This is a genomic window from Aeromonas bestiarum, from assembly GCF_000819745.1.
Classification (GTDB): domain Bacteria; phylum Pseudomonadota; class Gammaproteobacteria; order Enterobacterales; family Aeromonadaceae; genus Aeromonas; species Aeromonas bestiarum.
Genome location: NZ_CDDA01000020.1, coordinates 1 through 56904, shown reverse-complemented (window position 1 = coordinate 56904; position 56904 = coordinate 1). Strand labels below are relative to the sequence as shown.

At 62.1% G+C, this 56904-nt stretch carries 49 protein-coding genes (1 of these 49 only partly in view); 23 read left to right on the top strand and 26 right to left on the bottom strand.

Annotated features, from left to right (window positions below; all coding sequences use genetic code 11):
• The 3 genes from BN1118_RS11000 to BN1118_RS10990 all read right to left on the bottom strand — a co-directional run.
• Positions 1-1356, bottom strand: the 5' portion of a protein-coding gene (locus BN1118_RS11000) for a transporter substrate-binding domain-containing diguanylate cyclase (protein WP_043556071.1). 60 nt of this gene lie to the left of the window's left edge; only the first 1356 of its 1416 coding nucleotides appear in the window; its start codon is at positions 1354-1356; its stop codon lies beyond the left edge, outside the window.
• A 174-nt stretch (positions 1357-1530) separates the two neighbouring features.
• Positions 1531-2916, bottom strand: a complete 1386-nt coding sequence (locus BN1118_RS10995; protein ID WP_043556095.1) for an ATP-binding protein — start codon at positions 2914-2916, stop codon at positions 1531-1533.
• A 10-nt stretch (positions 2917-2926) separates the two neighbouring features.
• Positions 2927-3649, bottom strand: a complete 723-nt coding sequence (locus tag BN1118_RS10990; protein WP_042873218.1) for a response regulator — start codon at positions 3647-3649, stop codon at positions 2927-2929.
• 192 nt (positions 3650-3841) lie between these two features.
• Here BN1118_RS10990 and BN1118_RS21715 point away from each other — a divergent pair, with 192 nt between their 5' ends.
• From BN1118_RS21715 to BN1118_RS10975, 4 genes are all read left to right on the top strand, one after another.
• Positions 3842-4018 carry a hypothetical protein gene (locus BN1118_RS21715; RefSeq protein WP_156994896.1) on the top strand — a complete coding sequence of 59 codons (177 nt, stop codon included), beginning with the start codon at positions 3842-3844 and terminating at the stop codon, positions 4016-4018.
• 87 nt (positions 4019-4105) lie between these two features.
• Positions 4106-4432 carry a hypothetical protein gene (locus BN1118_RS10985; protein ID WP_080741176.1) on the top strand — a complete coding sequence of 109 codons (327 nt, stop codon included), beginning with the start codon at positions 4106-4108 and terminating at the stop codon, positions 4430-4432.
• 360 nt (positions 4433-4792) lie between these two features.
• Entirely contained in the window at positions 4793-5143 is a 351-nt protein-coding gene (locus tag BN1118_RS10980) for a hypothetical protein (RefSeq protein ID WP_043141431.1), read from the top strand.
• A 222-nt stretch (positions 5144-5365) separates the two neighbouring features.
• The gene (locus tag BN1118_RS10975) at positions 5366-7360 is read left to right on the top strand and encodes a methyl-accepting chemotaxis protein (protein ID WP_043141434.1); all 1995 of its coding nucleotides are present in this window, start codon (positions 5366-5368) and stop codon (positions 7358-7360) included.
• A gap of 62 nt (positions 7361-7422) precedes the next feature.
• Here the strand turns inward: BN1118_RS10975 and BN1118_RS10970 are convergent, their stop codons facing one another.
• The 3 genes from BN1118_RS10970 to BN1118_RS10960 form a co-directional block, all read right to left on the bottom strand.
• Positions 7423-7842, bottom strand: a complete 420-nt coding sequence (locus BN1118_RS10970; RefSeq protein WP_043556069.1) for a hypothetical protein — start codon at positions 7840-7842, stop codon at positions 7423-7425.
• Positions 7843-7999: 157 nt separating this feature from the next.
• On the bottom strand, positions 8000-9001 hold the full coding sequence (locus BN1118_RS10965) for a sensor domain-containing diguanylate cyclase (protein ID WP_043556067.1): 1002 nt from the start codon (positions 8999-9001) through the stop codon (positions 8000-8002).
• A gap of 202 nt (positions 9002-9203) precedes the next feature.
• The gene (locus tag BN1118_RS10960; RefSeq protein WP_244463599.1) at positions 9204-10145 is read right to left on the bottom strand and encodes a helix-turn-helix transcriptional regulator; all 942 of its coding nucleotides are present in this window, start codon (positions 10143-10145) and stop codon (positions 9204-9206) included.
• A gap of 57 nt (positions 10146-10202) precedes the next feature.
• On the opposite strand from BN1118_RS10960, the gene BN1118_RS10955 reads away from it, so the two are divergent.
• A complete protein-coding gene (locus tag BN1118_RS10955; protein ID WP_043556064.1) occupies positions 10203-10601 on the top strand; it encodes a VOC family protein in 399 nt (132 codons plus the stop codon).
• A gap of 299 nt (positions 10602-10900) precedes the next feature.
• Here BN1118_RS10955 and BN1118_RS21710 read toward each other — a convergent pair whose 3' ends face one another.
• From BN1118_RS21710 to BN1118_RS10915, 8 genes are all read right to left on the bottom strand, one after another.
• A complete protein-coding gene (locus BN1118_RS21710) occupies positions 10901-11899 on the bottom strand; it encodes a hypothetical protein (RefSeq protein ID WP_156994895.1) in 999 nt (332 codons plus the stop codon).
• 83 nt (positions 11900-11982) lie between these two features.
• Positions 11983-13152: a hypothetical protein gene (locus BN1118_RS10945; protein WP_043556060.1), complete on the bottom strand. Its 1170-nt coding sequence runs from the start codon at positions 13150-13152 to the stop codon at positions 11983-11985.
• 82 nt (positions 13153-13234) lie between these two features.
• Positions 13235-15304, bottom strand: coding sequence for an exodeoxyribonuclease V subunit alpha (recD, locus tag BN1118_RS10940; RefSeq protein WP_043556057.1), 2070 nt, complete (start codon positions 15302-15304; stop codon positions 13235-13237).
• Positions 15301-18927: an exodeoxyribonuclease V subunit beta gene (recB, locus tag BN1118_RS10935; protein WP_043556055.1), complete on the bottom strand. Its 3627-nt coding sequence runs from the start codon at positions 18925-18927 to the stop codon at positions 15301-15303. Before recB ends, recD begins: the two co-directional genes overlap by 4 nt.
• Positions 18927-22331: an exodeoxyribonuclease V subunit gamma gene (gene recC, locus BN1118_RS10930; protein WP_043556054.1), complete on the bottom strand. Its 3405-nt coding sequence runs from the start codon at positions 22329-22331 to the stop codon at positions 18927-18929. The genes recB and recC overlap by 1 nt, the downstream gene beginning before the upstream one ends.
• Positions 22332-22562: 231 nt before the next feature.
• Positions 22563-22955 carry a DoxX family protein gene (locus BN1118_RS10925; protein WP_043141457.1) on the bottom strand — a complete coding sequence of 131 codons (393 nt, stop codon included), beginning with the start codon at positions 22953-22955 and terminating at the stop codon, positions 22563-22565.
• Positions 22956-22995: 40 nt separating this feature from the next.
• On the bottom strand, positions 22996-23682 hold the full coding sequence (locus tag BN1118_RS10920; RefSeq protein WP_043556052.1) for a pirin family protein: 687 nt from the start codon (positions 23680-23682) through the stop codon (positions 22996-22998).
• Positions 23683-23712: 30 nt separating this feature from the next.
• On the bottom strand, positions 23713-24045 hold the full coding sequence (locus BN1118_RS10915) for a hypothetical protein (RefSeq protein ID WP_011707661.1): 333 nt from the start codon (positions 24043-24045) through the stop codon (positions 23713-23715).
• A 257-nt stretch (positions 24046-24302) separates the two neighbouring features.
• On the opposite strand from BN1118_RS10915, the gene BN1118_RS10910 reads away from it, so the two are divergent.
• Entirely contained in the window at positions 24303-25217 is a 915-nt protein-coding gene (locus tag BN1118_RS10910) for a LysR family transcriptional regulator (protein ID WP_043556051.1), read from the top strand.
• A 438-nt stretch (positions 25218-25655) separates the two neighbouring features.
• Entirely contained in the window at positions 25656-26420 is a 765-nt protein-coding gene (locus BN1118_RS10905) for a helix-turn-helix domain-containing protein (protein WP_043556049.1), read from the top strand.
• Positions 26421-26558: 138 nt separating this feature from the next.
• On the opposite strand, the gene BN1118_RS10900 is transcribed toward BN1118_RS10905, so the two are convergent.
• The gene (locus BN1118_RS10900; RefSeq protein ID WP_043556048.1) at positions 26559-27377 is read right to left on the bottom strand and encodes a UTRA domain-containing protein; all 819 of its coding nucleotides are present in this window, start codon (positions 27375-27377) and stop codon (positions 26559-26561) included.
• A gap of 183 nt (positions 27378-27560) precedes the next feature.
• On the opposite strand from BN1118_RS10900, the gene BN1118_RS10895 reads away from it, so the two are divergent.
• From BN1118_RS10895 to BN1118_RS10870, 6 genes are all read left to right on the top strand, one after another.
• Positions 27561-28607, top strand: coding sequence for an ABC transporter substrate-binding protein (locus BN1118_RS10895; RefSeq protein ID WP_043141471.1), 1047 nt, complete (start codon positions 27561-27563; stop codon positions 28605-28607).
• A 9-nt stretch (positions 28608-28616) separates the two neighbouring features.
• Complete coding sequence (locus BN1118_RS10890; RefSeq protein WP_043556047.1) at positions 28617-29450, top strand: alkaline phosphatase family protein; 834 nt, start codon at positions 28617-28619, stop codon at positions 29448-29450.
• Positions 29450-30349 (top strand): ABC transporter permease, encoded by a 900-nt coding sequence (locus BN1118_RS10885; RefSeq protein ID WP_043556045.1) that lies wholly within the window; start codon positions 29450-29452, stop codon positions 30347-30349. Before BN1118_RS10890 ends, BN1118_RS10885 begins: the two co-directional genes overlap by 1 nt.
• Before the next feature lie 68 nt (positions 30350-30417).
• A complete protein-coding gene (locus BN1118_RS10880; protein ID WP_043141478.1) occupies positions 30418-31194 on the top strand; it encodes an ABC transporter permease in 777 nt (258 codons plus the stop codon).
• A gap of 5 nt (positions 31195-31199) precedes the next feature.
• Positions 31200-32207, top strand: coding sequence for an ABC transporter ATP-binding protein (locus tag BN1118_RS10875; protein ID WP_043556044.1), 1008 nt, complete (start codon positions 31200-31202; stop codon positions 32205-32207).
• Between the two features lie 65 nt (positions 32208-32272).
• Complete coding sequence (locus BN1118_RS10870; RefSeq protein ID WP_043556043.1) at positions 32273-32932, top strand: HAD family hydrolase; 660 nt, start codon at positions 32273-32275, stop codon at positions 32930-32932.
• Positions 32933-32947: 15 nt separating this feature from the next.
• Here BN1118_RS10870 and BN1118_RS10865 read toward each other — a convergent pair whose 3' ends face one another.
• On the bottom strand, positions 32948-34558 hold the full coding sequence (locus BN1118_RS10865; RefSeq protein ID WP_043556041.1) for a sensor domain-containing diguanylate cyclase: 1611 nt from the start codon (positions 34556-34558) through the stop codon (positions 32948-32950).
• A 109-nt stretch (positions 34559-34667) separates the two neighbouring features.
• Here BN1118_RS10865 and BN1118_RS10860 point away from each other — a divergent pair, with 109 nt between their 5' ends.
• Both BN1118_RS10860 and BN1118_RS10855 read left to right on the top strand, forming a co-directional pair.
• Complete coding sequence (locus BN1118_RS10860; RefSeq protein ID WP_043556040.1) at positions 34668-35108, top strand: DUF2214 family protein; 441 nt, start codon at positions 34668-34670, stop codon at positions 35106-35108.
• An 87-nt stretch (positions 35109-35195) separates the two neighbouring features.
• Complete coding sequence (locus tag BN1118_RS10855; protein WP_043556038.1) at positions 35196-36095, top strand: DMT family transporter; 900 nt, start codon at positions 35196-35198, stop codon at positions 36093-36095.
• A gap of 111 nt (positions 36096-36206) precedes the next feature.
• Here BN1118_RS10855 and BN1118_RS10850 read toward each other — a convergent pair whose 3' ends face one another.
• Both BN1118_RS10850 and BN1118_RS10845 read right to left on the bottom strand, forming a co-directional pair.
• The gene (locus BN1118_RS10850) at positions 36207-37064 is read right to left on the bottom strand and encodes an AraC family transcriptional regulator (protein WP_043556037.1); all 858 of its coding nucleotides are present in this window, start codon (positions 37062-37064) and stop codon (positions 36207-36209) included.
• Positions 37061-37546: a GNAT family N-acetyltransferase gene (locus BN1118_RS10845; RefSeq protein WP_043556093.1), complete on the bottom strand. Its 486-nt coding sequence runs from the start codon at positions 37544-37546 to the stop codon at positions 37061-37063. The genes BN1118_RS10850 and BN1118_RS10845 overlap by 4 nt, the downstream gene beginning before the upstream one ends.
• A gap of 163 nt (positions 37547-37709) precedes the next feature.
• Here BN1118_RS10845 and BN1118_RS10840 point away from each other — a divergent pair, with 163 nt between their 5' ends.
• The gene (locus BN1118_RS10840; protein WP_043556036.1) at positions 37710-39158 is read left to right on the top strand and encodes a catalase; all 1449 of its coding nucleotides are present in this window, start codon (positions 37710-37712) and stop codon (positions 39156-39158) included.
• Positions 39159-39716: 558 nt separating this feature from the next.
• Here the strand turns inward: BN1118_RS10840 and BN1118_RS10835 are convergent.
• Complete coding sequence (locus tag BN1118_RS10835) at positions 39717-40043, bottom strand: DUF1496 domain-containing protein (protein WP_043556035.1); 327 nt, start codon at positions 40041-40043, stop codon at positions 39717-39719.
• A 215-nt stretch (positions 40044-40258) separates the two neighbouring features.
• Here BN1118_RS10835 and BN1118_RS10830 point away from each other — a divergent pair, with 215 nt between their 5' ends.
• Both BN1118_RS10830 and BN1118_RS10825 read left to right on the top strand, forming a co-directional pair.
• Positions 40259-41452 carry a hypothetical protein gene (locus BN1118_RS10830; RefSeq protein ID WP_043556033.1) on the top strand — a complete coding sequence of 398 codons (1194 nt, stop codon included), beginning with the start codon at positions 40259-40261 and terminating at the stop codon, positions 41450-41452.
• A 150-nt stretch (positions 41453-41602) separates the two neighbouring features.
• Complete coding sequence (locus BN1118_RS10825) at positions 41603-42376, top strand: substrate-binding periplasmic protein (RefSeq protein ID WP_043556031.1); 774 nt, start codon at positions 41603-41605, stop codon at positions 42374-42376.
• Between the two features lie 54 nt (positions 42377-42430).
• On the opposite strand, the gene BN1118_RS10820 is transcribed toward BN1118_RS10825, so the two are convergent.
• The gene (locus tag BN1118_RS10820) at positions 42431-42811 is read right to left on the bottom strand and encodes a hypothetical protein (RefSeq protein ID WP_043141505.1); all 381 of its coding nucleotides are present in this window, start codon (positions 42809-42811) and stop codon (positions 42431-42433) included.
• Positions 42812-43006: 195 nt separating this feature from the next.
• Between BN1118_RS10820 and BN1118_RS10815 the strand changes: the two genes are divergently transcribed.
• Both BN1118_RS10815 and ydiK read left to right on the top strand, forming a co-directional pair.
• Positions 43007-44386, top strand: coding sequence for a bifunctional NUDIX hydrolase/phosphatase PAP2 family protein (locus tag BN1118_RS10815; protein ID WP_043556092.1), 1380 nt, complete (start codon positions 43007-43009; stop codon positions 44384-44386).
• Positions 44383-45471 carry an AI-2E family transporter YdiK gene (ydiK, locus tag BN1118_RS10810; RefSeq protein ID WP_043556029.1) on the top strand — a complete coding sequence of 363 codons (1089 nt, stop codon included), beginning with the start codon at positions 44383-44385 and terminating at the stop codon, positions 45469-45471. The genes BN1118_RS10815 and ydiK overlap by 4 nt, the downstream gene beginning before the upstream one ends.
• Before the next feature lie 1227 nt (positions 45472-46698).
• Here the strand turns inward: ydiK and BN1118_RS10800 are convergent.
• Positions 46699-47832 (bottom strand): agmatine deiminase family protein, encoded by a 1134-nt coding sequence (locus tag BN1118_RS10800; protein WP_043556026.1) that lies wholly within the window; start codon positions 47830-47832, stop codon positions 46699-46701.
• Between the two features lie 162 nt (positions 47833-47994).
• Between BN1118_RS10800 and BN1118_RS10795 the strand changes: the two genes are divergently transcribed.
• Positions 47995-48906 carry a LysR family transcriptional regulator gene (locus BN1118_RS10795; protein WP_084214080.1) on the top strand — a complete coding sequence of 304 codons (912 nt, stop codon included), beginning with the start codon at positions 47995-47997 and terminating at the stop codon, positions 48904-48906.
• A gap of 54 nt (positions 48907-48960) precedes the next feature.
• Positions 48961-50871, top strand: a complete 1911-nt coding sequence (gene dhaR, locus BN1118_RS10790) for a dihydroxyacetone kinase operon transcriptional regulator DhaR (RefSeq protein ID WP_043141537.1) — start codon at positions 48961-48963, stop codon at positions 50869-50871.
• Between the two features lie 103 nt (positions 50872-50974).
• On the opposite strand, the gene BN1118_RS10785 is transcribed toward dhaR, so the two are convergent.
• From BN1118_RS10785 to BN1118_RS10765, 5 genes are all read right to left on the bottom strand, one after another.
• On the bottom strand, positions 50975-52057 hold the full coding sequence (locus tag BN1118_RS10785) for a glycerol dehydrogenase (RefSeq protein WP_043556024.1): 1083 nt from the start codon (positions 52055-52057) through the stop codon (positions 50975-50977).
• A 143-nt stretch (positions 52058-52200) separates the two neighbouring features.
• Positions 52201-52917, bottom strand: coding sequence for a dihydroxyacetone kinase phosphoryl donor subunit DhaM (gene dhaM / locus BN1118_RS10780; RefSeq protein ID WP_043141522.1), 717 nt, complete (start codon positions 52915-52917; stop codon positions 52201-52203).
• 1 nt (position 52918) lies between these two features.
• Positions 52919-53548: a dihydroxyacetone kinase subunit DhaL gene (dhaL, locus tag BN1118_RS10775; RefSeq protein ID WP_043141524.1), complete on the bottom strand. Its 630-nt coding sequence runs from the start codon at positions 53546-53548 to the stop codon at positions 52919-52921.
• 15 nt (positions 53549-53563) lie between these two features.
• A complete protein-coding gene (gene dhaK, locus BN1118_RS10770; RefSeq protein WP_043556022.1) occupies positions 53564-54634 on the bottom strand; it encodes a dihydroxyacetone kinase subunit DhaK in 1071 nt (356 codons plus the stop codon).
• Positions 54635-54865: 231 nt separating this feature from the next.
• Positions 54866-56224 carry an NCS2 family permease gene (locus BN1118_RS10765; RefSeq protein WP_043142540.1) on the bottom strand — a complete coding sequence of 453 codons (1359 nt, stop codon included), beginning with the start codon at positions 56222-56224 and terminating at the stop codon, positions 54866-54868.
• Positions 56225-56451: 227 nt separating this feature from the next.
• On the opposite strand from BN1118_RS10765, the gene BN1118_RS10760 reads away from it, so the two are divergent.
• The gene (locus BN1118_RS10760) at positions 56452-56784 is read left to right on the top strand and encodes a cupin domain-containing protein (protein WP_043142538.1); all 333 of its coding nucleotides are present in this window, start codon (positions 56452-56454) and stop codon (positions 56782-56784) included.
• The last annotated feature ends 120 nt before the right edge of the window (positions 56785-56904 follow it).

Here is a 56904-nt window from a genome sequence, read left to right as displayed (position 1 = left end):
TCCCAGCGACTTGGCGCCATACATCAACCTGTCCGCCTGCAACAACACCCGTCTGCCATCGGCTCTGACGCCATCCGGCACCCAGACGGCCCCGGTACTGATGGAGAGCCCCAGCTCACCGGCACTGGTCTGCAGCTTGCGCAGACTCACTTCCCGACCTATCCGGCTGGCCCAACCCTGCAGCGCAGCCATATCCACCATCGGCAGGCTGATGCAGAACTCCTCCCCCCCGATACGGGCAAACAGCGCCCCGTCCGGCAACACCAGCCGCACCCGTTCGACCAGCGCCGAGAGCACCTCGTCACCGACCCCGTGACCGAAGTGATCGTTGATCCCCTTGAAGCGATCTATGTCGAACAACAGCAGGGCCGAGGCCTGTCCGCTGGCCAGCCGCTGCTCAAACTCGGGCAGAAAGGCGCGCCGGTTCAGGATCCCCGTCATGGAATCTGTGCCGGCGAGGCGTTCAAGCCGCGCATTGGCCTGGATCAGCTCGGCGGTGCGGCTCGCCACCGCCCGTCGCAATTGCACTATGTAGACCAGCAGCACCATGCCTCCCAGCGCCAGCAACCAGGGCCAGAGGTGGAGTGGATAGACTGTCTCGATATGCATCCACTTGCGGATGATCCGCTCCCGATCCGCCACACCCAGGCGGGAAAACCCCAGCTCCAGCTCCTGCAACAGGGCCTGATTGCCCTTGGCGACCGCAAAGCGTATCTCGTCGCTGTAGAGGTGGCGCACCGGGATGAAGCGGCTGGGATCCGCCGAGGTGTAGATATAGAAGTTCGCCACCTGCAGATCGGCGATGAAGGCGTCCAGTTCGCCGCTGAAGGCGGCGCGCAGCATGGCATCGTTGTCGCTGAAGGTTTGCAGGTGGGTGGTGGGGAAGTGCTTGCGGGCGTAGTACTCCTCATACCCTCCCGCCACCACACCCACACTCTCGTGCTGCAGGTAGTAGTTCACATCCGAGCCGCGCAGGGAGTTGGCAAAGAACAGCTGGGCATCGAGACGGGAGAGCCCCTGGCCATAGTCATAGAGCGGATTGCGCTCCGGCGACCAGAGCAGGCCGCCATGGACATCGGCCTCACCGGTACGCACCAGGTCCAGCGAGGTCTGCCAGTCCACCAGTTTGAACTGGATCGGGCGACCGGTGACGCGGCCATATTCGCGCCAGAGATCGATCAGCAGGCCATCCGGCTGCCCCTCCTCATTGATGTAGGAGAAGGGCTGCCAGGCCTTGGAGTTGGTCACGATCAAGGGTTTGGGGGCTGGCGTTGCCCAGGCGGGCAGCCACAGCAGACAGAGCAGGAGGCAGCATCCGCTGCGCACCCGCCATCCAGAACCAGAAGAGACCGCCATTCCTGCACCAACCTTGCTATTGGCCGTCTATGCGGCCATTGATTATCGCCACCTTCAGCATAGAAGAACAAGCATGACCGAGTATGAAATTGGCGTGATTTCAGTCAGATAACAGCAAGATAAACATGAGGAGGGCGCCTGGTCGGCGCCCTCCCCAGACAGATGTCATTATGCTCACAGCGGCAGGCTGATCCTGGCCTCCAGCCCGCCCTGCGCGCGGTTGTGCAGGGTCAGCTCGCCACCGTGCTGGTGCACCAGGGTGCGGGCGATGGAGAGTCCCAGTCCCACGCTGCCGGATTCGGTGTTGCGGGCCTCATCGAGCCGCACGAACGGCTTGAACACATCCTCCAGCCGCGCCGGATCTATGCCGGGCCCCTCGTCACAGACCCGGATCAGCAGCTCGCTGTCGGTACGCTCCAGCGATACCTCGGCGCTGCCGGCGTACTTGATGGCGTTGCCGATGAGGTTTTGCAGCACCCGGCGCAGGGTGTTGGCGCGGCAGGCGTAGACCTGCTTGCCCTCGACCATGCAGGTGACCGGCTGGCCGGTGTCGGCATAGTCATCGCACAGGCTCTCCAGCAGGCTGACCAGATCCAGCTCCCGGGTCGCCTCCTGCTGCCCCTCCTCCCGGGCGAAGCTCAGGGTGGCCGCCAGCATCTGCTCCATCTGTTGCAGGGTCTGCTGGATCCGCTCCTTGTCCTCCCCCTCGTCCAGAAACTCGGTGCGCAGCCGCAAACTGGTGATGGGGGTGCGCAGGTCGTGGGAGATGGCCGCCAGCATCCGGGTTCTGTCCTGCACGAAGCGATCGAGGCGGGTATGCATGCGGTTGAACGCCTGGATCGACTCTCGGATCTCGGTCGGCCCCACCTCCCGCAGCGGCTCTATGTCTTCGCCGCGCCCCAGCCGATCCGCATTGGCGGCCAGCTGCTTGAGCGGCTGGGTGGCCCGCCGGAACAGCCAGATCATCAGGCCTATCACCAGACTCGCCACCAGCATCAGGTTGAAGGTGGTCTGCCAGGACCAGCTCGCCGACTCCTTGTCCACCAGGGAGCTGAACTGCAACCAGCCACCGCGCGGCAACTGGATGGAGCCATACAGCCGCATATCCTGCGGCGGCGGCATCCCCTTGCGGTCCTTCATCATGCGGGTGTGGTGCTGCCAGGCGCGGCTGCGCTGGGCGTCCTGCTTCAGCTCGGCGCTGATCTCCACCATCAGCGACGGCGGATAACCGAGCCGGGAACGCACCTGCTGCTCGAAGCGGGGGCTGCGGTTGTCCGGTTGCAGCGGCTCGTCGGCGAGGCGCAGCAGCAGGGTTTCGCTGCGACTCGCCTTGAGGATCTCGTCATAGAGCGAAGGCGGGGAGAGGGCCAGCAGCCGCGCCACTGATACGATGCGCTGCATGGCGTTGCGGCTGTTGACATAGCCGAGCGCCTCCTCCCGATCCGAGCGGTAGATCTGGATGCTGAGCAGCTGGATCAGCACCAGCCCGGCCAGCGCCACCAGTATGATCTGGCCGGTCAGCCCCTTGGGCCACAGTCGGGAACAGAGTCGCTTGATCATGACCACGGCGTCACACCTGGGTCACGTCGGCGGCGAACAGATAACCGCCGCCCCAGATGGTCTTGATGAGCTCGGGATTCTTGGGATCCCGCTCCAGCTTGCGCCGCAACCGGCTCACCAGAGTATCTATGGCCCGATCGAAGGCCACCGCCTCGCGGCCCCGGGCCAGATCCAGCAGTTGATCCCGGCTCAGCACCCGCTGGGGGCGCTCCAGAAACACCCGCAGCAGGTCGAATTCGGCGGTGGAGAGGCTCAGCCCCACCCCTTCCTCATCCACCAGTTCGCGGCGATTGATGTCGAGCAGCCAGCGATCGAAACGCAGATCCCGGGTCAGGGTCTCGGGGGCGGGTTGCGGCTCGACCTGGGTGCGGCGCATCACCGCCTTGATGCGGGCCAGCAGCTCGCGCGGATTGAACGGCTTGGCGAGATAGTCATCGGCGCCCATCTCCAGCCCTATGATGCGGTCCGTCTCCTCCCCCATGGCGGTGAGCATTATGATGGGCAGGCTGGATTTGGCCCTCAGCTCACGGCACAGGGTCAGGCCATCCTCCCCCGGCATCATCAGATCCAGCACCAGCAGATCGAACTCCCGCTCCTCCAGCAGCCGCTTCATCTCCTTGCCATCCCGGGCACAGCTGACCCGCAGGCCATGCTGCTCCAGAAAGCGTTTCAGCAGATCGCGGATCTCGCCGTGATCGTCGACGACCAGAATGTGGGTGCTGCTTTGGTTCATGAGGCCTCTCCTGTTAGAGCTGGCACGAGTATACGAAAATCTGTCGGACGGTTTGTGTCAAAGTGTGCCAGATCAGCAAGATGCCACACTCTGCTACAAAAAAGCGGTCACTCGGCAAAGTTGAGACACAAGGCGAGGGTTTACTTGGGGCACACCAACTCGTCCATATTTGCTCATTGCAGGAGACAGGCCATGCTCGCCCTTACCACGCCCTTCATGCTGGCTTATGCCGCCAGCGAGGCCCTTGCCAGAGCGGCGGCCAAGCCGCATCAGCCCGCACAGACCAGCAGCCTGACGCAAGCTTCCCCCCAGGATGACGATGAGGCCGGCCTCTGCCCGCCCGGCGAGACACACTTCCCTTCCCCATGATGCCAGGCAGCGCCCGGTTCGGGCGGCGCCTGGCACCATGACACACAACGCCGGCATCCTTCGGCGAGCCATACCAAGGAGACAATGATGATGAAAAAGACCCTGACCCTGTTCGCACTGGCCGGACTGGCCCAGATCGGCATGGCACAAGCAGCCATTCCGGCCGACGTCAGCGCAGCCCCCGGCCTGCTGTTCGTCAACTGGCACGATGACGCCAGCAGCAGCAACGCCAACCCGACCCTGATGATCCGCAACGCCTCCGGCGACGTGCTCAAGCGGGTACCTGCCGAATTGAAAGGGATGCAGCAGGTACGACTGCCGATGAGAGCCCAAGGCAATCTCACCCTCAGCCTGGACGGTGAGAGCGACAGCTATCGCATGCCTTACAGCGTGGGCAGCGGCCGCCAGCGCTGAGCCGAGTTATTCACGCTGTTATTTTCTCACGATAACCATGTTGCCTGACCGGTGACATGAAATACCCCGCCAGAGACGCTGTCCGGCGGGGTATTTTATTTTCCGCCCCTGCGAACGCTATTCCGCCCCTTGGCCGGCGCGTATTTTGCGAGGCGGATTGGCGCTGGCTTTTCAGGGTGACAGGCCTATCCTCGAACACTATGACAGACCCGGTTTTCGTTAACCCACAGCACAGCCTCACAGTGTCACACTCTGCTACAAAATAGGCTTCAACTGGCAAAGTTCAGACACCAGTCTGGTGTTTACTTAGGGTCAAGGCGAGCAAGCCGAACCCGAACTCAATCCGCGAGGAGATAGACCATGAAAACCCTGACCAAAACCCTGCTGACCGCCACCCTGATCCTTGGCCTGCCGCTCGGCGCCTATGCCGCCAGCGAAGCCGTCGCCACCACCCAGGCCGGCATGATGACCGACTGCCCCATGGATGGCAGCGGCATGATGGGTGGCAAGCACCACGGTAGCCGCCATGACAAGATGGCCCGCATGCAGAACATGACCCCGGAGCAGATCCAGACCAACCTGCAACAGCGCTACGACAAGATCGAAGACCCGGCCAAGAAGGCCGAGTTTGTGAAGAACCTGACGTTGCGTGCCGACGGCATGACCAAGCACGCCGAGGCGATGAAGCAGTTCGCCGAAGCGCACCAGTAAACGCATCTCGACCTGCAACAGGGTGGCCTAGGCCACCCTTTTTCGTTTCCCTCTCCCGCTCGGCCGCTCGCCCTCTGCGATCCCCCGGCCCCCCTCATTTCCCTTCGCCTCTGCTCCGGGTTCTGTGAGCGATAACAAACGTTTTATGTTCGAAATAGCTAATAATGGCGACTCAAATAACAAGGCCATGCAAGACAGTGCCAACAATAGACAGGAGTCGTTATGGGGTGGAGTCTGGGAACAATCAAGGGAAGATATACAGCCGTCTTCGTGGGATTTATGGCGCTGGTGTGTGCCCTGACGGTGATCGGCATCCAGATCTGGATAAAGCCGGCGCTGCAGAAGGCCGGTGAGCAGAATGTGGCGCTGCGGGTCAGCGAGATAGCGACCGACATCCGCGATCAGCTCAACGGGGTGCAGAGCCAGTCTCGCAGCATCACGCAACTGGTGTCCCAACTGCCGAGCGAGCAGATCGATGCCCTGCTGCCGGCGCTGATCGATCAATACGGCAATGCCATGGTGTTTGGCGGCGGCATCTGGCCACTGCCGGACCAGCGGGAAGCGGGCCGCGCCAAGTTCAGCACCTTCTATCACAGGGATGCGGCCAACAAGCTGATCCCCAATACCTACTGGAACTCGGCCGAGGCCCCCAACTACTTCGAGCAGCCGTGGCACAAGGCCGGGCAGCAGGCGCCTCAGGGCATGTGCGTCTGGGCCGCCGCCTACAAGGATGGCGCCAGTCAGCAGCCGAGAACCAACTGCGCCATGGGGATCTACCGCAATGGCGCCCTGTTCGGGGTATCGACCATAGATGTGACCCTGGGCTTCTTCAACGATCTGGTGGCCAGGAAAGAGCAGGAGATCGGCGGTCAGGTGATGATCGTCGAGGCTGACGGCAAGATCCTGAGCAGAAATGCCCGCCTGAGCGGTGACGTTGTGCTCGGCAACCTCTCCGCCCACACCGATTACCCCTTCGCCGGCGCCATCGCCAGCCTGCTCGGCCAGAGCCAGGGCAAGGGGCTGCTGCGTACCAGCTTCCAGGATCAGGGAGAAGAGCAGACCCTGCTGCTGCAAGCCATAGAGGGGACCCCCTGGTTGCTGGCCACGGCCCTGCCGACCAGCACCCTGACCCAGGACAGCCAGGACGTGCTCACCACCTTGGCCGCGATCCAGCTGCCCCTGGTGGGACTGCTGTTCGTGCTGATGCTGCTGGCCATCACCCAGCTCGGCAGCCGGCTGCAGACCCTCAAGCAGAATATCGACGCCCTCTCTGCCGGCGATGCGGACCTGACCGCCCGCATCCAGGTGAAGGGCCACGACGAGCTGGATCATATCGCCCTGTCGGTGAACCGCTTCATCGCCTATCTGCAGCAGATGATGGTGCAGGTGACAGACGCCACCGACCTCATCACCCGCGAACTGGCACAGCTCGATCAACAGACGGGTCAGGCGCGGCGGATCCTGAGCGAGCATGCCGCCGAGACGGATCAGGTGGTCACGGCCCTCACCGAGCTCAGCTCCACCGCCGACAGCGTGGCACAACATGCCAGCGACTCGGCGAGCTTCACCGAGACCGCCAACGGCCAGGCCGCCAACTCCCGCAAGGTGGTGGGATCGGCCTCCGCCAGCGTGGTGGCGCTGATCGACGAGGTGGATCTCGCCGCCACCAAGGTGCTGGAGATGCAGGAAGATGCCAAGCAGATCGGCAGCGTGCTCGGGGTGATAGGTGGCATAGCCGCCCAGACCAACCTGCTGGCGCTCAATGCCGCCATAGAGGCGGCGCGAGCCGGTGAGCAGGGTCGTGGCTTCGCCGTGGTGGCGGACGAGGTGCGCGCCCTGGCGGCCCGCACCCAGAACAGCACGGCCGAGGTGGGCAGCATGCTGTCGCGCCTCACTCAGGGGGTGGCCGAAGCCGTGGTCGCCATGGAGCAGACCAAGCACAGCTGCCAGGCGGCGGCAGATACCACTGGCCAGGTGACGGGAGGGCTCGACAACATGGCCGATTCTGTGGTGCAGATCCACGATCTCAGCAGCCAGATCGCCACCGCCGCCGAGGAGCAGAGCCGGGTAACCGAGGAGATCAACCGCAACATGGTGAGCATTCGCGACATGCTCAACCTGCTGGTGGAGAATGGCCGCAACACGGAGCAGAGCGCGGAGTCACTGCTCAGCTCCAATCGCCAGCTGCTGGCCCTGGTACGCCGCTTCAAGGTGTGATGAGGAATGCCAGCCAGCAAAAAGGGGCCCGAGGGCCCCTTTTTCATGCACGTCGTTCAGACTCAGGCCTTGGCTTTGTCGGCCAGGTTCAGGGTCTTGACGGTTTCGCCTTCGAACTTGATGACGACGCTCTTCTGAGCGGCTTCGGCATCCTTGAACAGGGTCTTGGAGGTCTCTGCCAGCATGGGAGATACCTTGTTCAGGGCGCTCAGGTCATAGGTCCACACTTCCAGACCGGCTTCGGTCTTGGTGCTGGCCGGGGCGCCCAGCTTGTCCTTGATGGCCTGCTTGTTGGAGCCGCCTTCCTTGATGTCCAGTGCCTTCTTGATCGCTTCGTTGGAGGCGCTGTCCATGGCGGTACCGGCCATCTCTTTGGCACTGCTGGTGACGCTGCTGGTCACTGTATCGGTCAGGGAATCCATCAGGCCGGCGTGGGCGAACAGGGGCAGTGCAGTCAGGGCAATCAGGATGCTCTTTTTCATCGATTCATGTCTCGTGGGGGATTAAAGAGCGCGCATCAGACCAGTGCCCTCAGGCGGAGTCAAGGCAATCGATCGGTCAATACGCATTCGGGGGGGAAAAGAGAAAAATCCGACAGCTGGCAGGCCGGGGGCAACCCTATGGTCCCCCTGGATCCGACTATTCGCAGATCTGGTTCTTGCCCGCCAGCTTGGCCTGATAGAGCGCCCTATCCACCCGCACCATCAGCTGGCTCATGGGCTCGTCCGGCAGGTATTCGGCCAGCCCGAAACTCAGGGTGATGTCGAGCTGTTCGCAGACCCGCGACAGCACGATCAGCTCTCGCAGCTTGTCGGCAACCAGCCGGCCATCGGCCAGACAGGTATTGGGCAGCACCACCATGAACTCGTCGCCGCCCCAGCGCGCTATGAGGTCAATTTCGCGAATGTGAGTCCGCACCAGCGCCACTATGTTGACCAGGGTCTGATCCCCGGCGCTGTGGCCGTGATTGTCATTGATCTGCTTGAAGTCATCCACATCCATGGCGATGACGGAGAAGGACTGATGAAAGCGCCTGGAGCGCTCGCACTCCTGCTTGATGACCCGCTCCAGCCGGTAGCGACTGGCGGCCCCGGTCAGGGCATCCGTCTCCGCCAGCTGGCGGTTCTCCTCCGCCTTCTGCAGCAACACCCCGTTGAGCCGCACCAGCTCGGCGGTACGCTCGGCGATCTGCTGCTCCAGCGACTGGTTGCGCGATTCCAGCTGTTCATACAAGAGCTTCTGGGCATGTATGTTGCGATGGGCACCTATCATGCGGGCCACAGAGCCATCCGGATTGCGGGCTATGACGCGGCCACAATCCTCAATCCAGATGAAGAGGCCCTCCCGGCTGCGGCAACGATACTCGACCCGATAGTCGGCGGCCGTGCCGCTCAGATAGGCATCGAAGCAGGCCATCACCCGATCCATGTCATCCGGGTGGATCACGCTCTCCCAGGTGAAGACTGTGTTGCCAAGGGAGTGGGGCTCGTAGCCCAGCATCTGATACCAGCCTGGGTTGCGATAGACGAAACCCGTGTTGGCGTTCCAGTCCCAGATCCCGTCGCTCACCACCTCCAGAATGCCGTGCACCACGGCTTCGCTGACGTCCGAGATCCTGATCGTGTCACTGTCTTGCAGCATAGAGACCATCCTTGCCCTCTAGCCCCGCCGAGGCGGGGGATTCAAAACTGATTGGTGGAAAACGACAACGAAGAGACGACAACCATGAAGCGCAACCCAATATCGGCCTGCCGGCGCACGATCCACCTCTGGTTAACAGGGTTATCGGCCGCTATCGGGTTCGTATGAACAACAACAGTAGCAACCAGTGTGGCTCAGGATCTCACCCCTGTCCGGTTTTAAATCCGGGATGATGCAGGCTGCGATAATGGCTGGGAGCCAGGCCATGCTGGCGTTTGAAGGCGGTGGAGAAGTGGTACTCGTTCTTGAAGCCGCACAGCTGGGCCAGCTGCTTCACCGGCTCGCCGCGACTGGCCAGCAAGAGGGCGGCCCGTTGCAACCGCAGCCGTTGCAGCAAGGCCATGGGGGCCAATGCAAAGTGCTGCTGACAGAGACGATAGAGCTGGCGCTCGGAGAGGTGCAGGGCGTCTGCCATCCGCCCTATGTCCCAGCACTCGGTCAGGGATTCTTTGAGCATCAACTCAAGACGCAGCGCCAGCCGCTCGCCGCGGCTCTGCCCCTCCCCCTTCTGCAGCAGGCGGCGCAGATAAAAACCGAGCTGTTCTACCAGCAGCGCACTGAGCAGCGGATCCTGGTGGCGCTCCTGCTCCGCATAGAGGTTCTCCAGGGTGTGCAGCAAGCTGGCCTGCTGGGAGGTACAACCCAGCCTGGGGTGGCTGGCGAAGGCATCCCAGGGGGAGTCCTTGTGCAGCAGCAGCCACACCAGATCCCAGTCGCCATTCGCCACCGGTTGTGGCTCCGGCGCTGGCGACTGCCCCTCCGGTAATAGCGTCTCTGGTAGCTGATAGCAAAGTGGCTGGCCCGCCGGTATCAGGGCCCACTCTCCAATCTTGAGTCGCTCGAGGCGATCGCCGATCAGCACCTCCCCCTCGCCCCCCAGGGTCAGCAGAAAACAGTGCACGTCCGCCAGGCGGCGCTCGATCCGGTAGTGGCTGCGCAGGCGGGAATGGCCAGCCAGCCACACCCGCTCTTGGGCAAGGGCGGGCAACAGGCTGTCACAGCAGATCTGTTCGCGGCAGTCGGGGGAGACTTCAATGACTTCAGGATTGGCAGTTTCAGACATCATCAGGACGGGCTCAGCCATGTCGAACATTCAAGGCCCAGCATAGCATGGAGGACATCAAGTCACAGGAGACAGGCCATGCACATACATCACGTCGCCATCTGGGCACAGGATCTGGAAGCGCTCAAGGCATTCTACTGCACCCTGTTTGGCGGGCAGGCCAATGAGCGCTACCACAACCCGAGCAAACAGTTTTCCTCCTACTTCGTGCGCTTCGAGGGGGGCGCCAGTCTGGAGCTGATGCACACTCCCACCCTATTTCCGGCAGATCTCGCTCTGCCGCACCCGCTGCAGGGGCTGGCCCACCTCGCCTTCTCCCTCGGCAGCGTGGAGGCGGTGGACAAGATGACAGCCCGCCTCAAGCTGCTCAAGGGCGCCGAGGTGAAACACCTGGACGGCCCCCGCTGGACCGGCGACGGCTATTACGAGAGCACCTTCCTGGATCCCGAAGGCAACCGGCTGGAGCTGACCATCTAATACCTAAACGATCCCCTCACCCTGCCCTCTCCCAACGGGAGAGGGGATAAAGCGGCACCGAAAATATTCTGGTCAGCTACGCGAGTTAAATTAACGAAGCGTAAGCGGAGCTGGTAAAGGCGACCTTTATCCCCTTCTCCCGTTTATTAAAAAAGGAGGAGAAGGGCTGGGGATGAGAGGGCGGAAAAAAGAGATTACGCGGTAAACGTTGGGCTTCGCTACGCTCAGCCACAACCTACACAATTGGTAGGTTGGTGCTGAGCCTGCGAAGCCAAAAATACGAGATTTTAAATTTTAAATCAAATTTCATCATGTAACTCATAATATAGAATTTTTATCAAAGACAATGTGAAAGTGATGAGTTCACGCCACATAGCATCATTTAACTGCATTTCTTTTTCTTTATTAAACTGATGAACAAATTGATTTCGTAGTTTGTACACAACATTTGCAGTTTTTTCTGCAGAAAACTCAGAATCCTTGAATATAGACATCCAATAAGCTTGCTCATAAAAACTTTCATTTTTAAAAGCCATCTTGATTAACCTACCCAATGAGTCTTCTTCTTTTTTTCTCCAAGATAACTTATCCACACACTCATGAGCTAGTGATGAAGCCTTATCTACATAACCGATAGCCTCTTTCAAACTAAGAGTTCGAGGTAACATGTAAAGCCATTCAACGCAACGATACAGCTCAAGAAAGCAGTGTTTCCAATGTGTAGAAGTTAATGAATTAAATATATTTTCCTTTGGCACCTTCGCATTGAAATCACATATGATAGACAGATACATATCTTTTATTTCTAACATCGGCAAAGATACCAAACCAAAATTTTGGCACAATGAAAAGTAATAACCTAGCTCGTAATCATCAATATTGTAAAATATACTATCCTGACTAATTCTGAAAACATTGAATGATTCGAAAATATTTATTATTTCATCGACATCATGCCCTAGATAACCTTCATCATCTTGCTGAAAAAGGTACTTATCTCTAAGCTCTTGAAATGAGAGCCTTGGGTCTACATTTAGCTCTAATATCTTACAAAGATAAATAAATAACGGAGCATCGACCTCAACTTTACATAAAAGTTCTGACTCCCATTCACTAGGTACGTTTATAAGTGATGTTCCTGTTATAGCGAAATACCTATACCCTTGTGAGTTATAAGAATCCACACCATAAAAGGAACTCATTTTAACATTGCTCAGTAGTAACTTCTTTGCTCCAGAGTTGAATGATTTAAAGGTAGCAATCTGAGCGCCAATATTTTCACCTTGAGCAACTCTCATCCTGTCTCTTGTCGGGGGAACCTCCCCCCCGTGAGCACATATCCTGTCAAAAATAAAATTAATGTGATCTATTATATTTGCCATTATCGAGCAGACCAACAAGGTTTAAAAGATGTCATCTTTGTTGTGTATTTGAATAATGTCTCAAATGCTTTAAAGAAAAATTCTCTTTCAAAAGTACCAATCTTACCTGACTTCGCACTTATTTTTTCATTGAGAAGATCAAATTCAAGCATGCTATTTATCATGTCTTCATCAAGACCTTCCAGCATCGAAATAAAGCTGTGAACCTTACTTATAAGATCATTTTTATTGGCAGAAATTTCTTCTGCAGTTGATTCAAAACCCGGAGGGCCATATATATAAACTGCAGCCGCAGATACAAAACCAACGCCAGCAGGTACACTGGTAAATATATCTTTCCCTGACTTAAACCGCCCTAATGAATCAGCTTTCTCTGCCCGTGACAGAGCATGGTCCAAAGATACCATTAACTTAACAATACTAATGAAGTCATCTAATAACTGGTTGTCAGATGTTGCTGCAATGGCATCCATTCTAGCAAAGTCCTCTGCAACCTTCTCTTTTATCTCAACATCAAACTTTCTCGATGTATAGCATAGGAAATACTCTATCAGCTTACTACTCTTATATTGCCCTGAATCTGTCCGTCTACCAGACTGATCGATCAATCTGATATCTAGAGTTGGAATTTCTCTTTTCAACTCAGCAACTATAGGCTCATAAATTGTATCGAGCTGTCGCTTTATATCCCATGGCACCTGACCAGTATTAAGAACTAGCATTCTATAGATCAGGCTATTCATTTGTTTGGCAATCCAGTACTCAACTCTCACGAGATTATTACTGGTACTAGGATTCAAACCGATAGCCTCTATCAACGCCGTAGTTCTCTGCATCCCATCTATTATAGAGAATGTTTCACAGCACTCATTTCTTATTACTGATGAGATTATTTCTGCACTATTTTCATTCTTAATTCGCTCATAGCAGCTTTCTGAAACGATCAATCCAACAACAATAGGAGGTAAAATAGCGCCATGCGATATGTCAGTAACCATTCGTTCTCTAATGGTTTGAGCTGTTTTGGTCTTGAGAGGAGTTCGCTGACCTTGAATACCACCTTTGTTTTCATATGCCTCAGATGCCAATTTCAAGTAATCTGAAACAGCCAATGTATCCAAAAAGGATAAACATTTTAACTTATTATCTTCCAGAATTATTTTATTCATTTTTCCCCCAAGGGTTGGAGTATAAATTTTTCATATGTACATACAACTGTATTCAACTATATCTAAAAAGGTTATGGATAATCTAGGAATATATCCCCAACCTCTCCGCCAATCCGGAATAACGTTCGGTCTTTTTCCGCACCGCTTGTGCCAGCAGGGCGCGATCGCCGTAGAGATCGAGTCGCGCCTTGGCGCGGGTGATGCCGGTATAGACCAGCTCACGGGTCAGCAGCGGGCTGGGGCTGTCGGGCAGCACCAGCACTGTATGGGCAAACTCCGAGCCCTGGGATTTGTGGATGGTCATGGCGTAGACGGTCTCGTGGGGCGGCAGCCGGCTGGGCAAGAGCGCGCGCAAGGTGCCGTCCGGCTGCTCAAACCATACCTTGAGCCGCCCGCTTTCATCGGGCAGGCAGAGCCCCATATCGCCGTTGTAGAGGCCGACCCCGTGGTCGTTGCGCACCACCATCACGGGGCGGCCCACATACCAGTCGCCGTCGCGGGCGATGAGGCCAGCCCGTGCCAGGGCCAGTTCCAGTCGCTCGTTGAGCCCCAGCACCCCGAAGGGACCGTCGCGCAGAGCGCAGAGGATCTGGAAGCTGTTGAATGCCTTGAACACGGCGGCGGGATCTTCCCCCGCGCGGGCCGCCTTCAGATAGCTGCCGTAACCGGCCACTCCCTGGGCAATCAGGGCCTCGTAGGCCTCCCCGGCCCAGGGGTGCAGGCTGATATCCCTAAAGCCCATGCCCCAGACAGCTTCCACCGCAGTGGCATCGCCGCTGTTGCAGGCGCGCGCCAGCTGGCCTATGCCCGAATGCTGATCAAAGCGCCAGCTCTTGGAAAGCAAACAGAGGCTGTCACGCACGGGTGCCCCAGCGGGCGTGCCCTGCAAACGGTAGCCGGTCTGGCGGGAGAGCCAATCCGCCTGCGCCGGGCTGATGCCCTGTTCGATAAAGCTGCAGATATCGCCGAGCACGGCCCCCGCCTCCACCGAGGCGAGCTGATCCTTGTCGCCGAGCAGGATCAGGCGGGCGTGGCTTGGCAGCGCATCGAGCAGGCGCGCCATCATGGGCAAGTCGACCATGGAGGCCTCATCCACCACCAGCAGATCCAGGTGCAGCGGGTTGCCCGCGTGGTGGCGGAACTGGCTGCGCCCCGGGATCACCCCGAGCAGCCGGTGCAGGGTGCCCGCCTCGGTGGGGATCGCCTCCACCCACTCGGGGGGCAGATCGAGGGCCTGCAGGGCAGAGCCGATACTCTCGGTCAGGCGCGCCGCCGCCTTGCCGGTGGGGGCCACCAGCCGGATCGCCGGCGCCTTGCCTGCTTGCAGGCCGGTTTCCACCAGAATGGCCAGGAGCTTGGCAACCGTAGTGGTCTTGCCGGTGCCGGGGCCGCCGGAGATGACCGCAAAGGGGCGCGCCGCCGCCGTGGCCGCCGCCAGCTTCTGGCCGTTGCAGCAGAGCGCCTCGGGCACCAGCGTATCCAGCTTGCTCAAGTCGCTCGCCGCCTGGGCGCTGGTCAGCAGCGCCTCTATGGCGGGCCAATCCACCTCGTGCGGGAACACCAGATCCAGGTACTTCTCGATAAAGTGGCGGGCCGAGAAGTCGGGGGTAAGGCGGGCTTTCAGCAGCACCCCGAACACAAGCCCGTAGTCGCGGGCAAACAGCCGCGACAGGGCCGGGGCGATCTCCGGCCACTCGGCGCACTCACTCAAAGCGCGCAGATGGCGGGCCACCCCCCGCTCGTGGTCGTGATAGCGGGTGAGGTAGAGGCGCCCGTGCCAGAGCCGCAACGGCCAGCGCGGGGTGACCCCGTCATCTTGCTCGGTGCCAACGAGCGGGCTGGCCGCAAACAGGGCGGGCCAGCGGGCCGGACCCGCCAGATCCAGCAGCAGATCCCGGCTCTGCTGAGGATCCAGCCCGAACGGCCGCAAGGATCCTGCTGCCAGCATCTCCAGCGGCAAACAGACATGGCCGCGCCCCAGCTCGAAGCAGGCGAGCGCCGCCCCCAGCACCAGCTCGGGGCTGCCGCCAAGATCGGCCACCAGCTTGGCAAATTGCAGATCCAGCTGGCGAATGCGTCCCGTCAGCGCCAGTGCTTTCAACCGTTCGATCATGATGGCGCTGGTCGCTATGCTGATCATGGTGTCGCTCATGCCTCTACCTCGTTCAATACGTGGGATCCCGCTGCTGGCGGCTCACTGCCTTCGCTAAACAACCGATCCAGCCCCAGCACCAGCTCACGACTGGGGCGGGTGTGGAAAATGCCCCCTTGCGGCATACCGCGCAGGAACAGATAGAAGACACCGCCAAAATGCTGCTCGAAGTCGTAGCCCGGCAGGCGCAGGCTAAGCAGGCGGTGCAGCGCCAGCGAGTAGAGCTGGTATTGCAGGTCGTAGCGGTGCTCGGTCATCGCCCGCTCCAGCGCCGGACGGCTGTAATCGGTCGGGCTCATGCCGAGGTGGTTTGATTTGTAGTCGAGCAGATACCAGCGCCCCTGCCACTCGAACACCAGGTCGATAAAGCCCTTGAGCATCCCCTGCACTGTGGCAAAGCTGAGCGGCTTGTTGCCCCGCGACAGAGGGTCGTGCTGCTGGCAGAGCGCGGTCAGCGCAGGTGCCGTCACCCGCCCCATGGGCAGGAAGAACTCCAGCTCCACCTGCTTGCGCTCGGGGGCCAGATCCCGCAGCCGCACCGGATCACCAAAGCCGGTATCCAGCGGGGTATCCAGCACAGCTTCGACCTGCTGTTGCAACACGGGGGCCCAGCTCTCGTCGAAGCCATCCTGCACCAGCAGGCTGGCGATATGGTGCGCCAGCGACTCGCCGCCCGCGCTCTGGAAGTCGATGGTCTCGAACAGGCTGTGCAGCAGGGTGCCGGGGCGCGCCCCTTTCGGGAAGGTGAAGATGGAGGGCTCAGGCGCCTCCTCCGATTCGGCCAGCAAGGCCGCGCTCACCGCCTCGGTCACTACCTCGTCATCGAAGCCGGGATTGGCCAGCACGCCCTTGCTGTGACCATTTCCTTGCGCCGCCAGCCCGGAGTAGGAGCTGATCCACCAATCCCGTTCGAGGGAACCGGTAAAGCGGCGCACCTGCGGCTCGCCCAGCTGCTCCTCTTCAGGCGGCAGCGGGGCCGGACGGGTGAGCGAGGGCTCACAGACCACCACCCCGGGCAGCGCCTGCGCCAGCTCGGTGAGGGCGGTCGCCAGGGTTTCGGCATCCCCCTCTTCCCCCTTTTGCAGCAGGTAGCCGATGGCGGTGTGGTGCAGCTCCGTCTTCTCCGACTTGCCGTTGCCCGAGCGCACCGGGGCCAGCCCCAGCCAGGTGGCGTAGACGCCCCGGGTCAGCGCCACATAAAGCAGCCGCAAATCTTCGGCGAGGCGCTCCTTGTCCGCTTCCGCCAAGGATCCCTCGGCGCCGGTCAAGTCGAGTATGGTGCGATTGCCCCCCTCGTCCGCCTCGTGATAGAGCGGGGTCTCGGCAGTTCTGTGGCTGCAGATGAAGGGCAGGAATACCAGCGGGTACTCCAGCCCCTTGGATTTGTGGATGGTGACTATCTGCACCAGCTTGCGCTCGGATTCGAGGCGCAGTACTTGCTCAGCATCCTGCCCGTTGGGGCGGCTCACCGCCTCCCCCAGCCAGCGCAGCAGGGCGTATTCCCCATCCAGCTCGCTGCTCACCTGTTGCAGCAGCTCACCGAGATGGAGGAAGTTGGTCAGCCGCCGCTCGCCGTAGGGGCTCGCCAGCAGGGAGGAGGCGAGATTGCGCCTGTGCAGTAGGGCCCGCAACATGGCCAGCACACCGCGGCGGTGCCAGATCTTGCGGTACTCCATAAACTCCTGCACCGCGCTCTCCCACGCCCGCTCGTCCGAGGCCAGCGCGTCCAGCGCCCTGGCGTCGAGGTCGAACAGGCCGGTCGCCAGCGCCGCCCGCAGGCTGCGCTCTTCGCTCGGGTTCTGGCAGGCGTGCAGGATCAGCAGTATCTCCCGCGCCTCCACCTGCTCCAGCACGCTCTCGCGGTTCGACAGATAGACGGAGGCGATGGCGAGCCGCGCCAGCTCCTGCTGCACCAGCTTGCCTTCGCTGCCGGTACGCACCAGCACGGCGATATCCCCCGCCTTCACCGCCTTGTCGCCTATCTGCGCCTTGCCCTCGCGGGCCAGGGCCAGCAGGCGGTGGATCTCGGCGGCCGTGGCGCGGGCCATCTTGCTCTGGTAATCCCCCCGATTGAAGGTGGGCTGGCCGGTCAGCTGCCAGCAGTGGAGCACGGGGGCAGTGGCGCCATCCAGCAGCAGCGCCTTGCTCTTGCCCTGCGCCTCCACCGGCAGGAAGGGGATATCCGCCTCGTAGATAAAGGGATCCTTGGCCCGCTCGAACAGGCCGTTGACCGCCCCCACCAGCGCACTGCTGGAGCGCCAGTTGCGCCCCAGGGTGTAGTGGGCGCTCACATTTCGCCGCGCCTGAATGTAGGTAAAGATGTCGGCGCCGCGAAAGCCGTAGATGGCCTGCTTGGGGTCACCGATCATCAAGAGCGCCGTGTCTTTGTGACCGCCGTAGAGACGGTGGAAGATACGGTACTGCTGGGGGTCTGTATCCTGGAATTCATCTATCATCGCCACCCGATAGGTGGCGCGAATGCGCTCGCAGAGCCGCTCGCCAAGACTGGATCCGAGCGCCCCGTCGAGGTCTTTGAGCAGGTCATCGAACGAGAGCTGGTGGGCCTGCCGCTTGCTCGCCTGCATCCGGCTGCGCACCACTTTGGCGGCCCGTTGCAGGATGAGATCCCGAATACCGGGGCGGCTCGCCAGCAGCGCATCGATCTGACTGAACAGCGGCAGAGTCGGTGGCGCCTTCCCCTTGTTCAACTTGGCTTCCAGTGTCTCCTGGCCGAAGCGCTCGAGATCCTTGGGCAGCGCATAGCCGCTCCCCTCGTCCTGCGCCCAGTCGCTGATCTTGGCGAGCCAGCCTTCGTAATTCTTGCCGGTATAGAGCTTCATCTGCCCCTCTGTCTGGCGGCGAATCTCGTCCATCTGCGCCAGCCAGGCATCTTTCACCGCATCGATGCGGGCCATGGCCGCCTGATGGCGGACTGCCAGCGTCTCGTCCCCCAAGGCCGGGTGGATCTCCAGCTCGCTGTTGTCGAGCCAGCTGCTCATCTCCCGCAGCAGGGCGGCGGGGCTAGGCCAGAGCGCGCGCACCGAGCCGGCCAGGGTCTTGTCCACCGGATAGAACTCGGCGCGCCAGTAGTCGCTCACCGCCTGCAGCCTGAGCTGGCTGTCGTCGGTCAAAAATTCTGTCTCGAACAGGGCGCCCGACTCGAAGGCGTTCTGCTTGAGCATCCGCTGGCAGAAGCCGTGGATGGTGAACACCGCCGCCTCGTCCATCTGCCGCTCGGCGGCCAGCAGGCGGCGGGCCGCCAGCTCATGATCCTCCACCTCCACCAGCAGCTGGGCCAGCAGATCATCGCGGCTTTGCCCGCGCATAAAGGCGAGGCGCGCCTCGTGGATGCGGGCGCGGATCCGCCCCCGCAGCTCGGCGGTGGCCGCTTCGGTAAAGGTCACCACCAGGATCTCGGTCACCGACAGCGGCCGCTCGTGGGCGCTGGGCTGACCGGCATCGGCCCCCTCTTCGCCACTGTCTTGTTCAATAATCGGGCCGTGGCCCAGCAGCAGGCGCAGGTAGAGACCGGCTATGGTGTAGGTCTTGCCGGTGCCGGCGGAGGCTTCGATCAGTCGTTCACCATGGAGGGGAAAACGCAGGGTATTGAGCGGGTTAGCCATTATTGCAACTCCTCCAGGGTCTGGTGCAGCGGGGTCAGGTGTTCGCGGGCCAGCGCCTGCAACTGGGCCAGCACGGCCTCATCCAGTTCGGGGAAACAGCGGGCGACATAAACGTCCTCCCCTTCGCCATTGACCATGTAGCCGCCGTTGAAGCGGGTGAGGGCCGCCTTGTCGGCTGCCTCCGGCTTGTCCGGATCCTTCTCCATCGCCTTGAGCCAATCCCAGGCGGTGTTGGGGAAAAACGGCAGCGGCCGCTTCATCCCCTGGGCCCAGAGCGCCACCAGGGCCGCCAGTCTGGGGCGCGCCTCGTCGGCCGAGAGCTTGGGCAGCCGCAGACTCTGCTTGGCATCGAACAGCAGGGTGTCGCCGGGGGCACTGCTCAGGCAGAGGCAGAGGTGCTGGATCCAGCCAAGCAGCAGATCCTTGCCGTTGAAGCTGCCGGGTTTCACCACCAGCAAGCGTCCCTTCTGAGTGTCGATCCACCCCTGCAGCTGACCCTGAGCCAGCGAGATATCGATCTCCACCGCCTGTTTTTCACTGACCCAGGGGCGCAGGCGCTCCGCCAGCTTGCCCATCTCGGCATCCAGATCGTCCAGCAGCAGGCTGCCGAACCAGCCTTGCGGCAGCAGGCCTGTGAGCTGCAACCGCTCGCGACGCACGGCACTGTCTCCCTCCACCAGATGAGCACCGAGCAGCAGGTCTTTAAGCTGATAATTTTGCAGACCGTCCAGCTCGAACGGCTCGCTGTCCTCTATGTTGGCTTCGTTCAACTCGAACCACACCTTGAGGCGGCGGTTGAGGAAATACTTGGTGGGTTGACGATAGAAGCGCAGCAACTCGGCCAGCTCCAGCCCCTGCTCCTTGCCCCATTCGGGGGGCAGCGGCAGCTCGCCGCTCTGGAAGTTGGCGGCGCCGCGCACCGGATTGAGGGCGGGCAGCCAGTCGGCGGCATAGGTGAACAGCCGCGACCCCGGCTCGGGATGGAAGTAGTGGCGGCTGTAGGGGGTGAGCGGGTGCGGCACCATCAGGTGCTTGAGCAGCCGCTTGCCGGAGGTCTCGTCGTCGAGGCTCTCATCCCCCGCCAGCACGAAACCCTGACGCACATAGTCGATCAGCTCGGCCAACAAGACGGATGGCACCTTGTCGCTGTTGTCCTGGGCGCTGAAGCCCTGATAGCTGATGTAGAGCCCCTGCTGGGCGCTGAGCAGCGCCTCGAGGAAGAGGTAGCGGTCGTCATCGCGGCGGGAGCGATCCCCGCGCCGCGAAGCCACTGCCATCAGATCGAAGCCCATGGGGGCCAAAGTGCGCGGGTAGACGCCGTCGTTCATGCCGAGCAGGCAGACCTGTTTGAAGGGAATGGAGCGCATCGGCATCAGGGTGCAGAAGTTGACCTGACCGGCGAGGAAGCGCTGGCTGGAGCGGGACTCCCCCAGCACGCTGCCGAGGTAATCCTGCAGCAGATCGGCGGTAATGGGCTGATCGAAGCGAGCCTCGCCGAGCTGGGTCTGCCAGTCGGCCAGCTGGCTGCGAATGAGCTGGAGCTGACGCTCTTCCTCCTCGTCGGCCAGATAGAAGCGCTCCAGCAGCGCCAGCAGGCAGGCATTCCACTGTGCCAGCGGCTGCGCCTGTTGCAGCCGGGGCAGGAATTCGGCCAGCGAGTCGACGAACCAGGCGAGCTTGCCGAGCGCCAGCCCCTGCTGACCCTCGATCTCTGCATAGGGCAATATGCTGGCCAAGGGCCCCTGCTGCCCCCCCATACTGTCGGCACAGGGCAAGATGCCCGCCACCGGCTCGCCATCCCCCATGGCAAAACCGAGCAGCATGCGGCGCAGGCCGAACAGCCAGCTGTTGCCGGACATGGGCGGCAGATCGAAACGGGCGGGATAACCATCGTCCAGCCCCCAGCGGATGCCGGTCTCCTGCACCCAGACCCTCAGCTGGTTGAACTCGTCATCATCCAGCTCGAAGCGACGCAGCACGGCGGGCACCTCGAGAATGGCCAGCAGCTCGCCGGCGCCGAAGCGGGCGTTGGGCAGCTTGAGCAGGGCGAGGAAGCTTTGCAGCAGCGGGCTCTCCTGGCTGGCCGCCCGATCCGATACCGCGAAGGGGATCTGGCCGCGCGCACCGAACACCGCCTGAATGTAGGGGCCGTAGCTGTTCACGTCCGGCATCATCACCACTACGTCTTTCGGGTTGAGGGACGGGTCCTGCTCGAACAGCGCCAGCAGCCGGTCGTGCAGCACCTCGAGTTCCCGCATCGGGCCGTGACAGGCGTGGATCTGCAAGGATCCATCCGCCGGATCGATCGGGCTCTTGTGGTGGCTGGCGTCGAGATCGAACTGCCCCGCCCCCCGTTCGGCCAGCTCCAGCACATCCTTCTGGATGGCGCGCAGCAGGCTGACATTGCCTTTGGCATCCAGCTCGTCGATATCGACGAAGGCCTCGATTTGCGGCACCTCCAGCTCCATCAGCTGATGCAGATAGTCGCGCCCCAGCTTGCCCATGGAGGCAAGCAGCGGGTTGGCGGGGCCCTGCAGGGTCTCGATATCCGTGCCGGGCTTGAGCTTGTTCTCGAGGCGCGCCAGGGTTTTCCTGTCCAGCAGATCGCCCCAGTAGTAGCGGCAGGGGTTGGTGACGAACAGGTGCACCTCCACCTCGGGTCGGCTGCCTAGGGCCAGCAGCGCCTCCACATAGCGCGGCGGCAACGCCGAGATGCCGAACACGAACACCCGCTGCGGCAGCTTGCTCGGCAGCGTGGCGGTGCGCGCCAGCTCGTGGATAAACTCCTCGTAGAGGTTGGCTCTGTGGTAGCCGCTGGGGCTCAGCGCCAGGGTGCGGGCCACCAGCTCGCGCCACAGTTCGGGCTGCCAATCCTGACCGCTCACCCCGGCCAGCTCCTGACTCCCTGTTCCGACAAGTCCCTCCCCCTCTTCCCAGCGGGCGATCCAGTCCGACCGGTAGACCAGATACTGGTCGAACAGATCCGCTACCTTCTGGCAGAGCTGCCACAGCCGCACCTGTTCGGGATCCCTGGCAGACTCCTCGTCACTCCCACCGCCCAGATAGGCAGCGAGCGGTGCGAAGGCGGGCCTGCCCAGCAGGGCGGGCAAAATGGTCATCAGCTGCCAGCTCATGGCGCCCTTGTTGTAGGGGCTCTGGCGCGGCACGTCCGCCAGCACCCGGGTGAACATATCCCAGATAAAGCTGGCAGGCAGCGGGAAGTCGATATTGGCGGCGATGCCGAAGGCCTTGGCCAGCTCCAGCTTGAGCCACTGGGCCATGCCCGGACTCTGCACCAGGATCTGCTCCCGATCGAAGGGGTGAGAGAGAGGAGCCTGCCGGATGCGGCTCACCAGCAGCTCCTTGAGCAGATCCAGCTGATTGGAGTGGTAGAGGGTAAACATGGACGACTCCCGCCAATTCAAATGAGGGGTGGGTGCGAGAAAAGGTGAGTCATTCCCGTCACTTCACACGAAATGGGATTGTCGGGGATCGGGGGGTAAGATGCAAAAGGCGCTTGTTGCCGCAGATCACGTCGCCATCATGCAGGGTGGAAAAGGGTCAATGGCGGGCATAAAAAAGCCGGTGCTGCTGCACCGGCCAAAAGGCGTTGGAAAACTCTCACTATCCGGGTATTACCAGTTCTTGCCGAGGCGGGCATCCAGACTGAAGGCCCCTGCACCGGCCGCCGCCAGGGCCAGGAAACCACCGGCCACGGAGACGTTCTTCATGAACATCAGCATCTGCATCTGATCCGCAGGCTGATAGTGGAAAATAAAGGCGGCCATCAGGGTGAAACCGGCCATCAGCACAGAGATGCTGCGGCTGAACAGACCCAGCATGATGGCGAGGCCACCACCCAGCTCCAGCAGGATCACCAGTGGCAGAATAAATCCGGGCACGCCCATGGCTTCCATGTAACCCTGGGTACCGGCATAGCCGCCGATCTTGCCCCAGCCTGCAATCACAAACATCAGTGCCAGCAGTACGCGACCCACCAGCAGTGCCACATCTTTCATCTTGTCCATTTCAAACTCCTCGTTGTATGTCAAATCACCGCTGACTGCTTCAGGGTAGGTCAAATAACAGGGCTTGGCTGGCACTCATTGCCACCAGATCCCATTTGGGTTCATCACGACTGAGTACCCCGTCGCCGGGTCGGGCAGCCAGACCGTTGGCGGTCAGCTCCCCTGAAATCATCTGCAGGTAACCGTGTCGGCCGGCCAGCTCCCAGGCGAGGCTCTCACCGGGTTCAAGCTGCAACCGCCATACGCGGGCCTGCTGGCGGATCCTGAAGGATCCCGCTTCGCCATCCGGTGACGCCACCAGCGTCATGCCCGGATTGGCTTCAATCTTCTTCTGCTGATAGCCGGGGGTCGTGCCGTGTTCGTTCGGCTCGATCCAGATTTGCAACAGGGAGAGCGGCTCGGTCTGCGAGGGGTTGTACTCGCTGTGCCGGATGCCGGACCCTGCGCTCATCAGCTGGAAATCCCCTGCCGGGATCTGCTCGGCGTGGCCGAGGCTGTCCTTGTGCTCTATGGTGCCTTGCAGCACGCAGGTCAGGATCTCCATGTTGGCGTGAGGGTGAGTGGCGAATCCGCCACCCGGTGCAACCAGATCCTGATTGATGACCCGCAGCACCGAATGCCCCATCCAGTCCGGGTCGTAGTAGTGCCCGAAGGAAAAGCTGTGGCGCGCATCCAGCCAGCCGAAGTTGGCCTTGCCGCGCGCTTCTGCGGCTCTCAATTTCATCATGGTGTGCTCCTCACGTACCGATACGGTTGATTAACGCTGCTTGCCGCTACCGATGCCGAACGGAATGCGGTAGTCGCTGCTCTGCTCACCCAGGCTCACGGTCAGGTTGCCCTGGGTGCGGCTCGGGATCTGTACCTGCTGGCTGCCCATCAGGTTGGCATGGACGGAGGCAACCAGGTCGCCAGACTCGTCACGCACTTCCAGCATGGGGTTGCCCTTGCCTTCCACCGCGGCGGTCGCATGCCAGTTGACGAACAGCACACCCGGGGCGGCGTTGAGGTCAGCGGGGACGGAAGCCTGAGCAAAGCCGGCTGTCATCAGGCCTGCAACGGCCAGCATCTTGATTACGTTTTTCATGTTCATTCACTCTCTTGGTTTTTATGTCATTGCCAAGGCCGGTTCGGCCAGAATCAATGCATCCATGCAAGAGGTTATTCAAATAGTGTGTTGTTCTTTTACCGACATCAGACATCACTCTTTGTGATGCCCCAGCCCGGAACTACTGTTTATTTGGCCGCTTGGCCTTCCTGCCTAAGCGTTGATTGAATATTAAAGACACTTGGCCTAAGTTGTTAGCGAGATAAACTGGCAAACATGTTCAAAAAAATTGAAGGTATGAAATGGCCAAGGAATCGAACAAGGAACGGGCGCTGACCCTGGAAGCCATCCGGGTGCTGGACGCCATCGATCGCCGTGGCAGCTTCGCGGCGGCCGCAGACGAGCTGGGCAAGGTCCCCTCGGCGCTGAGCTACACGGTTCAGAAGCTGGAAGACGAGCTGGACGCCATGCTGTTCGACCGCAGCGGCCACAGAACCAAGTTCACCCCGGCCGGCCGCATGCTGCTGGAGCGGGGCCGGGTGCTGCTGGAGGCGGCCGAGCATCTGGTGGGCGAGACCCGGGCGCTGGCCCGTGGCTGGGAGACAGACATCACCATAGCCGTCGATGCCCTGGTGCCGTTGCAGGCGCTCTATCCCCTGGTCGAACGGCTGGCCGAGCTGACGGATACCCGGCTCAGGTTTCGCGCCGAGGTGCTGGCGGGCAGCTGGGAGTGTCTGGAAGATGGCCGGGCCGACCTGCTCATCTCCTCCCTCAACCCCGACATCATGCTGACCGGCATCAAGCATCAGGCACTGCAGGAGGAGGTGATGCTCTACGTCGCCCACCCGGATCACCCGCTGCATCAGGAGCCCGAGCCCCTGGCGGACGAGACGCTGCGCCGCTACCGCGCCATCGCAGTGGCGGACTCTGCGCTGCGCAAGCCGGTGCTCACCTATCGCCTGCTCGACAAGCAGCCGCGTCTCACCGTCAGTACCATGGCGGAGAAACGCGATGCCCTGCTGGCGGGGATAGGCGTCGGCACCATGCCGCTGAGCTGGATAGAGGAGGACATCAAGGCGGGCCGCCTCAAGGTGATCAGCCCCGAGTATCGTCACCAGATCCAGGTCGTACTGGCCTGGCGGCGCGATACCATGGGCAAGGCCAAGAGCTGGCTGGTGCGGGAGATCCCCAAGCTGTTTCCCTGCAAGGGGGAGTGAGGCCGGGAAGCCTTAAGCATGACGGATGGAGGCGGCGATCGCCTTCGCTTGACGGCGGGCGCAAATTCGGGGAAAAGAAAAAAGCGGACCTCTTGCGAGTTCCGCTCAATGCCAGGAAAGAATAAAAACCTTGCGGTTTAAAAAACCCTTAAATTGGAAGCAAACAATCGATTTCTCAACCAGGAAGGTCTTGAATCCGATTCGTTTTGAATTATGCGCGATGTTTTATGCGCCACCAGCAAAATGTTGAATGGTTGAAGGATATGCACCGCAGAGTATCACTATCTGCAACCTTCACCCTTGACTGGTCTGGCCATTTCAACCGATTACGACGGGTTTATTTCCTCTGGTTTTTTTAAGTGTCAGTATCTGAGCCCATAACTAAAAAAGAACCCAGTTTCTGACACAACATAAAGATGCAGATAAAGGAATAGTTGCATGACCTACAGCCAGACCCTGGCCAACAATATTCTCGACACCCTGAAGAAGACCCTGACCGACAAGGGGATCCGCTATCAGACCCTGGCAGAAGCCATGGGGGTCTCCATCGCCACCGTCAAGCGGATGATGAACAAACCCTCGCTGCCGTTCGATACCCTGCTGGAAATCTGCCACCTGGTGGGGCTCTCGTTCGAGGAGCTGCTGGACCGCACCCAGGATGCCCAGAGCCGCCGCGCCGTCTTCACCCAGGAGCAGGACGAGGCATTCCACAAGGAGCCGGGGCTCTACGCCTTTCTCGCCAACATCTTCTGGCGCGACAAGACGCTGATCGACCTGAAGCGGGAGTACGGCCTGACCGATGCCTCCTGCTATCTCTACCTGCGCAAGCTGGAGAAGCTCGGCATCTTGCAACTCGGCATAGACAACAGCTACCACTTCCTCATCAGCGAGCGCATCAGCTTCGAGCAGCACAGCCGCTTCGCCCGCCAGCAGGCGCGCCAGGCCATGTCAGTGCTGGGGGACTATCTGGTGGAGAACATGCACAAGTCCAACAACTACATGGCGCTGTGCCAGCTCCATCTGGGCGAGAGCGAGGCCATGGCGCTGATCGAGCGGATGAAGGAGTACTGGCACCAGGAGCTCAAGCTCAACCGCCCCGCCATCGGCCAGCGGGAGGGCAGCAAGACCTACACTATGTCGCTGCAGCTGGCGGACTGCGGCTACCAGAGCTTCGATGACCTGATCCCCAATATCGACAACTGATCCCGACGGATCCTGCGGGATCCGTCTGCTTTGGTCAGCTCGATAGCGGCAATTCAGACCGTCTTGCAGCCATTGGCCGCAGCGCCCGCATATCCCGGCAGATACCTGTCGCCACTGTGCCCGCCAGTGCGTGCTGATTCATTGTGACTCCGCCATATGGGGATATTTGGGGGGGCTGAATGCAGGCGACAGCGCCCGGGTGTCGAGATGAATTCGTATGGCATCCGGCCGCCAATGCTCGATATCGCAATCCACCAGCCCCCCTCGCTCGTCATAGTTGACCCGCACCAGCCGCAGCACTGCGCTCCCTTCCGCCAGATTGAGGGCGCGGGCTATGGCGCCCCGCGCCGCCGAGGGGGTGATCTCCAGGCTGGCACCGCCCTGGCCTATGCCATAGTGCTGCTGATAGAGCTCGGTGAGTGAGCTGGCCAGCGGCGCGCTGGCGATATCGGGGAAGCGGCTGGCCAGCAGGTGGTGGCTGACGTGGAGCACGGGTCGACCGTCGATCAATCGCTGGCGGCGGATCTCGTAGAGCGGGGTAAAGGGCGCCAGCCCCATCCAGCGGCACAACTCGCTGCTGGCAAGCGCACTGCCGTGGGCCAGCACCCGGGTCTCGGCAATGCGCTGCTGCTCGCCGATCCACTGGTGAAAATGGGTGTGGATGGCGGGGTCGTAGGTGAGCCGGGGCGGCGCCACGAACCAGCCGCGCCGCTCGGCCCGGTAGATGAGGCCGTCCGCCTCCAGACTGGAGAGCGCCTCCTTGATGGTGATGCGGGTGGTGGCGAAACGCTCGCTCAAGGCCCGTTCGGCGGGCAGCTGTTGCCCCGCCCCCAGCTGGCCGCTGCCGATATAGCGGCGCAGGGTCTGGCAAATCTGTTCGCACTTGGAGGGGCTGCGGCCAGCGGCCACACCCTGTTCGCTCAATCGCTCTGTCACTGTCACATCCCTGTCGGTCATTCCGGTTTGCGTCCGTCTGGAGTAGACCAGCGGCTGTCGGCCCTGAGTTGTAACCGCTGTGGATGACAGTGCCGTGACAGGGCGATTGTCATCAAACTGCCATCAAAGCGCCCCGCCACCGTCATATTTCCCCTCTAGCATCCCTCTCGAACCTTAACTGACCTAGTCCAGAGGGATGGGATGATGAAAAGCGTGATCGCAAGTGCACTGGCCCTGGTGGCCATCAGTCAGCCACTGTTTGCCGCCGAGAACATCGCGGATCTTGAGAAAGCCGCCCGCGGTGAAGGCCAGCTCAGCAGCATAGGCATGCCCGACAGCTGGGCCAACTGGAAGGACACCTGGCAGCAGCTGGGCAACATCTACGGCATCAAGCATCAGGATACCGACATGAGCTCGGCCCAGGAGATCGCCAAGTTCGCCGCCGAGAAGGCCAACGCCACCGCCGACATAGGCGACGTGGGCGGTGCCTTCGGCCCGGTCGCGGTCAAGCAGGGGGTCACGCAGCCCTACAAGCCCTCCACCTGGGCAGACATTCCGAACTGGGCCAAGGATGCGGACGGCCACTGGATGCTGGCCTATACCGGCACCATCGCCTTCCTGATCAACAAGGATCTGGTCAAGGCCGCCCCCACCAGCTGGCAATCCCTGCTGGGCGGCGACTACAAGGTGACTCTGGGTGACGTGGGCGTGGCCTCCCAGGCCAACAACGGCGTGCTGGCGGCGGCCTATGCCACCGGCGGCAGCGAGAAGAATCTCAAGCCCGCCTTGGAATTGTTCGGCCAGCTGGCCAAGCAGGGTCGCCTGTCGCTGAACGACCCCTCCATCGCCAATATCGAGAAGGGCGAGGTGGAAGTGGGCGTGCTGTGGGACTTCAACGCGCTGAACTACCGCGACAAGATAGACCCCAAGAAGTTTGATGTGGTGATCCCGAGCGACGGCTCCGTCATCGCCGGTTACACCACCATCATCAACAAGTGGGCCAAGAACCCCAACGCCGCCAAGCTGGCGCGGGAATACATCCTCTCCGATGCCGGTCAGATCAACCTGGCCCGTGGCTATGCCCGCCCCATCCGCAGCAATGTGGTGCTGCCGGACGACGTCAAGGCCAAGCTGTTGCCCGCCGAGCAGTACGCCAATGCCAAGCCGGTCAGCGACCATGCCGCCTGGGAGCAGAGCTCCAAGGCCCTGCCGCGCCAGTGGCAGGAAACCGTCATGATCAACATGCAGTAAGGAGTGCCAGTGCAACACAAGGTGATAGTGGTACTTGTGGATGGCCTGTCTGCCGAGGTAGCCCATTGCATGGGCTACCTCACAGGCATGGTGGAGGCAGAGCGCGGCCTGTATAAGACCCTGAGCTGCGCCCTGCCCTCCCTCTCCCGGCCCCTCTACGAGTGCATCCTGACCGGCGTACCGCCGGTGGCCAGCGGCATCACCCACAACGGGGTGAGTCGCCTGAGCCAGCATGAATCCATCTTCCATCTCGCCCGGGCCGCGGGCAAAAGCACCGCCGCCGCTGCCTATCACTGGGTAAGCGAACTCTACAACCGCAGCCCCTGGCTGGCGCTGCGGGATCGTTACACCCATGACGAGCAGTTGCCGATCCAGCACGCCTGCTTCTACTGGGATGACAACTACCCCGACAGCCATCTGCTGATGGATGGCGAGTGGCTGCGAACCCAGCATGACCCAGATTTTCTGCTGATCCATCCCATGGGGGTGGACGATGCGGGCCACAAGTTTGGCCTGGATTCCCGCCAGTACCGCAACCAGGCGCGCCGCATGGACAGCCTGCTGGCCGATCTGCTGCCCCAGTGTCTGGCAGAAGGGTATCAGGTGGTGATCACCTCGGATCACGGCATGAACAATGACTTGAGCCACGGCGGCACCCTGCCGGAAGAGCGCAGCGTGCCACTCTGGCTGTTTGGCGATGCCTTTGTGGCCCAGTGGCCGGAGGGCGCGACGATCGCCCAGACCCAGCTCTGCGCCCTGATGGCCGACTTGCTGGGCATTCCCCACGACAAGCCAGCCGCACCACAGCTGCTCAAGGCGGCCTTTATGCGCGAGGTGCACTGATGATGCCTGCCACCACGAGGATCACGGCGGATCAACCCGTGAAGATCCTGCACGGAGCCCGCCACCACTGGCTGCCGGCCATGGTGCTGCTCCCCTTTATCCTGCTGATGATGTTGTTCCAGCTCGCCCCCATGGTGTGGGTGCTGGTGGGCAGCTTCCAGACCCCCGATGGCTGGGGCATCGACCATTACCGGGAAATTTTGGGCTCCCCCTTCTACCTGCAATCCTTCACCAACTCGCTGCGCATCGCCGGCATCGCCAGCCTGGCGGGGCTCGTCATCGGCACCCTGGGCGCCGCTGCGCTGCGCCACAGCGGCGAGCGGGTGAAGCGGCTGCTGCTGGCCTTTGTCACCATGACCAGCAACTTCAGCGGCGTGCCCCTGGCGTTCGCCTTCATCATCATTCTCGGCATCAACGGCGCCGTCACACTGCTGCTCAAATCCTGGGGCTGGATAGACGGCTTAAACCTCTACTCGGGGTCGGGCCTCATCCTCATCTACACCTATTTCCAGATCCCGCTCGCCTTGCTGCTGCTCTATCCGGCGTTCGATGCCTTGCAGGATGACTGGCCCCAGGCCGCCGCCCTGCTGGGCGCCAGCAAGAGACAATATGTGTGGCACGTGGCGCTGCCTGTGCTCACTCCCGCCCTGCTCGGCACTCTGATCATCCTGTTTGCCAACGCGGTGGGAGCCTATGCCTCCGCCTACGCCCTCACCACGGGCAACTTCAACCTGGTGACCATACGCGTGGCCAGCCTGGTCTCAGGCGATATCTTCCTCGAACCCAATCTGGCGGCGGCGCTGGCGGTGATCCTGATGGTGCTGCTGGGAGTGGTGACGGCCGCCAACCAGTGGCTGCTGAAGAAGAGCTATGTGAACAAGGGGCAATCCCATGCATGACCTGACACCCTGTTCTGGATCGAACAAGCTGGGTGCAGTTGGCCCACATCATGGCGGGAGACGACAAGATGCATGACCTGACACCGCGCTGGCCAAGGTGGGTGCTGGGGGCGCTGGTCGCCACCCTGCTGCTGCCGCTGCTGGCCACCTTTCTCTATTCGATCTCCACCCGCTGGGGGGCGACCCTGCTGCCGGACGGCTTCACTCTCGACTGGTATCTGCAGCTGTGGGGCGACCCGCGCTTTCTCGCGGCGTTTGGCCGAAGCCTGCTGGTCTGTTTCGCGACCCTGCTGCTGGGAACGCTAGTGCTGGTGCCGACCGTGCTGGTGGTGGCCTACTACTTCCCCAGGCTGGATCCCTGGATGAACCTGCTGATCCTGCTCCCCTTCGCGGTGCCGCCCGTGGTCTCCTCTGTGGGGCTGCTGCAGATCTACGCCGACGGTCCGCTGCCCATAGTCGGCACGCCCTGGATCCTGATCGGCACCTGGTTCACAGTCGTGCTGCCCTTCATGTACCGGGCGCTGGCCAACAGCCTACAGGGTGTACCGCTGAAAGATCTGATGGATGCCGCCCACCTGCTGGGGGCCAGCAGTGCCCGCGCCTTCGCGCTGGTGGTGATCCCCTGCCTGCGCAAGGGGCTGCTGGCGGCGCTGTTCCTGTCGCTTTCCTTCCTGCTCGGGGAGTTCGTGTTTGCCAACATGCTGGTGGGCACCCGTTACGAGACACTGCAGGTCTACCTCTACAACATGCGCGCCACCTCGGGCCACTTCACCAGCGCGCTGGTGATGAGCTACTTCCTGCTGACCCTGCTGCTCACCTGGGCGGCAAACAGATTCCATCGGTGATCCATATGTTCCATCTAGAAGTAACCCAACTGCACAAATCCTACGGCGAGACCAAGGTGTTCGAGGGGATAGAGTTCGGCATCCGCAAGGGGGAACTGGTGACCCTGCTCGGCCCCTCAGGCTGCGGCAAATCCACCCTGTTGCGGGCACTGGCCGGGCTCACCCCGGTCGATGGCGGTCAGGTGCGGGTGGCCGGCGAAGAGATCACCTGGCAAGCGCCCCAGAAACGGGGCATCGGCATGGTGTTCCAGAGCTATGCCCTTTTCCCCAACATGACGGTGTGGGACAACGTGGCCTTCGGCCTCAAGATGAAGCCCCAGCCGGGACGGGAGCTGGCGGCCAGCGTGCAGGAGGCCTTGAGTCTGGTGGAGCTGGATGGCTTAGAGCGCCGCTATCCGAGCGAGCTCTCCGGTGGCCAGCGCCAGCGAGTCGCCCTGGCCCGCGCCCTGGTGGTACGGCCAAGGATCCTGTTGCTGGACGAGCCGCTCTCGGCCCTCGATGCCCGCATCCGCCGCAGCCTGCGCTTGCAGATCCGCGAGATCCAGCAGCGCCTTGAGCTCACCACCATCTTCGTCACCCACGATCAGGAAGAAGCGCTGACCATGTCGGACCGGATCTTCCTGATGAACAAGGGATCCATAGTCCAGAGCGGCACGCCTGAGCAGATCTACACCCGCCCCGCCAGCGAGTTTGTGGCGAGCTTTATCGGCAACTACAACCTGCTGAACGCAGAGCAGGGCAAGTCCCTGTTCGGCCCCCGTTTTCAGGGCAAGCTGGCGCTGCGACCCGAATCCATCACACTGCTGCCCGCAGGAGCGACCAGTAGCGAGCCCAGCCTGCCCGGCATCGTTCGCCAGCAGCAGCTGCTCGGCAACGTCATCCGCTATCAGGTGGCGTGCGAGGCGGGGCTCTTGACGGTGGACTGCCTCAACCGCTCGGCCCGGGATCTGCTGCCGGCAGGCACAAGTGTCACTCTGGCGGTGGCCCGGGATCAGCTGTGTGAGGTAGCATAAGGCCATGTATCCCATTCTGTTTTCTGCCGGCATCAAGATGCCGGCCACCAACCCAAGGAGCCGTCATGGCACTGGCACTGTTTGATCTGGATGAGACCCTGATTGCCGGGGATTCCGCCAGCCTCTGGCTGGAGTACATGGTGGCCCAGGAGCTGGCCCCGGCGGACATGATTGCCGAGGAGCAGGCCATGATGTCCCTCTACCATCAGGGCAAGATGGACATGCATCAGTACATGGCCTTCACCCTGCGGCCGCTGGCGGGCAAGTCGCGCCAGTGGCTCGGCCAGCAGTGCCAGCACTTCGCCGAGCAGGTGCTGCGGGCGCGCATCTATCCGGAAGGGCTGGCACGCATCGAGTGGCACAGGGAGCGCGGTGACGAGCTGGTACTGATCTCCGCCTCCGGCGAGCATCTGGTGGCGCCCATGGCGCAGATGCTGGGGATGGATCACTGCGTCGCCATACTGCTGGATGAGGAAGAGGGCATGCTGACCGGCCAGACTCGCGGCACCCTCAGCTTTCGGGAAGGCAAGGTGGCCCGCATCAACCAGCTCTTCGCCGGGGATGACAACCTCTGGCAGGAGAGCCACGGTTACAGCGACTCCCACAACGACCTGCCACTGCTGCGGGCCGTGACCCATCCCCATGCGGTCAATCCGGCTCCCGGCCTGCGTCAGGTCGCCGTCGAGCAGGCCTGGCCCACCCTGGACTGGCAGTTGGTCGGCTGAATGAAGAAGAGGCCCTCAGGCCTCTTCGTTGCTCAACAGGCTGCCTTTTGGCAAGCTCCCCTCTCCGGCCACCAGTTCCTGCGGCTTGCCCAGGTAGATGCGGTTCTTGCCATCGCGCTTGGCACGATAGACCTCGGCATCGGCCACCTCCAGCAGCGTCTGGCCGTGCGTCACCCCATGGCTGGCCACCAGCCCGCCACTCAAGGTGAGTCTGAGGCCAGGCTCGCGCCAGTCCAGTGACTCCACCCCCTTGCGAAACTGCTCCATCAGCATCAGGCAGAAGTGGGTGTCCGGGTTGACCATCAGCACCACCAGCTCCTCCCCGCCGTAACGGCAGACCCAGCCATGATCCCCCAGCAGCCGCATGGCCAGCTTGGACACCCGCTTGAGCACCACATCCCCGGTCTGGTGGCCATAGTTGTCGTTGACCCGCTTGAAGTCATCGAGATCGACCATGGCCAGGCAGAAGGGCTGGTGTTCGAGCAACAGCCGGGTCAGGCGTTCGTCGAAGAAGCGGCGATTGTAGAGGCCGGTCAGCTTGTCCAGATGGGCCTGCTGGCGCGCCTCGTGATAATCCTTGCCCACCTCGACCAACTCGGCGTAGACGTCCTTGAGCTCACGCATCCCGCCCTGGGGCACGTCATCGGGTTGGGTCCGGCTGGCCCGGATCATGGAGGAGATCTCGTCGAGCATGCGGCGGAAATAGCGGGACCACACCAGTGCCAGCACGAAATAGAGCACGCAGGCCAGCGCCACCATCAGCAGCACATTGAGGGAGACCCTGTCGATCGCAGCCTGGACGCTGGCCGCCGGTTGCACGCTGATGAGCACCCAGTTGCGTTCAGGCAACTTGCTGTAGGCCACGAACAGCTGGGAGGCCTTGTCCAGGAAGATGCCATCCCCCTGCTGGAAGCGGGAGAGCCACTGGGGATGGGTCATGGGCTTGAGCAACTGGGCGGGATCCGGGTGCACCAGCACCTTGCCGGACTGGTTGACTATCATCTGGTACCCGTTGTCAGCCTGGCGGTTCAGCTGGGCCGAGAAGGGCGCCAGGATGGCATCGACCGCAAACACCCCCCGCACCTTGCCGCTGGTATCGGTCAGGGCCCGCGCCAGGGCGATCACCAGGTTGCCATTGGTGTAGTCGTAGTAGGGCTCGGTCCAGACTATCTTGCCCAGATGCTGGCTGGCCAGCTGATACCAGGGGCGCACCCTGGGATCGAAGTTGGCATCCGCCTCCCACTTGGGATAGATCAGCATCTGGCGCTCGGCCGTGCCGACATAGATGTAGATGAGATCGGCCATCATCCCCTTGTAGAGCCGCCACTCCTTCAGATAGGTCTCGGTATTGTACAGGCGGGGGCCGCTGATATCTTCCACCTTCACTTGGTCGTAGATAAGCGTAAACTGCCGTTCCATCTCCTGGAGATAGGGCTCGATGAAGACGTGGCGCAACTGGTGATTGGTGGCGAGCAGACGCTGCTGCAACTCGTTTTGCAGGCTGCGTTCCATGTGCAGATAGTAGATGCCGCCCAGCATCAGCACGGGAATGAACAGCAGCAGCAAGCCCAGCCGCATCCGGGCAACCAGGGACCAGGTTTTCTTGGAGACAACACGCTTATCCAACCCGGACTCCTGCTACCGTCAGACATGATGTAGTGTCAGAATATCAGCACCACGGGATGGCGTCCAAAAGGAAGCTGGTTATGTGCTCAACAAGAGGTAATCGACACGGATGTTGAACCCGGATCTGCTGATGGCGCTGCACTATTGCGCCGTGATCACCCTGACCGGGGCCATCACCTCAGAGTATTTTCTGTTCCGGCGTGGCATGTCCATCGAGCAGGTGCGCAAGCTGCTGCTGGCCGATGGCCTGGCGGCACTGGCCCTGCTGCTCATCTTCATCACGGGCGTGTTGCAGGTGCTCGCCCACCCCGACGAGCCCGCCGTGCTGCTCGCCAACCCCGGCTATCGCACCAAGCTGCTGCTGTTCTTCGTGATGGCCATCAGCTTTGGCTACCCCAGCCGCCTCTTCTATCGCTGGCGCCGCTCCCTTCGCCAGGGTCGGGCCCCCATGGTCTCCATCCAGCAGCAGTTCTGGGTGATCTGGATCCTGCGCGGCAACCTCTTGCTGCTCGCCCTCATTCCCCTGCTGGCCAGACTTGCCAGTAGCTAAAGACAAATCCCCCCGCACACGGTTATCTTGGTGGCTGGAGCTTTGCGGACGGGCGCCTGCCCGCCACCTTTTCAGGGATGAATTCGTATGCGTTCGAACATGATGTTACTGATGGCCGCCGCCATCTGGGGGCTGGGCTTCGTCGCCCAGCGGCTGGGGATGGATCACATGGGGCCTTACACCTTCAACGGCCTGCGCTTTCTGCTCGGTGCCGCCTCCCTGCTGCCGCTGCTGTGGTGGCTCAAGTCACGCCAGCCCACCGGTCAGTCTTGTGATCGCCGCCTGCTGCTGACCGGGGGCCTGCTCGCCGGTGTCGTGCTGTTCAGCGCAGCCTCCCTGCAGCAGGTGGGGCTGCTCTATACCACGGCCGCCAAGGCGGGTTTCATCACAGGCCTCTACATCATACTGGTGCCCGTCATCGGCCTGGCCCTGCGTCACAAGACCGGCGCCAACACCTGGATCGGCGCCCTCATCGCCATGGCCGGGCTCTATTACCTGAGCGTGACCGAGGAGTTCACCATAGGCTACGGCGACCTGTTGCAGGTGATCGGCGCCCTGTTCTGGGCCATCCATCTGCTGGTGCTGGATCACTACTCGAGCCGGGTCGCGCCGATCCGCCTGGCCGGCGTCCAGTTCCTGGTGTGCGGCCTGCTCAGCCTGGGGGTTGCCTTCACCATGGAGACGCCGACCATGAGCGGCGCCGTGGCGGGCTGGCAGGCGCTGCTCTATGCCGGTCTGGTCTCGGTCGGTATCGGCTACACGCTGCAGGTGGTGGGGCAGCGCGGCGCCCATCCGGCCCACGCCGCCATCATCCTCAGCCTGGAGACAGTCTTCGCCGCCATCGGCGGTGTGCTGCTGCTCGGCGAGACCCTGGATGAACGCGCCATGGTGGGCTGCGCCCTGATGCTGGCAGGCATGTTGATCTCCCAGATCCGCCTGCGCTGGTGGTGGAAGTCGCGTCGGGACAAGGTGCCGAGCCAGTCTTGATGCGGGCGGACATCTTGCTCTTTCGGGGGCGGCTGTGCCGAGACAGCGTCACCCATCTCACATGAAACGAGGCGCCCACGGGCGCCTCGTTTCATTGTCATTGATTGATGCCTAACGCACGCTGGAGCAGAAGCTGACATCGTCGCGCAGGGGATCGTTGCTCACGCTGTGATAGAGCTCGAAACAGGGGCCGCTGCCAAATTCCAGCCCGGCCGCGACTATGTCGCCCACATGCTCTTGCCAGCGCGGCCCGTACTGGCTGCGATCCGTGATGAGGTAGCGGGACTGGGCATAACGCCCGGCGGGAATGAGCTGGGTTTCCACCTCCCCCTCGCCCCGGGTCTGGGCAGGCACAGTGACGCCGATATCGGTGCGGCACTGGGCCGGTGGCGTCACCTCAGGGTTGTCGTGGTAGATGAAGATCCACTCCCCTTGCTCGAGTCCGCGGGTGGCCGCCCACTGATACAGGCGGCCGCAGACGGCGTCATACCCCTCGCCATAGGGGCCTGTGACCCGGATATAGGCCAGGGTACGGGCGTCCATCTCGACAGTTTTCATGGTGTTGCTCCTTGCTGATGAATGACCTTCAGCATAAGGGGACGAACCCTCCCATGCGTGTCCATCCTTGCTCTCCAGGTGTCCATTCTTGCGCTTGTCGCGGCGAAACTCGCCAGGGGTGCAACCGTAATGGCGGCGAAACGCCTTGGCGAACGCCTGGGAACTGGCAAGGCCCGCCCCCAGCGCGATGGCGGTGACGCTGGCGTCCGTGTAGCAGAGCTGCCAGGCCGCCCGCTGCATGCGCAGCCGCCGACACATCTCCCCCGGCGCCTCGCCCGCCACTGCGGTGAACACCCGGTGAAAATGGTAGAGGGAGAGGCAGGCCCGGTCCGCCAGCGCCTCGATGGAGAGATCGGGATCCCGCTCCAGCGCCCGCAGCACAGGGATGAGCCGGCGGCGGTAGTCGATCACGGCCGGATCCTCGCCATGTAGAGGGCATCCACGTATTCACCCTGCCGGAAGGCGAAGCCGCGGGCCAGCCCCTCCTCGACGAAGCCGAACTTGCGATAGAGCGCCTGCGCCCCCGGATTGTCGGTATAGACGGTGAGCTCGACACGTTGCAGGTTGAGCCAGTTGTCGGCCATCTCCAGCGCGGCCCCCAACAGGGCCGAGCCGATGCCCTTGCCGGCCCAGTCATCCCGCACCCCCATGCCGATGCAGGCCACGTGTTTGCGCCTGGGATTGGGCTCGATATGCAGCGAGAGCTGGCCCACCAGCAGGCCGTCGACCTCGGCCACCAGCGCCACCACGCTGCCGTTCTCCAACCGCTTCTGCCAGACGCTCAGGGTCGGATACGGCAGTTGCAGGGTGCCTGCCTGGGCGTTGGGCATGGCATAGAGATCCCGCAAGGCGGGAGCATCGGCCGGTTCGGCGTGACGAATGGTGATCTGCATCTGAGGCTCCTTCTCGAAAACCTCATCATGCAGCATCAGAAGGGTCCGGTCATCCCCCCAGCCCCACCCATTTGTGATGCCTATCAAAGGGCGAGGGAAGGCCCATTGGTTCCGGGGTTTTTCCTTGTTATAGACTCAAGGCTCACCAACAAGGAGAAGCACCATGAACGACAAGACCCTGCACAGTGCCAATGGCGCCCCCGTTGTCGACAACAACAACAGCCTCACCGCCGGCCCCCGCGGCCCCGTGCTGATGCAAGACATCTGGTTGATGGAAAAGTTGGCTCATTTCGATCGGGAACGGATCCCGGAGCGGGTGGTTCACGCTAAGGGCTCGGGCGCCTACGGCACCTTTACCGTGACCCATGACATCAGCCAGTTCAGCAAGGCGGACCTGTTCAACACCGTCGGCAAGCAGACCCCCGTGTTCCTGCGCTTCTCCACCGTGGCTGGTGAGAAGGGGGCCGCCGACGCCGAGCGCGACGTGCGCGGCTTCGCCCTCAAGTTCTACACAGAGCAGGGCAACTGGGACCTGGTGGGCAACAACACCCCGGTGTTCTTCATTCGCGATCCGCTGAAATTCCCCGACTTCATCCACACCCAGAAACGGGATCCGCGCACCAACCTGCGCAGCGCCACCGCCGCCTGGGACTTCTGGTCTCGCCATCCCGAGTCCCTGCATCAGGTCACCATCCTCTTCAGCGATCGCGGCATCCCCAAGAGCTTGCGCGAGATGAACGGCTACGGCAGCCACACCTTCAGCTTCATCAACGATGCCAACGAGCGCTTCTGGGTCAAGTTCCACTTCAAGACCGAGCAGGGTCACAGCTTCTACACCGATGAAGAGGCCGCCACCGCCGTCGGTCAGGACAGAGAGACCAGCCAGGCGGATCTGTTCAACGCCATCGAGCAGGGCGACTTCCCGCGCTGGAAGGTCTATGTGCAGGTGATGCCGGAGGCCGAGGCCCAGACCTACCAGATCCACCCGTTCGACCTCACCAAGGTGTGGCCGCACAGCGACTACCCGCTGATCCCGCTGGGGGTGCTGGAACTGAACCAGAACCCGGACAACTACTTCGCCCACGTGGAGCAGGCCGCCTTTACCCCGGCCAACGTGGTGCCCGGCATCGGCTTCTCGCCGGATCGCATGCTGCAGGGCCGCCTGTTCTCCTACGGTGACACCCAGCGCTATCGCCTCGGCGTCAACCACGGCCTGCTGCCGGTCAACGCCCCGCGCTGCCCGTTCCACCACGGTGCCCACCGCGACGGCGCCATGCGGGCCGACAGCAACGGCGGCGCCAGCCCCAACTACCAGCCGAACCGCTTCGGCACCCAGCAGCCGAGCGAGCAGCACGAGCCGGCGCTGAGTCTGGAAGGGGCCGCCCTGCACTACGATTTTCGCGACTACGACAGCGACTACTACAGCCAGCCGGGCAACCTGTTCCGCATCATGGATGAGGGGCAGCGCTCGCGCCTCGCCGCCAACCTGGCCCGCTCCCTCATCAATGTGGAGGATGACGCCATAGTCGCGGCCCAGCTCAAGCACTTCGAGCAGGCCGACCCCGAGTACGCCAAACGGGTCGAACTGGCACTGGCCGCCCTGCAACGCTAAGCCGCAGGCAGCCAACATCTGCAAAAGCAAAACGGGGGCCTGATGGCCCCCGTTCTCGTCATGACGGTATTTGATAAATAAAAAACGGAGCCCTGGGCTCCGTTTTACACTGCTGTATCAATCCCGGACGCAGCGCCGCCGTGCTCCGTCTGCGGTGATGAATAAAAAACGGAGCCCGAGGCCCCGTTCTTCACTGCGGTATCAATCCCGGACGCAGCGCCCTCGCGCTCTTCCCGCTCCCTTGCCAACAAGCGTTTGTACCACCCGTTACGGCAACCAAGCTGTGCATTGGAAGAGCAGCACCGTTACCCGCCAGCGGTGATGAATAAAAAACGGAGCCCTGGGCTCCGTTTTTCACTGCGGTATCAATCCCGGACGGAACGCGCTTCGCGCTCTTCCCGCTCCCTTGCCAACAAGCGTTTGTACCACCAGCTACTGCGACGACGTTGTGCATTGGAAGAGCGACGAGCCATTTCTTAGGTTCCAGCCAAGAGAGGAAAAGAGCCGCATTATGCGATAGAGGTCACGTCCATGTCTTTAGCTGGATCAAGAAAAGCCTCACTGACCCACGCTGATGGTGCTGCTATTCGCCGCCTTGCCGGCCGCATCCGACGCCCTTTCCGGCTCGCGCCAGGCCAGTGGCCCGTTGCTCTCCAGCGCGTTTTGCGGGCCGCACCCCAGCCAGCTGTCGCCCTGCTGGATCCTGGCACCCAGCGAATATTTCTGATCCTGATACCAGCAGACTCGCTCCAGCAGCGAGCCCAGCGGCAACACCAGCTCGGTTCCCACTTCCGCCCGCTTCGGCTCTGCCGCCACGCCAGTGCCGGCCGTACCGCCCAGCAGTGCTGGCAACAACCAGCCACCTACCCTCTTGTCCAGATACATGATGTTACTCCTTACTCGATAGAAGGTTCAGGCGACCGGAAACGGCGCAAACTTGATTAATAAGCCATACGCCGACTGGCATTCCCAAGCCAATATGATAGCCTGCCAGCGCCTGCTCACGCCCGTCAAAACCAGCGCAGGAAAACCCCGGTGGATTTGTCGGTTCTCGACGAATATAACCTTATTAATCAAATCGTTATTTGGATATTATCCCAATGCGTATCATGCCGTTGCTCCAGGCGGCCTGCCTGAGCCTGATGTTGTCCGCCTGCGTCGCCCCCCTCTTGCTGATGAGCCCTACCAGTCAACTGATGTGGGCCCTGCTCAAGCCGCTGGTCGGTTTCGACCCCAACGAAGCCAACCTGTTCGAACAGCCCATGATCAAGGATCGAATGACCGGCATTCTGGGTCCCAATTACGACAGCACCATGCAGTTGCTCAAGACAGCCAACGAGCTGCAGCAGGAGGGCCCGCTGTTCTACGTGGTCTCCCGCTACGCCCCCGTTCCGGACGTTGCCAAGCAGGCCGGCATGGTGTGGAACTCACAGACCAACCAGATGTCCGTCATGCTGCTCAAGGGCGATGGCACACCCCAGGTATTTGGCGAGAACCTGGCCGCAGGCGCACCGACCTGGCCAAGCGAGATGCAGAACTGGCAGGCTCAGGGCAACCCGACGGGCACAGCACTCTCCGGCGCCACCAACAGTCTGACCGGCTCGGCGACCAAGAGCCTGACCGGCGCCGCCACCACCAGCTCGGTATTCGGCAGCGTGCTGGGTTCCCTGCAGCAGGGCGCCAGCAAGACCATGGCTGACACCACCAAGCAGGTCGTGAACAGCGCCACCACCTCGGCCCAGCAACAGGCCAGCAAGGCCGTGACCGAGCCCGCCAAACAAGCCGCCAGCGGCGCCAGCACCACGGTACAGAAGCAGGCCAGCAAGGCCTTGACCGAACCCGCCAAGCAGGCGGTCAGCAGCGCCAGCACCACGGTACAGAAGCAGGCCAGCAAGGCCGCGACCGAGCCCGCCAAGCAGGCGGTCAGCAACGCCACTGCCACGGTACAGCAGCAGGCCACCAAGGCCGTGACCGAGCCCGCCAAGCAGGCGGCCAGCAGCGCCACTACCACCGTGCAGCAGCAAGCCAACAAGGCCGTGGCCGAGCCGGCCAAACAGGCGGTCAGCAGCACCACAGCCACCGTGCAGCAGCAGGCCACCAAGGCCGTGGCCGAGCCCGCCAAGCAGGCGGTCAGCGGCGCCACTGCCACCGTGCAGCAGCAGGCCACCAAGGCCGTGACCGAGCCGGCCAAGCAGGCGGTCAGCAGCGCCACTGCCACCGCAACGGATGCGGCCGCCAAGGCCGAGGCCGCGCGCGCCGCTGCCGAAGCCGAGATGGAAGCCCTGCTCAAGTAACTCCCTCACCAGGCCATCGCAAGATGGCCTGTTTCCCCTCCCCCATTGCTTACCGCCAAGCCAGACAACCCGTCCGCACAGCGGAAACCATGAACTTCTCGGCATAGCCCCCTAAACTGGAAAAGACGATTTTTTGCAAGGAGTGCTGCCATGTCGCGTCTGCTCAGCCTGATGATCTGCTGCTGTCTCGGTGCGGCCCTGCCCGTCTCGGCATTCACCTACTACTCAGAGCAAAACATGCCACTCAATGGGCAGGACGAGAAGGGCAACAGCATAGGGCTGGCGGTGGAGCTGCTGAAACTGATGTGGCAGGAGATGGGGGAGCCGGAGCAGCCCATCCACTTCATGCCCTGGGCCAAGGCCTGGTACCTGCTGACCCAGCAACCGGATGCCGTGCTGTTCACCACAGCCCGTACCCAGGCCAGAGACCCCCACTTCCTCTGGGTCTGCCCCATCAGCCACTCGCGGGTGGCACTGGTGGGTCGCAAACGGGATGCCCCCAAGATCACCAGCAAGGCCGATCTCGCCAAGCTGCAGATAGGGGTCATGCAGGCGGACGTGGGGGAACAGCTACTGCTCAACCGGGGTATCAGCCCCGCCAACCTGATGGCGGTGGAGCGAATGGATCAGGTGGTGCGTCAGCTCATCATGGCCCGCACCGATCTGGTGGCCGGCAATGACGTTATGTTGTTCCACCAGGCCCAGCAATTGGGATTTCCGTCCGATACCTTCGTCACCGTCGCCACCCTGGCGGATCAGGACAACTGTTTTGCCTTCAACCCCGCCGCCGACAAACAGCAGGTCGCCCGCCTGCAACAGGCGCTCGACAAGGTCAGACAGGGAGAGGCCTTCAAGCGGCTTATCGCCCGCTATCAGGATGTGGTGCAGTCACCGCCGGCGGATCAGCTGCCCACGATCGAGTGAACACAAGATGCAAACAGGCCACCCGAAGGTGGCCTGTTTCATGGTGTCGCCTGCTTACTGGAAGTGGCTGTCGTGCTCGGACTTCTTGGTCTGGACGCCTTCGCTGTGCTCGATGGCGGTGCGGATGAGGTCCACCCCGGCACGGATGATCAGCACGCCCATGTTGACCAGCTTGACGCAGACCCACATGAAGGTGATGAGCAGTATCAGCTTGAGTACCGTCTGGAACGCCTCCAGGAAATTCTGCTCCAGCTGGCCGGTGAGGCCGTTGGCACTGGTCATCAGCCAGGTGTAGACCTCGCGCACGAACGGGATGCGGCTCGGCATCTCCAGCACGTCCAGGGCGGCGGGCAGGGCCTGGAAGATGACTATGCTGCCGAACAGTATCAGAATGACGCCGATGGCGATGCCCAGAAAAAAACCAAACTGTTTCATGGAAGGTCCCAAGGTTTGCTGCATGAAAATAACATAGCTGCCAATACTAGGGACTGCCTCACCACAGGGCAATCCTTGTGCGCAGGCTGGGCCAGAGCCAAACCCGCCATCCGGTGGGCCCCAGGCAGGAAACCATTGCCCAACTATCTGATTTCTGTGACCCTTGCGCCCATAGTCCCCCAACGCTCAGGCACCATGTTCCGTTCCTGTTTTTTACTGCTCTGCGCCCTGCTGCTGACACTGCCTGTCTCGGCCGCCCCCACGGCCGCCGTCTGCGTGGTCAAACATCAACAACAGCTGCTGCTGGTGCAGGACAGGGTCTCCTCCCGCTACAGCCTGACCGGTGGCTACATAGATGCAGGCGAGACGCCGCAACAGGCGGCACTGCGCGAGCTGTATGAAGAGACCGGACTGCGCGGCCGGATCATCGCCGAGCTGGGACCATGGCAGCGCGCCGTGCTGTTTGCCTGCCAGACGCTGGAACCCATCCGGGCGCAGACAGGCTCGGGCTTCGTCTCCCTGCTGCGGGCCCCCAACCTGGGTGGCGAGATCCTCAACGCCAGGCTGATAGCCCCATCCCGGCTGCCTGACGGGCAGCGCCGCTTTCCGGCGCAGCTCGACTGGCTGGCCCCCCAGCTGGCCGACATCCCCGACAGCCCGGTGCTGTGGCTGCCAGATTTCAGCAGTGAAGGCAATGCTCTGCACCGGGCGGAAGTCCCGCTGATACAGCGCTTGCAGGGCTGGATCGGGGCCAGTGCGCCCTGGCTCGATGCCAGCAATCTGTTTGGTTCAGCCGCCTTTCAGCTTGCCCTGCTACCCTTGCTGCTGCCGCTGCTGGGCTGGCCCCGTCTGCGTCAGCTGTTGCTGGCCATGCTGACCCTCACCCTGCTGGTTCAGCTAGCCAAAGAGGGCATAGGCTGGCCCAGACCCTTCCATCTCGATCCCGCGCTGGCGCACGTAAGTGCCCAGGGCTTTGGCATGCCGAGCGGTCACGCCGCCTCGGCTCTGCTGTTCTGGGGCCTGCTGCTCAGATGGTGCTGGCCCGCCAACCCCTGGCGCGGCGCCTCGCTGGCACTGCTGCTGGCGGCCCTGACCGGGCTGGCCCGGGTCTGGCTCGGCGTCCACTTCCTGTCGGATGTGGCGGCGGGATTGCTGCTGGGCGCCCTGATGCTGACGATCCATTCCGGTTTGTCCGGCATGGCTGCCCGGCCATGGATCTGGGGCGGGCTCAGCCTCATCTGCACACTGGCCGCCTGGTGGAGCCAATCCTCGGCGCTGGCAGGCCTGGCCATGTTCAGTCTGGGTCTGACCCTGGGCATGCGGCTGCCATTGCCGCGGGAGCGGCGAAAACCCTGGTACACCCTGGCGATCACCCTGCTCGGCGGCCTGCCCCTCGGGGCGCTGCTGTGGGCGTTGCCATTCTGGCTGACCAGCTCCTGGCTCATCCTGCTCGGCCAGTGGCTACTCTATGGTTGCCTGGGGCTCTGGTTGAGCGCCGGCCTCTGGTGGATACTCTCACTCATGAACTCTGACCCGCTACCCAAGGGCTCCGGCCCCGACAAGGGATTGCTATGAATATGAAAAAAGTGGACTTGGCCAAGATAACCCTGGGGGTGCTGTTTCTCAGCATCCTCATCATCTCGTGCTTCATGGTGCTGCGCCCCTTCCTGCCCGCACTGGTGTGGGCCACCATGATCACCATAGCCACCTGGCCCCTGATGCGGATGGCCCAGCGCCTGCTGTGGGGCAAGCGCGCCCTGGCGGCGCTGGTGATGACCAGCATACTGCTGCTGATCTTCGTCATCCCGCTGTTCATGGCGCTGGCCAACGTGGCGGAGAAGGCCCCCATGCTGATCGAGCTCGGCACCACCATCAGCCATTCGCCACCGCCCGAGTTGCTCTGGCTGCAGCAGATACCGTTGGTGGGCGGCAAGCTCTACGATTTCTGGCAGCAGATCCTGGCAAGCGGTGGTCAGGTGCTGTTCACCAAGCTGGCCCCCTATTTTGGCCAGACTGCCCGCTGGCTCGCCTCCCAGGCCGGCAATCTGGGCTTGCTGTTCGTCCATTTCCTGCTGACCGTTGCCATCTGCGGCCTGCTCTACCACTCGGGTGAGAAGGCAGCCGACGGCATCCGCCGCTTCGCCCACCGCCTGGCGGGGGAACGCGGTGACAATGCCACAGTGCTGGCTTCCCAGGCGATCCGCGCCGTGGCCATGGGGGTGGTGGTCACAGCCCTGGTGCAATCCTCGGTGGCCGGGGTCGGCCTGCTGATTGCCGGCATCCCCTACACCATGATCCTGGTGGTGGTGATGTTCCTGCTGATCGTCGCCCAAATAGGCCCCTTCCCCGTGCTGCTGGCCTGCGTCGGCTATCTCTACTGGAGCGGCGACACCACCTGGGGCACCTTCCTGCTGGTGTGGTCGCTGCTGGCGGGCACCATGGACAACTTCCTGCGCCCCTTCCTGATCAAGCGCGGCGCCGACCTGCCGCTCATCCTGATTCTGGTGGGGGTCATCGGCGGCCTGCTGGCAATGGGGATTATCGGCCTCTTTATCGGCCCTGTCGTGCTGGCGGTGGGCTATACCCTGCTGGATGCCTGGATCAAGGAGGGGGAGCAGGCGCCCGCCCTGGAGGCCCCCGTGCCGCCCAAGGCGGAATGACGATTCCGTCATCAATCGCTGATGTAAAGAGCCGCCCGTTGGGCGGCTCTTTTGTTTGTGGTGATTGTGATTATGGCGATAGTGTCAGATTGATCGATCCGCACCAACCTGCATACCCCACATGCTACGTTACCGTCCATGTAGGTTCGATTACGCTTCGCTAATCGAACCTACATGCTGGGCATGGGTGATATGACCCGGGGCATTGCAATGGCCCGGGTCATCAGTTGGCAGAGTCGGTGCAGAGCAGTTGGTGGCCGTGTAAATGTAAAAAGGAGATCCATCTTAGCCGTGCTGGCGATACGGGGGCTTGTTCAGAAAGATGGGGGGCCATTTAGCTAAGGGGCGGGCTTTAGCCCGTCCCCGTGAGCGAAGAGAACGATTTGAGCGTATTGTTGGGCGACACCACTTCAAATGCGCAACACAGACCGAATTTTATTTGCAAGTTGCTGCATGCCTCTGCGTTCAAGTTCTTGAACGAAAACATACCACGGTGGGATGTTACTCATGTACGGTTCATTGCTTGGCCCCGTATAACCTCCACCACCAGGACCGGTATAAAGCCCGCCGCCAGGTCCAGTGTAGAGACCACCGCCAGGCCCCGTATAAAGCCCGCCTCCAGGCCCTGAGTACAAGCCGCCGCCCGGACCTGTGTATAGCCCCCCTCCGGGGCCTGTGTACATGCCGCCACCAGGACCAGAGTACATACCTCCGTCGGGGCCACTGTAAGCGCCTCCATCAGGCCCCGTGTACAAACCACCACCGGGGCCTGTGTAGCGACCGCCGCCGGGACCAGAGTATTGATCTCTTACCCACATACGAACTACCTCCGTGTGTTGCCTAACAGTGATTCGATGGAAAGTGGTACTAATCCGTTACTAGCGCCTTCCATATAACTCCGCCCCTGGATGGCGGTAACGAAAAAACTCCTTTTAAAGCAAAAACTTAACGGCTTATTTCTGGCACTGAATGCATGTGCTCAACATCCTCTTTTGGCTCTAGTTTTGCCTCTTGGCAAAAATACACGCAAGGAGCAGCAATGGAAAGCACCACCCAGCCCCACCTTCTTGAATAACTCAGGAGTGTGAGCGAGGTGACACACCATATGACATCGCTGGTCAAGATGCGGAACGGCGGCGCGTCAGGGGCTTGTGGTCAACAAAAATGAGCATGGTGATATGACCCAGGGCATAGCAGTGCCCCGGGTTATGAGTCGGTAGAGGAGGGTCAGGCGGGCTGATGCAAGGTGATGCAGTGAATGCCGCCACCACCGGCGGCCACAGGATCAATATTGATCTGCACGATTTTGCGGCCGGGATAGAGGCGGGCCAGCAGATCATGGCAATGGCGGTCTGCGGCCTTGTCGCCAAACTCGGGGGCGAGCACGGCGCCGTTGATCGGCAGATAGTTGATATAACCGGCGGCAAAGTCGCGGCTGCGGCTGAAGCGGTTTTCCCGCCCGTCCAGCGGCGGCGGCAGCACATGCAGCTCCAGCTTGTTGCCATCGGCGTCGGTGGCCTGCTTGAGGATGGCCAGATGCCGGCGGGTCACCTCGTAGTCGTGGGACTGCGGGTCGTTGTCCAGATTGACCACCACCACCCCGGGGCGCACGAAGCGGGCGTAGAAATCGACGTGAGCATCTGTGATGTCCTTGCCCTTGATGCCCGGCAGCCAGATGATTTTTCGCAGCCCCAGATTGGCCTTCAGCTCCGCCTCCAGTTGCGCCTTGCTCACCCCCGGATTGCGGTTGCTGTTGAGCCAGCAGCTCTCGGTCAGGATGGCTGTGCCATTGCCATCCACCTCTATGCCGCCCCCCTCGCCGGTCAGCTTGCTCTGCAGATAGTGGACATCCACCTGCTTGCTGACCAGCTCGGCCACGCTCGCATCCTGTTCGTGTTCCTGCTTGTCGCCCCAGCCGTTGAAGTTGAAATCCACCAGCCCCAGCTCTCCCTCGCCGTTCTGGACGAAGACACCGCCGGTATCCCGCAGCCAGATATCGTCCAGCTCGGCGACGATAAAGCGGGTGTTCTGCTCACCACAGAGTTGGCAGGCCAACGCCTGTTCGGCTTTGCGGCAGAGCACGTTCACCTGGGTATAAGGCACCATGGCCTGCACCAGCCGGCCTATGGTTGCCTGCACCTCCTTGTAATTGCGGCCCCAGATATCGGCGCTCGCGCCAAAGGCAACCCAGACCCGAGTCTGAGGCGCGGCCTCGTCCGGCATCTGGTAACGGCCAACCGCAGTGGCCTGGGAGCCAATAGGGGTAGCCACATTGGCAGCCTGTGCCCGTGGCAGGCTGCCCAGCCCGGCCAGGGCGCCGATGGCGGCCAACTGTTTCAATACATGGCGTCGGGATGACATGGGATGGCTCCTTCGGAGGCGGAACGACTCCGGATTGATGAAAAAAATAGGATATGAATGACAAGCGCTGTTAATCAGATCACGCTGAGCAATAGACTAGCCGCCGCAATGATGGCGGACAAACGATCGATTTTCGGTATAAGTGATAAGCGGAGCTAATCAATGATGTTCAAACACTGGCCTCCACTCAATGTGCTGCGGGGCTTCGAGGCGGCGGCCAGACTCGGCAGCTTTCATCAGGCGGCGCAGGAGCTGCACCTCACCCAGTCGGCCATCAGCCAGCAGATCCGCTCGCTGGAGGAGCTGCTTGGCCAGCCGCTGTTTCACCGGCAGGGGCGCTCGGTCGCCCTCACCGATGCGGGGCAGGACCTGCTGGAGACAACCCAGAGCGTGCTGTTGCAACTGGCGGTGGGGATCCAGCGGCTGGAGCAGTACCGCAAACCGAACCAGCTGGTGCTCAATACCAGCACAGCCATAGCCCGCCACTGGCTGCTGCCCCGGCTGGCCGACTTTCACCGCCTGCATCCCGATATCGATCTCTGGCTGTTTACCAGCGACGAGGCACCCGTCATGACCGAGCAGACCATAGATATCGCCCTGCGCTGGGATCTCGCCCCTCAGGCCGAGTGCCACCACAGGGTACTGCTGGAGGACGCTCTGCTCCCCCTTGCCACTTTGGCCGTGCTGGCCCAACCCCCTGCGGAGCGCACCAGTCTCCATGGAGAGCGGGAGATGGATTGGCACCACTGGACGCTCAAAGGCGGGGAGGATCTGCAGTTGCAGACCCGGGGGCTCAACTTCTCCGATCCCGGCCTGCTGCTGGACGCGGCCGGCGCCGGGCTCGGCGTGGCGCTGGCGAGCGCGCTGCTGTCGGCTCCCGCACGACAACAGGGCTTGCTGCTGCCGCTCTCCTCCCGCACGGTCAAGGGGCCACAGTGGAGCTGGCTGGTCCATCAGGAGAGCGAGAGCAGCCCTCAATGCCGCGCCTTCTGCTGCTGGCTGGAGCAACAGTTTGCTCGCGCCGCGACCGACCTCGACGGCATGGCATTGCCACCCTCTGAGGCAGGTCACTGAATCTGCGGGGGGAGCGTGGTTAAATGACGGCTTCTTCTTTTGCCGGACATAGCTGTGACCACGCCATCTGACCTCCAGCCGCTCCAGCCCTGGCCCGATTATCTGCAGGCCTCCTGGCTGCGCTGTGCCCACCAGACCAGCCCGACCCTCTGGCACCCGCCCCACAGCGCCAAGGGGCAAACCCTGCAGAGCCTGCGCCAGCGCAAACGGGATCTGCTCACCACAGGTGAGATGGCGCTGGAGGATCTCTACGAGTTCATGGAGGGGCGCCCCTGCGTCCTGCTGCTCACCGACGAGAGCGGCTGCCTGCTGGCCCGCACCGGCCATCGCGAGACGCTGGCAGAACTGGAGGCGCTGGGCTTCGGGCTTGGCGCCTTCTTCAGCGAGGGGCGCATCGGCACCAATGCCATCAATCTGGCGGCGCTGGAGGGGATGCCACTCTGCGTCAGCGGCCCCCAGCACTTCAACCGCACCCTGCACCCCTGGCACTGCTGCGCCAGCCCGGTCTACAACAGCAATGGCCGTCAGGTCGCCATCATGGCGCTGATCTGCAAGGTGGAAGAGGCGAGTGCCGGGGATCTGGCGCTCACCGTCAGCGCCGGGCGCGAGCTGGCCCATCTGCTGCAGATGGAGACCCTGATGCAGGAGTCCCAGCACCATCTGAGCGAGCTCTACGCCCTGCTGGACGGCATGGATGACGGCGTGCTGGCCTGGGACCCCCAGGGCAGGCTGCGCTACCTCAACGGGCTGGCGGCCAGTCGGTTGCGGCTCGATCCCGCGCTCTGCCTCGGTCAGCCGCTGGAGCAGCACCTGCTGTTGCCACAGCGGTTGCAGCTCGCCATCAAGGGGCAGACGCCACTCAGTCATGTGGAGGTAACGCTGGAGCGGATCGGGGTGCAGACCGGGGAGTTCATCAATGCGCTGATAAGCCTCAAGCCGCTGCCCGGGCCGGACGGGGTCAGCTTTATCGCCCTGCTGCACCCGCTGGACAGGCTCAGGGCCATCAACCAGCTGCGCCAGGCGGTGCCCGAACTCTCCGCCCTGGTGGGCGAATCGAGCGCCATGCGCAAGCTGCTGCGCTACGCCCGCCAGGCGGCACGGAGCCAGGGCCCCATGCTGCTGCGCGGGGAGGAAGAGGTGGGCAAGGCCCAGCTGGCGGAGGCGATTCACTTCGGCAGCGAGCAGGCCGCCGGGCCGCTCATCACCCTCAACTGTCAGGCGCTGCCGAGCGAGCGGATGGCGCTGGAGCTGATGGGTTCCGACGAGGCGGGGCAGGAGCGGGCCGGCAAGTTCGAGCTGGCCCATGGCGGCACGCTGGTGCTGGAGCAGGTGGAGTGCCTCTCTGCCCCCATGCAGGCGGCGCTGCTGCAACTGCTCAAGACAGGCCGCATCCAGCGCTTCGACTCGGCCCGCATACTGCCGCTCAAGGTGCGGATCATAGCGACCAGCAGCGCGGCGCTGGAGCAGAGGGTGCAGGAGGGGCAGTTCGGGCGCCAGCTGCTCTACGCCCTGCAGGCGTGCGAGCTCTGGCTGCCGGGACTGCGGGAGCGCAGCGCCGACTTGCCGGCCCTCATCAGCCAGCAGCTGGCGGCGCAGGGGCGCGAGCCGGTGCGCCAGTTCAGCCCGGCGGCCCTCGACTGCCTGCTCGCCTACTCCTGGCCCGGCAATCTGGGGGAGCTGCGCAGCGCGGTTGAATATGCCCTGCTCCACTCGAGTCGTGAGCAGATCCCGCCGGAGGCGCTGCCCGCCGCCATTCGGCACGGCTATCGGCTGGTGGAAGACGAGGTGGTGGGGCAGCCGCTGCTCACCCTGGCCGAGCTGGAGCGCCAGGCCATCTTGCGCTGCGCCCACGCCTGCAAGGGGCAGGTGAGCCAGATGGCCCAGCATCTGGGCATCAGCCGCACCACCCTCTGGCGGCGACTCAAGCTTATCGGTATAGATCCCGCGGACTACCACGGCTCCTGACGACTGGGATCCTGTTGTTGCCCGATGAAACCTGTCAGGCATAAAACAACAAGGCCCCGCAGATGCGGGGCCGTTTTATATGGCAAGGTCAGCAGTGGCGAGGTTACAGCCCCAGCTGGTGGGCGGTGACTATGGCCGCCAGCACATCCTCGGCTGTGACCTTGAACGGCATGTTGTGGATGGTCTCCCCTTCGGCGGTGGAGGCTTTGGCCACCTCCAGCAGGCGCGCCATGTCCAGCTCCTTGACCCCCATCATATGCAGGTTGGTCGGCAGACCGATCGAGCGGCAGAAGGCCAGCACGGTTTCGATCTCCGCCATGGGCGCATTCTCCAGCACCAGCTGCACCAGGGTACCGAACGCCACCTTCTCACCGTGGTAGAGGTGGTGACACTCGGCCAGCTGGGTCAGGCCATTGTGGATGGCGTGGGCGGCGGCCAGCCCGCTGCTCTCGAAGCCGATACCGCTCAGATAGGTGTTGGCCTCTATGATGTTCTCCACCGCCTTGGTGCAGAGCCCCTGCTCCACCGCCAGCTTGGCCTTGTAGCCATCGGCCAGCAGTGTCTTGTAGCAGAGCTCGGCGATGGCCTGGGCCGCCAGGGTAGAGGCACCACCGGCCATGGTCTTGCAGCCGGAAACCTTGTTGGCACGCGCCTCGAAATAGGTGGAGAGCGCATCCCCCATGCCGGAGACCAAGAGCCGCACCGGGGCGCGGGAGACGACGCCGGTATCCATGATGACCATGTTGGGGTTGGTCGGGATCATCAGGTATTCGCTGAACTGTCCTTCCGGGGTATAGATGACCGCCAGCGCACTGGTTGGCGCATCGGTGGAGGCTATGGTCGGCACTATGACCACAGGCACCTTCTGGTAGAAGGCGACCGACTTGGCGGTATCGAGCGTCTTGCCGCCACCTATGCCGATGATGACGTCGAACGGCGTCTGGTTGCAGCGGGCCAGCAGGCGGTCGATCTCGGGGCGTGAACACTCGCCGTTGAAGCAGTCGAACTCGGGCTTGATGCCCACGCCGTGGAAGCTGGTGGCAACCGTGTCACCAATCAGCTTGGTGACGAAGGCATCGGCCAGAATGAGCGGCTTGGCGCCGAGCGCCTTGACGTAGTTGCCTATGTTGGCGAGAGCCCCGTTGCCTTGCACGTATTTGCTGGGGCTGATGATGATGCGGTCCATATTCTATCCCTCTCTCTTTATTTCGTAAGACTTCTTTTGAAACTAAAGGAGGCGAAGGGGCGGCTATGCCGGGGAGTCCTTCGTCTTGAGTGGCGCAGCACTGGCACACAGAGCCGGCGCTGCGCCTTGAAACGGGTTGGCGATCAGTCGCCGAAACGCTCGTCTGCAAGTTGCTTGAAGCAGGTCAGGGCGGCCTCGGCATCTTCTCCCTGTGCCAGCAGGGTGAGCCTGTCTCCCTGGCGCACGTTGAGCATGGTGAGCCGGGTCAGACTGCGGGGATTGGCCTCTTTATCCCCCTTTTGCAGCTTGAGTTCGGCGGCAAAGGGCTTGAGTGCCGCCACCAGGCGGGCGGCGGGGCGCACGTGCAGGCCGTGGGGGCTGTCGACCACCACCTCGCAGCGCAGCCAGCCCTCGTCGGCTGACTGTGCTGTCTCAGTGGCGACCTGCGCGGCGCAGCCAGGCAACATGCCCTGCTTGGGGCCCAGGGCGCCGAGCGCCTCTGCGGCCACTTCGTCGAGGCTCATACCTGAACCTGCCGCCACCACGGCGGCCAGAGTGCCCTCGACCAGCGGGGCAGGACAGAGCCGCACCCGAGAACTCAAATCAGGGGGCAACAGCTCGAGGGCGGTCTCGGCGCTCAAGAGGGCGCTGCCCAAGTCCATCAGCACCAGCACGCCGCTGCCGTCGTCTGCTTCTTCGATCGCACTCATCACGGCGATGGCATCTGTGCCTATGGGGTGCTCGGGATCATCGACCCCGGCCGCCAGCAGCAGTCTGGCCGGGCTGCCCAGCTGGTCGGCCAGCGCTTTCAATCCGGCCGCCAGCATGGCGCTGTGAGAGACAACTACGATACCTATCATGTCACAACCTCGCTCTGTCACGCAGGGCGGTCAGCAGCAGCAGGGTCGAGGTGGCTCCGGCATCCTGATGGCCTATGCTGCGCTCGCCCAGATAGCTGGCGCGCCCCTTGCGGGCCTGCATCTGTATGGTGGCCTCGGTGCCGGCCGCCGCGGCAGCCACCGCCTTGTCCAGCGCCTCGGCCAGCGGCAACTCCTGCTGCTGCGCCTGTTGCAGGGCGACCAGCGCAGGCCACCAGGCGTCACACATTGTCTTGTCGCCCGGCTCGGCGCGGCCGCGAGAGACGATGCCCTCGACGCCATCGGCCAGCATCTTGCCAAGCTGGCTCAGGGTCAGGCTCTGGCAGGCGTCCGTGCTGGCCGCCGCCCGAATGAAGAAGGTGCCGTAGAGCGGGCCGCTGGCGCCGCCGACCGAGGAGAGCAGCGTCATGCCGGTGGTTTTTAGCACCTGGCCTATATCCTTGTCTGCCACCGCGGGCAGCTTCTCCGCCACCTTGGTAAAGCCGCGCTGCATGTTGAGGCCGTGGTCGCCATCGCCGATGTCGGTATCCAGCGCCGTGAGGTAATCACGCTGCTCGGTGAAGATGTGTTCGCAATCCAGCAGCCAGTTGACGATTTGATGTTTGCTTAGCATGAGAATGAGGGCTCCTTAGCAACCGCGACGCAGGGCGGGGGTGTGAACGGGGGCATCCCACAGGGTCATCAACTCGTCATCCACCTTGAGCAAGGTGATGGAGATGCCGGTCATGTCGAGGGCGGTGCAGTAGGGGCCTATCAGGTTGCGTACCAGATGGATGCCCGCCTCTTCGCACAGGGCCGCGAGGCGACCATAGACGCCATACAGCTCTGAAATCGGGGTGCCACCCAGGCTGTTGACCAGGGCTATGACACGATCGCCCCGGTTGAGCGGCTCGATGAAGGTGTGCTCTTCCTGCCAGCTGCCGGAGGCTCTGTCCCAGTGGCGCAGAGTGCGGCCATAGGGGGTGTTGTCCGCCAGCTCGCTGAACATGTCGCCCACCAGGGTGTCGAGGTCGGTGAAGGGGCGACGCGCTATGCCCGGCTCGCCATGGATGCCCACACCGAACTCCATCTCGTTGTCCGCCAGGGTGAAGGAGGGCTTGCCGGCGGCAGGCACGGTACAGGCGTGCATGGCGACGCCTATGGTGCGGCTCTGATTGTTGATGCGGCGGGCCAGCGCCTCGCAGCGGGCCAGGTCGTAGCCCGCCTCGGCGGCGGCACCGACCAGCTTCTCGCACAGCACAGTGGTGGCGACACCGCGGCGGCCGGCGGTGTAGAGGCTGTCTTTCACCGCCACATCGTCATCGATCAGCGAGAAGCCGACCTTGACCCCGTCACCGTGCAGCAGCTCGACCGCGGTTTCGAAGTTGAGCACGTCACCCGTGTAGTTCTTCACCAGGAACAGCACGCCAGCGCCACCATCGACCGCCTGACCGCACTCGTACATCTGATCCGGGGTCGGCGAGGTAAAAATTTCACCGGGGCAGGCGCCATCCAGCATCCCCTTGCCCACCAGACCGCCATGCATCGGCTCGTGGCCGCTGCCACCGCCGGAGACCAGCGCCACCTTGCCCATCACGGGAGAGTCGGCGCGGGTGATGTAGTGGGGTTCGATACGTACCTTGAGCTCTGGGTGGGCGGCTGCCATCCCCATCAGTTGTTCACGGACCACGGCATCGACGGCATTGATCAGTTTCTTCATGGCTCACTCCTTGGCTTGCCACCGCACGGGTGGGCAAATGGTTGATGAAGCCAGTCTAACGGGATAAATCGGGATAAAAATGACGGCCGGTTCGGTTCGGATTTGAAACAGGAGAAAGGCCATTGGCGTTTCAATCTGAAACAGCGAGAGGCAAACGGGAGGGAAACTGCAGGCGGCCTCACAACCATGAAAAAGGGCCCCCGCAGGAGCCCTTCACGCCAACCGGCAGCCTTAGATGGCCCAGCCACCGGCATAGAAGACCACCAGTGCCACGGCAATGATGACGGTACCGACGTTGAGTTTCTTCCACTCGGCGGCAAACAGGCGACCCACGACCAGCGCCACGAAGCCCAGCATGATGCCGGTCACTATGTTGCAGGTGAGCACGATGAAGACGGCGCACAGCATGCCAGCCAACGCATCGACAGAGTCGCTGAAGTCCAGCTTGGTGACGTTGCCCAGCATCAGCAGACCGACGTACATCAGCGCCGGTGCTGTGGCGTAAGCCGGCACCAGATAGCTGAGCGGCGAGAGGAAGATCATCAGCAGGAACAGCAGGCCGACCAGGGCTGCGGTCAGACCCGTCTTGCCACCGGCTGCGGTACCTGCGGCAGATTCAATGTAGACGGCGGCCGGAGCCCCACCCACGACGCCAGCCACCATGCTGCTGACGGAGTCGGCAGTCAGGGCCTTGCCGCCGCTGATGATGTGACCACGCTCATTGATGAGACCCGCCTGACCCGCTACGGCACGGATTGTACCGGTGGCGTCGAACACGGCTGTCATCACCAGCGCCAGTACGGTCGGAATGACCACTGGGTTGAGGGCACCCAGCAGATCCATGCTGCCAACCAGAGAGCCCTTCTCGCCGGTCAGGCTCGGCATGGCGAAGAAGCCATGCCAGGCAACGTTCGGATCGAAGATGAGGCCGAGGATGGAGATGGCGATGATCACCATCAGTATGCCGCCCGGCACCTTGCGACGTTCCAAGCCGAAGATGGCGGCCAGACCCAGCACCGTCATGACGACGGGGAAGGAGGTCACCTCACCGAGCTGAACCGGCAGACCCGCCCCTTCGTTCTTGATCACCATGCCGACGCCGTTGGTGGCGATCAGCAGCAGGAACAGGCCGATACCGATTCCGGTGCCGTGGGCGATGCCGGAGGGCAGGTTGTCCAGGATCCACTGGCGCACGCCTGTGATACTGATGAGGGTAAACAGCACCCCCATCAGGAAGATGGCGCCGAGAGCAACCGGGATGCTCAGCCCCTGACCCAGCACCAGGCTGAAGGCGGTGAAGGCGGTGAGGGAGATGGCGCAACCAATGGCCATGGGCAGCTTGGCCCAGAGTCCCATCAGCAGGGAACCGAAGGCGGCTATCAAGCAGGTCGCCACGAAGACGGGGCCCTGCTCGAAGCCGGCCGCGCCCAGCATGTTCGGCACCACTATGATGCTGTAGACCATGGCCAGGAAGGTGGTCAGCCCGGCCAACAGCTCCTGGCGCACACTACTGCCGCGCGCAGAAATGGAAAAATAAGAGTCCAAAAAGCCGCTGTTCCCTGATTGGGCGGCCATATCTTGCTTTGCCATAACTCATCCTGAAAGTGTGAAGGAAATCGTTTGCTTTTGTGGCGCGCAAAATAGCAAGAATTTGTCGAAATTGCAGCGAATTCCCTGACTTTTTCATCATAATGGCAGTAATCGTTCTCGTTCGGGCACAAATCTGCATGCCCGCTTGCTGCTGTTCTCACCTTCATGCATGAGGCAGGCCTCTATACTCCAGAGAACCATTCGCACTGCCAGACGGGAGATGACCCATGCACACGCGCAATCTGCTGAACGATATTCCCTCGCCACTGCCTACCGAACTCTTTCAGGATCTGGTCAGCACCAATCACCTGCGGATCGAGCGTATTCTCTCCCACGGCCATCAGACGGCACCGGGAGAGTGGTACGATCAGGATGAACATGAGTGGGTCCTGGTCGTGCAGGGAGAGGCCAGCCTGCTGTTCATCGATCCGCAGACCCAGGAGCAACAATCGGTACAACTGGGCCCGGGCGATCACATCAATATTCCCGCCCGTCAGAAACACAGGGTGGAGTGGACTCACCCCGACATGACCACAGTCTGGCTCTGCGTGTTCTACTGAGGTGGATAAGAAAGGGACGGCAAGGGCCCTTGAATGAAGTCGAATTTGATACAGCAAAGAGGAAATGGGGGCAGTTGAGCAGATGAACTTGAGGTATCAGAAAGCAAAAAGGCCTTCCCG

What these genes read in the sequence shown, in the direction of transcription:
- ydiK (WP_043556029.1), top strand. Translation starts at nt 44,383, where the DNA reads ATGAATATGAAAAAAGTGGACTTGGCCAAGATAACCCTGGGGGTGCTG.
- BN1118_RS10925 (WP_043141457.1), bottom strand. Translation starts at nt 22,955, where the DNA reads ATGGACAAGATGAAAGATGTGGCACTGCTGGTGGGTCGCGTACTGCTG.
- BN1118_RS10830 (WP_043556033.1), top strand. Translation starts at nt 40,259, where the DNA reads ATGCGTATCATGCCGTTGCTCCAGGCGGCCTGCCTGAGCCTGATGTTG.
- dhaM (WP_043141522.1), bottom strand. Translation starts at nt 52,917, where the DNA reads ATGATAGGTATCGTAGTTGTCTCTCACAGCGCCATGCTGGCGGCCGGA.
- BN1118_RS10820 (WP_043141505.1), bottom strand. Translation starts at nt 42,811, where the DNA reads ATGAAACAGTTTGGTTTTTTTCTGGGCATCGCCATCGGCGTCATTCTG.
- BN1118_RS10920 (WP_043556052.1), bottom strand. Translation starts at nt 23,682, where the DNA reads ATGATGAAATTGAGAGCCGCAGAAGCGCGCGGCAAGGCCAACTTCGGC.
- BN1118_RS10995 (WP_043556095.1), bottom strand. Translation starts at nt 2,916, where the DNA reads ATGATCAAGCGACTCTGTTCCCGACTGTGGCCCAAGGGGCTGACCGGC.
- BN1118_RS21715 (WP_156994896.1), top strand. Translation starts at nt 3,842, where the DNA reads ATGCTCGCCCTTACCACGCCCTTCATGCTGGCTTATGCCGCCAGCGAG.
- BN1118_RS10785 (WP_043556024.1), bottom strand. Translation starts at nt 52,057, where the DNA reads ATGGACCGCATCATCATCAGCCCCAGCAAATACGTGCAAGGCAACGGG.
- BN1118_RS10900 (WP_043556048.1), bottom strand. Translation starts at nt 27,377, where the DNA reads ATGACCGACAGGGATGTGACAGTGACAGAGCGATTGAGCGAACAGGGT.
- BN1118_RS10885 (WP_043556045.1), top strand. Translation starts at nt 29,450, where the DNA reads ATGATGCCTGCCACCACGAGGATCACGGCGGATCAACCCGTGAAGATC.
- BN1118_RS10985 (WP_080741176.1), top strand. Translation starts at nt 4,106, where the DNA reads ATGATGAAAAAGACCCTGACCCTGTTCGCACTGGCCGGACTGGCCCAG.
- BN1118_RS10815 (WP_043556092.1), top strand. Translation starts at nt 43,007, where the DNA reads ATGTTCCGTTCCTGTTTTTTACTGCTCTGCGCCCTGCTGCTGACACTG.
- BN1118_RS10970 (WP_043556069.1), bottom strand. Translation starts at nt 7,842, where the DNA reads ATGAAAAAGAGCATCCTGATTGCCCTGACTGCACTGCCCCTGTTCGCC.
- recD (WP_043556057.1), bottom strand. Translation starts at nt 15,304, where the DNA reads ATGAGCGACACCATGATCAGCATAGCGACCAGCGCCATCATGATCGAA.
- BN1118_RS10825 (WP_043556031.1), top strand. Translation starts at nt 41,603, where the DNA reads ATGTCGCGTCTGCTCAGCCTGATGATCTGCTGCTGTCTCGGTGCGGCC.
- BN1118_RS10975 (WP_043141434.1), top strand. Translation starts at nt 5,366, where the DNA reads ATGGGGTGGAGTCTGGGAACAATCAAGGGAAGATATACAGCCGTCTTC.
- BN1118_RS10945 (WP_043556060.1), bottom strand. Translation starts at nt 13,152, where the DNA reads ATGAATAAAATAATTCTGGAAGATAATAAGTTAAAATGTTTATCCTTT.
- BN1118_RS10795 (WP_084214080.1), top strand. Translation starts at nt 47,995, where the DNA reads ATGATGTTCAAACACTGGCCTCCACTCAATGTGCTGCGGGGCTTCGAG.
- BN1118_RS10910 (WP_043556051.1), top strand. Translation starts at nt 24,303, where the DNA reads ATGGCCAAGGAATCGAACAAGGAACGGGCGCTGACCCTGGAAGCCATC.
- BN1118_RS10990 (WP_042873218.1), bottom strand. Translation starts at nt 3,649, where the DNA reads ATGAACCAAAGCAGCACCCACATTCTGGTCGTCGACGATCACGGCGAG.
- BN1118_RS10840 (WP_043556036.1), top strand. Translation starts at nt 37,710, where the DNA reads ATGAACGACAAGACCCTGCACAGTGCCAATGGCGCCCCCGTTGTCGAC.
- BN1118_RS10960 (WP_244463599.1), bottom strand. Translation starts at nt 10,145, where the DNA reads ATGGCTGAGCCCGTCCTGATGATGTCTGAAACTGCCAATCCTGAAGTC.
- BN1118_RS10915 (WP_011707661.1), bottom strand. Translation starts at nt 24,045, where the DNA reads ATGAACATGAAAAACGTAATCAAGATGCTGGCCGTTGCAGGCCTGATG.
- BN1118_RS10965 (WP_043556067.1), bottom strand. Translation starts at nt 9,001, where the DNA reads ATGCTGCAAGACAGTGACACGATCAGGATCTCGGACGTCAGCGAAGCC.
- BN1118_RS10870 (WP_043556043.1), top strand. Translation starts at nt 32,273, where the DNA reads ATGGCACTGGCACTGTTTGATCTGGATGAGACCCTGATTGCCGGGGAT.
- BN1118_RS10835 (WP_043556035.1), bottom strand. Translation starts at nt 40,043, where the DNA reads ATGTATCTGGACAAGAGGGTAGGTGGCTGGTTGTTGCCAGCACTGCTG.
- BN1118_RS10880 (WP_043141478.1), top strand. Translation starts at nt 30,418, where the DNA reads ATGCATGACCTGACACCGCGCTGGCCAAGGTGGGTGCTGGGGGCGCTG.
- BN1118_RS10905 (WP_043556049.1), top strand. Translation starts at nt 25,656, where the DNA reads ATGACCTACAGCCAGACCCTGGCCAACAATATTCTCGACACCCTGAAG.
- BN1118_RS10860 (WP_043556040.1), top strand. Translation starts at nt 34,668, where the DNA reads ATGTTGAACCCGGATCTGCTGATGGCGCTGCACTATTGCGCCGTGATC.
- recC (WP_043556054.1), bottom strand. Translation starts at nt 22,331, where the DNA reads ATGTTTACCCTCTACCACTCCAATCAGCTGGATCTGCTCAAGGAGCTG.
- dhaL (WP_043141524.1), bottom strand. Translation starts at nt 53,548, where the DNA reads ATGCTAAGCAAACATCAAATCGTCAACTGGCTGCTGGATTGCGAACAC.
- BN1118_RS10800 (WP_043556026.1), bottom strand. Translation starts at nt 47,832, where the DNA reads ATGTCATCCCGACGCCATGTATTGAAACAGTTGGCCGCCATCGGCGCC.
- BN1118_RS10895 (WP_043141471.1), top strand. Translation starts at nt 27,561, where the DNA reads ATGAAAAGCGTGATCGCAAGTGCACTGGCCCTGGTGGCCATCAGTCAG.
- BN1118_RS10955 (WP_043556064.1), top strand. Translation starts at nt 10,203, where the DNA reads ATGCACATACATCACGTCGCCATCTGGGCACAGGATCTGGAAGCGCTC.
- BN1118_RS10875 (WP_043556044.1), top strand. Translation starts at nt 31,200, where the DNA reads ATGTTCCATCTAGAAGTAACCCAACTGCACAAATCCTACGGCGAGACC.
- BN1118_RS10765 (WP_043142540.1), bottom strand. Translation starts at nt 56,224, where the DNA reads ATGGCAAAGCAAGATATGGCCGCCCAATCAGGGAACAGCGGCTTTTTG.
- BN1118_RS10845 (WP_043556093.1), bottom strand. Translation starts at nt 37,546, where the DNA reads ATGCAGATCACCATTCGTCACGCCGAACCGGCCGATGCTCCCGCCTTG.
- recB (WP_043556055.1), bottom strand. Translation starts at nt 18,927, where the DNA reads ATGGCTAACCCGCTCAATACCCTGCGTTTTCCCCTCCATGGTGAACGA.
- BN1118_RS10980 (WP_043141431.1), top strand. Translation starts at nt 4,793, where the DNA reads ATGAAAACCCTGACCAAAACCCTGCTGACCGCCACCCTGATCCTTGGC.
- BN1118_RS21710 (WP_156994895.1), bottom strand. Translation starts at nt 11,899, where the DNA reads ATGAGAGTTGCTCAAGGTGAAAATATTGGCGCTCAGATTGCTACCTTT.
- BN1118_RS10760 (WP_043142538.1), top strand. Translation starts at nt 56,452, where the DNA reads ATGCACACGCGCAATCTGCTGAACGATATTCCCTCGCCACTGCCTACC.
- dhaK (WP_043556022.1), bottom strand. Translation starts at nt 54,634, where the DNA reads ATGAAGAAACTGATCAATGCCGTCGATGCCGTGGTCCGTGAACAACTG.
- BN1118_RS10855 (WP_043556038.1), top strand. Translation starts at nt 35,196, where the DNA reads ATGCGTTCGAACATGATGTTACTGATGGCCGCCGCCATCTGGGGGCTG.